We start from the raw sequence: 45,544 nt of genomic DNA on the forward strand, positions 1-45,544 counted from the left end.
ACCCTGCATGCTGCTCTGATTGCTCGGGCAGGGGGTATGGAAAACCGTGCGCAGGAGCTGCTGTTTCGTGCGCAAAAACTCATGTCTGGCTCCGATGTGCTGACAGCCCGTTCCTGTGCGGCATGGCTGTGGCAGCACGGCCAGCGTGAGAAGGCACGTGCCGTATTGCGCGCGCTGGGTGATACAGATCCGCTGCTAACCCTTGCCGGGCCGGGCTTGCAGGCAAATATTGCTGTTTTTCCAGTCACTTCGGCGCGCGAGGGGATTGCCCGCGCATATCTGCTGGCGGCGTTCATTCTCAACCAACAGGGGCGTGAGCAGATGCACGCTGACCCGGCCGGGCCAGCACGGCTGACGGCTGCGCAGCGTGGAGCCAGTGCCTTTCAGTTCAATGAGGCAAGCCGACTGATGCTTGGCTTTGCGCTGGAAATGGACCCGACTCTGGTGGAGGCGCGTCTGATGCTGGCGGAAATCCAGGGTGAGGAAGGCCATCCAGACGCTGCGCGGGAAACCCTGCTGCATGTGCCGCCTACTGACCCGTTGGCCCCGGTGGCCATGTTCCGCCTGAGCATGTTCGATATTGCGGCCGGGCATCTGGATGATGCGATTGCCCTGCTGAACAAGCTGTCGAGCGAATCCCCCGAGCAGACTGCGGGGCAGGCGCAGGTTCAGCGGGTTCTGGGCGGTGCATTGCTGGAAAAAAAAGACTGGGCGGGGGCAATTGCCGCCTACACACGGGCCATGGAGTTTGACCGCAAACACGGCGCGGTGGACTGGGCCCTGCTGTCCATGCGAGCGACGACTTATTATGAAGCCGGGGATTGGCCTCATGCCCGTGCGGATGCGCGCGCGGCACTGGCTTATGCGCCGGATGAGCCTTCCTTGCTGAACTTCCTTGGCTATTCCATGACCGAACGGCATGAAAACCTGCCTGAGGCAGAAGAGCTTTTGCGCAAGGCCCATCGTCTTGCCCCCGAAGAGGCGGCCATTACGGATAGTCTTGGCTGGGTGCGGGTCGAACAGGGGGATGTTGAAGGCGGCTTGGTTCTGCTTGAAAAAGCGGCAGAGCAGATACCGGAAGATCCTGAGGTTAACTACCATCTGGGTGAAGCCTACTGGCGTCTGGGCCGCAGGACCGAGGCAGTGGATCAGTGGAACATGGCGCTGGGCCTGCACCCAAACCCGTCAGATGAAAAATTGATCCGCGCTGCGCTGGAGCGTGCCGATATGGCACCAAAAACCGGGGTGGATGAAAAAAAGAGTGACCAGAGCAGTCAAAAAGGAGAAAAAGCACAGTGACGACCGCCGTTGCACCCGCCGGGGTGACCTTTGTGGAAGCAGCTCCCGCCAAGATCAATCTGCATCTGCATGTAACGGGCCGCCGGGCGGATGGGTATCACTGTCTGGACAGTCTGGTGGTGTTTGCCGGTGCGGGCGATGTGCTGCGTTACGAACCGGACGATGCGCCGTTGACGTTAAAGCTGGCAGGGCGCTTTGGCGCGGTACTGGGTGAAGATGCGGCCGGGCCGGATAATCTGGTTATGAAAGCCGCCAGTGCGTTACGTGATCTGGCGGGGCCGCAGGCGAAGGTGCGTGGCGGCACGTTGGTTCTGGAAAAAAACTTGCCGGTTGCATCGGGCATTGGTGGTGGCTCGGCGGACGCCGCGGCAGCACTGCGGCTGTTGAACCGGGTGTGGAATATACAGGCCGAGCAGGCTGATCTGCTGCGTCTGGCGGAACGACTGGGGGCGGACGTGCCTGTCTGCCTGCTGAGCCATACCGCGCGGATGGAAGGTATTGGCGAAGTGCTGGGTGCAGCTCCCGCTTTGCCTGAATGTGGTCTTGTGCTGGTTAATTGTGGACAGGCCGTTTCTACACCAGCAGTTTTCCGGGCACGTCAAGGCGGGTTTGTGCCCAGAGCGGAACTGCCGGCCCATTGGAACAACGCGCAGGAACTGGTGGCGACACTCCAGACACTTGAAAACAGCCTTGAAGCGCCAGCCTGTGCTGTGTGTCCGACTGTGGAAAAAGTTTTGCACGATATTGCCGCGCAGCCGGACTGTCTGATGGCGCGCATGAGTGGCTCGGGGGCGACATGCTTTGGCCTGTTCCCGAGCGTGCAGGATGCCGAGCAGGCTGCGGCCCGGCTGGCAGATGCCCATGAGGCATGGTGGGTCTGGGGTGGCGGCCTGCGTGAAGGTGCCTAACGGATTTTTCCGCAGCGCTATAACGGCGGCGGTGATATCAACTACGCCAAAAAGCTCGATTACACCCTGTCGTTGATACGCAAGGGAAAGGTTGCTCTATGTGCGTAGTGAAGCTGCTCGGTGTTTGTTTAGCCGCGTTTTTGCCAGTATCGGCACTTGCAGCCTCAACAGGCCCCGTTCCTGGCGAGCGGGCCTTGCGCGAGGAATGTAGCGCATTCTCTCAGGCAGGGATGCGAGACTGCCTTGCAAAGAAGGCTGAAAATAGCCAGAAGGCATTACGGCAAGCAGAGGAGAATGTAGCCAGAACGCTATCAAAATGGGATGAAGAGAGAAAGTACGTGAGCCAAGCTAGGGCCAAACTTACCGCATCGAATGAAGATTTCGCCAAATATCGTGATGTCCAATGCGCATTCTCTTCATCTTTGGGTGGTGGCACGATAGGAAACGCTATTGATATGCGCCGTTTGGCGTGTATCGCGGAACTCAACGGCAGGCGAGCAGTACAGCTACGCGACGCAGTGTCTGACTTGCCGTTGAAGTAGTTTGCATGAGCACTTCTAGGCTCAAAATCTGTTAATTCCTTAAACTGAGCGAGGCGTTGTGATTCACAGGTTTATCGAAGGAGATTAAGCCTGTGAGTGACATGTTTTTGCTGTCCGAGAGCCAGATGGAACGGATGAGGCCATATTTTCCTCTGGCGCACGGAGTGTCACGAGTGGATGGCCGGCGTATTCTGAGCAGGATTGTTTATGTGATCCGCAACGGTCTTCAGTGGAAAGACGCCCCGCAAGCATATGGTCCGCACAAGACTTTGTATAATCGTTTCATCCGATGGAGCCGCCTGGGCCTCTTTGACAGGATTTTTGTCGCCCTGACGGAACAGGCTGGCTGTTCAAAGCGTCTGATGATTGATGCAGCACATCTCAAGGCGCATCGGACATCGACCTCCCTGCTTAAAAAGGGGCTTTTCCCCGTCATATCGGACGGACAAAAGGCGGTCTGAACTCAAAACTCCATGCCGTGTGCGATGGTGTGGGCCGGCCTATCCGCTTTCATCTGACTGCGGGACAGGTCAGAGCGCTTTAGAAGCGCAGACGTGCTTCTGGCAGATCTTCCAGACGAGACAGAAGAAGTCATTGGGGACAGAGGCTATGACAGCAACCGTGTCAGGTTATCGCTTGCAGAACACAATATTACTGCCTGTATTTCCCGAAAAAGAACCGGAAATCAAAGCCACCCTACGACTGGCATCTGTATAAAAAACGCCATCTGATCGAAAACATGTGCGCAAAGCTGAAAGACTGGCGATGTGTTGCAACCAGATATGATCGCTGCGCTCATACAGTCATGTCTGCGATCCACATCGCAGCAAGCCTTATCTTCTGGCTCAAAGAATGAGTCCTGAGCCTAGGTTTCAGGCAAATTCATGCTGAACAACGGGGCTTGGGCGGCCTAACAGGTAGCCTTGGGCCTGTGTGCAGCCCATGGCTTTGACGATCTGGAACTGCTCTTCTGTTTCCACGCCTTCGACAATGATCACCATCGAGCGGATAGCTGCGATGCTAACAATGGCTTGAATGATTTCCCGCGCCGTGGGGTCTGACAGGCCTTGCACAAAGCTACGGTCGATCTTGATTTTGTCAAAAGGGAATTTCCACAGATAGCTGAGTGAAGAATAGCCGGTTCCAAAATCGTCAATGCTGATCCGGCATCCGATATTGCGGATGTCGTTCAGAACCGAGCTTTTGAATTCAACGTTATCAATAAGGACGTTTTCCGTTATTTCTATTTCCAGTCTGTGTGCTGGCAGGCCGGTGCCTTGCAGTGTCTGACGGATAATATCTGTCAGCTTGCGGTTTTTAAGCTGGGCTGGTGAGACATTGACCGAAACGGCTATTTCCTGCGGCCATTGTGCGGCTTGTTCGCAGGCCATCCATAAAATGCGCTCGCCAAGCTGGTGGATCAGCCCGGTTTCTTCAGCCAGACGGATGAACAGACTGGGCGGAATGGTCCCCCGTTCAGGGTGGTTCCAGCGGGCGAGCGCTTCATAGGAGCGCACACGGCCACTTTTGAGGCAGCAGATCGGCTGATAATGCAGGCTTAGCCCTTCGCCTTCCGCAAGACGGGCCAGTGCGGTGGTCAGTTCTACGCGTTCGCGTATGGCGTGGCTCAGTTCGTTATCAAACACCTTATACTGGCAGCGGCCCAGCGCTTTGGCGCGGTACAGGGCCATATCGGCATATTGGAGCAGGGTTTTTATATCCGTGGCCTGCTGGGGGAAATAGGCCGCCCCGATACTAGCCCCGGATGCCGCCTCATTCCCCTCGACAATATAGGGTAGTTTCAGGTCGTTGATCAGCCCTGCAAGGCGCTGCTCAATATCAGCGCTCATGGTTTGTAGGGGCCAGATAATGGCAAATTCATCGCCCCCCAGCCGGGCAACAAAGTCATGATCGCGGCAGCAGGCGGTTAGGCGGCTGGCGGCTTTTACAAGCAGTTCATCTCCGGCGCCGTGACCGTAAACATCGTTAACAGATTTGAAATTATCTAGATCGATATAGAGGAGGAGAAAGGGGCTCTCCAGATTTTCGGAGAGTGTTTTAAGGTGAGAGTGAAAAAAATTCCGGTTGGGCAGGCCGGTCAGGTTGTCATAATGCGCCAGCCGTTCAATCCGGTGCTGGGTTTCGCGGTATTCTGTCACGTCATCGGTGGCGGTCAGTTCCCATCGGTCATGCTCGATGTCATCGCGTAGGAGTAGGCGGCGGCTTGAAAGGATACGTTCCCGGCCTTCATGGTCAACAAGCGTCTGTTCGGATTTGGCGCTGCTGGCGCTTTCTGCCAGAGCGTGTGCTGCCTGACCGGGGCTCAGAGGCGTGCGGTCATGCAGGCCCATGGTTTCCGCCGCGCGGTTATGCAGGATAACCGACCCGCTTTCGAGTTCCCGCACCTGAATGGCGGTGGGAATGTTTTCAATAATGCTGGAAATGAACAGCTTGTCGCGCAGGGCGCTGCGGTTGGCCTGCCGGAGTTCTGTTGTGGTCTGGTTCAGTTCGGTAATGGTGTTCATGGCCTGCGTGTGCAGGGCCTTGGTCAGACCAAGGGTTGTGCCTACGCCGTGATAAAGCCCGTGATCGGTAATGATAAAACCCGTGAGCTGGTTCAGGGCCTGAGCCTGCAGGCTTTTATTGACGAAATCTGCAACCGGGTGGTTCAGGTCCACAAGAATGGGGTCGGTATCCATCAGCAGGGCAACGGGCCGGTTGGCAAACAGTTCGTAACCGAAGCGGTTGCCGACCTTGAGCAGAAAGTCCCACCGTCCGATAAGCCCGACCGGTCTGTTGTTCGCATCCACCACGGGAATTTGCGCAAGCTCGGGCGTGTCGTTGAACAGGGCCAGTATGCGCGCGCCACTTTCATCCGGCAGGACGGGGCGTACGGACAGGGCAATGTCCTGCATGCAGTGCTGGGCGGTGCGGTCGCACATGGTTACCTCAGAAGACACAGAGTGCGCGCGGGCGAGAACAGGCAGTGCACGAAGACGTTCCGGTTCAGGCTAGAGTCTGGTAGTCATAAAAGAAAATGAATGGCCCCGTCATCGGTTCAGAGTGTGAATTTATTGTTAATGGCAGGGCCGCGACCCCCGATACGGGAAGGCGCGGAATGCTCCGTGCCTGTGGGCAGCAGCCCGCATGGGGCGGTAGAAGGAGCAGCGGTTTGGTAAAGTACTGTCAGGGTATGGTGGTGTGGCTGGCTGCGGTCGGTAGTGTTCTATCGGTTCAGCAGGCCGTGCCAGCCCGGGCTGCAAGCCCCTTTGTTTCTGACGCTACGCCGGGGCAGTTACCCAAAACGGTTGCCCCCCTGGCCTACACGATCGACCTGACCCCTGACCTGAAACGGCTGAGCCTGCGCGGGCATGAAACTGTGCGTATCGCGCTGGCAGGGCCTACGGACACGCTGGTGCTCAATCAGGCCGGGCTGACACTGGCTTCGGCCACGGTGGATGGCGTTGCTGCCCATATTACGCAGGATGAGGCGCTGCAGACCGCCACATTCCAGCTTCCACACCCCCTGACAGCAGGGGAGCATACGCTGGTGGTGGACTATACAGGCCCCATTCCCCAGACCCCCAACGGCATTTATTACAATGATTATACCGACCGGGCGGGACAGCACAGGCGGATGCTGGTAACGCAGTTCGAAGTGGCAGATGCCCGGCGGATGTTTCCCGGCTGGGATGAGCCCTCGTTCAAGGCACATTTTACCCTGAGCGTAACCCTGCCGGATGATCTGGTGCCACTGAGCAACATGCCCGTGGCAACGGCAGCACCGGCCGGTGAGGGGCTGCGGCGTACCACGTTTCAGCCCACGCCGCGCATGTCCACTTACCTGCTGGCGTTGGTGGCGGGTGACATGGCATCCACTGCGGGACGGACTGAAGGCACGCCTGTCAGAACCTATGCACCCGCTGGGCAGGAAAAAGACGGCACGTATGCAACGCAGTCTGCCGTTAAAATACTGCCTTATTACAACAGCTATTTTGGGGTGCGTTATCCCCTGCCAAAATTGGACATGATTGCCATTCCCGGTAATTACGAGGCCGGGGCAATGGAAAACTGGGGGGCTATCACCTTTATAGATGACGCCGTGCTGTACGACCCGCAACAGAGTGCCCCCTCCACCAAGGAACGGGTTTTCCTGGTTGTGGCGCATGAAATGGCGCATCAGTGGTCGGGTGATCTGGTCACTATGGCGTGGTGGGATGACCTGTGGCTGAACGAGGGTTTTGCCACATGGATGGAAACCCGCGCACTCGATCGCTTCAACCCTACATGGGAAATCTGGCCGCGCCAGCATGAAGACCGCGAACGCGCGATGGCGCAGGATGCTCTGCCCACCACGCACCCCATCCAGCACCCCATTCATGATATCAGCGAAGCCAGTTCGGCCTTTGACAGCATCAGCTACCAGAAGGGATCGCAGGTGATCCGCATGCTGGAAAGCTGGCTGGGCAAGGACACATTTCGTGCGGGCATGCGGCGCTACATGAAGGCCCATGCCTATGGTAACGCCACCAGTCAGGATCTGTGGAATGCACTATCCGCCGTGTCGGGTCGGAATGTGGGTGTGGTGGCGCGGACATTTACCGAGCAGCCGGGTATTCCGCTTGTGCAGGTGGCGCGGCACTGCACGGCCGGGCGTAGTGTTCTGACCCTGCGGCAGGAACGCTTTACCATTCACGATCCTTTTCCCCAGCCTTTGACTTGGCAGGTGCCGGTCGTGGCTGGTGCGCCGGGGGTGCCTTCGCACAGGGTTGTTCTGGGCACCGACCCGGCCACCCTGTCCTTTCCCGGCTGTGGGCAGGCCATTACAGTCAATGTGGGGGAAAACGGCTATTACCGCGCCCAGTATGATGCACTGGGCCTCGCCGCCCTACGCACGGGTTTTGCACGGCTGAGCCCGGCGGAGCGGGCCAATGTGCTGGGTGATCAGTTTGCCCTGTTCGAAGCGGGGCGCGCGTCACTGGCTGAGTATCTGTCGTTTGTTGCCCTGTTGCCCACGACAGGGGAGCGCAGCACGGCGGTCTGGCAGGAAGTCGTAACCCATCTTTTGCAGATCGACCGAATGGAGCGTGATACGCCCTCCCGCGCGGCGTTCCGGGCTTTTGCGCGCGGTGTGCTGGCTCCGGCTTTCACCCGGCTGGGCTGGGAGGAAAAAAAGGGCGAGCCCTTGCCCGAGGCCATGCTTCGGCCCCAGATCATAGCCGCACTGGCAAGCCTGAACGGCCCGGATGTGATTACTCAGGGCCTGACACGATTTGACGCATGGCAACGGCATCCGGATTCCCTGCCATCTGGCCTTGTGGGGCCGGTGGCCGGTATTGCCGGGCAATATGGTTCCAGTGCGGATTTTGATGCGCTGGCCCATCTGCTGCGTCAGGCCCCGGATACGGAAAGCAAACTGCGGCTGTATGCAGCACTGGCCCACACGCATGACCCTGCTCAGGTGGAGCATGCGGCCCTGCTTGCTACGGATGGCAGTATCCCTAACGGGCGGATTGTGCGGGCTCTGGCCCAGCTTGCGCGCGAGAGCGAACAGCCTGAGGCTGTATGGCAGATTGTGCTGGCTCGGCAGGCCACCATACGCCAGCGGTTGACGCCGGGGGGACAGGCTATGCTGTTGCCCGCTGTTGCCGCGCAATCAAACGACCCGGCAACAGGGGCAGCTCTTATGGCTGATCCTGCAAGCCGGGCTTCAGCTGGAGCCCGGCAGGAGGCCCGTAAGGCGGAAGATCAGATCGGGCAGACGGTGGAACTGACCGGGCGCACCCATACGGCGGTGGCTGAGTGGCTGGCGACTCTGGCGGCTTCTCCCGCCACAGCCCCGGAGGGTATGCGGGTCTTTCTGGAACGCCTGCCGCCTCGCTCTCCCTGAGAGCGGTGTGAACAGGCTCCCTCTGGTCACCCCCGTTGTGGGGGCGGCCAGAGAGAGCGAAAACGCTTAGCCCCGGCGGCGATGGTGGCGCACAAGACCAAGCAGCAATGCGCAGGCCAGTGTGCCGAGCAGCCCGGCCCGCAGGCCAGAAGGCACGAACAGGCTCAGTGGGCTTTCCAGCCTGCGTGAGCGGGTTTCAAACGGGCCATGGGCAGCCAGAGCACCGGGGGCAGGGGTGTAGAGGTTGTCAGGCTGGGGGGTGTCGAGCCAGTCATGGCCCATCTGGCTTTTATAGGCATGTTTTGCCAGCCAGGATTCACGCCAGAGCGGGGTTACGTGCCGCCACAGGGCGTGCAGGGTTTCACCCAGCCCGATTGAAATGGAGCGGTGGCGGCCAAACACCGCACGGCAGATCGCTTCTGCCGCCACTTCGGGTTCGTAAACAGGGCCGTAGGGCTCTAGCGGTTTGCCCGTCATGTTGCGGGTATGGGCATAGCGCGGCGTATTGATGGAGGGCAGGCTTACCATGGCGATATGGATCGTATCCGCATCGTGCAGGAGTTCGCTGCGCAGGCTTTCACAAAAACCGCGCAGGGCTCCGCGCGCACCGCTTTCCGCCGCCTGAAGGGGAAGGCCACGCAGGGCCTCTGCCAGATCCAGATTGACAATGGTGCCTTCGCCCCGGCGGCGCATGACATCCAGCGCCGTCAGCGTGCCGTTGACGCTCCCCAGATAGGTGACTTCGGTTGCGCGGTGGATGTCCTGCGCATCCAGTGCGGCAACCTGCCCCACAACAGTAGCACCCGCGCAGTTGACCCAGACAGAAATCGGCCCGAGTTCCGTCTCGACCCGCGCTGCAGCAGCACTAAGGCCCAGAGCATCCGTTACATCGGCTTCAAGGATCAGGGTGCGAACCGAGTGGCGCGCAAGTTCCTGAGCCGCATCGGCCAGACGTTCGGGGCAGCGGCCAAGCAGGGCAATGTCAAACCCTGCGCGACCCAGAGCCTGCGCCGTGGCGCGGCCAATGCCTGAGCCCGCGCCGGTTACTACGGCAATTTGCGATGGCATGGCGGCAAGTTCCTTCCGTCTGTCGTGCTTATGTGCTCCATCCGAGCAGGGTGTGGACGGGGCGAGAAAACGTTTTCTGGCCCAAGGTGGCGGTGCACGCAAGGGAGGTAAGCCCGGTGAGGGCTTACAGGTAGCGCAGCGCCAGCACACCGCCGATCAGCAGTGCGGCAAACACACTGGTAACCAGCGGCAGGCGTCGTTCCAGAAAGCTTTCAATCGGTGCTCCAAAGCGCTGGAGCAGACCGGCCACCAGAAAGAAGCGCAACCCGCGCGTGACCAGACTAGCCAGCATGAAGGGCACAAGCGCGAAATGCGCCATGCCGCTGGCAATGGTTACGAATTTATAGGGAACGGGTGTCAGGCCCTTGAGCAGGACAATCCATACCCCCCATTCCTGAAACCGTATCTGAAGTGTCTCAAGCGTGTGGTCCGCATGGTAAAAATGCGCGATCGGGCGGGCCACGCTCTCCAGCAGGGCCGCGCCGATCAGCCAGCCCAGAAGCCCCCCGGCAACACTGGCCAGCGTGCACAGTGTGGCATAGAACCACGCGCGCTCACGGCGGGCCAGCACCATGGGCACCAGCAGAGTTTCAGGCGGTAGAGGAAAAAAGCTGGCTTCTGAAAACGCAAGGGCGGCCAGCCACCAGGGGGCATTGGGGCTGGCTGCGTGAGTGATCACGCGGGCATAAAGTCTGGACAGCATGGAGAGACGTTACGGCCTTTCGTTGTGTAGCACCGCTTCCGCCTTGCGGTGGATGGTGTCGTATTCATCCTGGGTGAGTGCGCCACGGTGCAGCATTTCGCTGGCGCGGGCCAGTGCATCGCGGGCGTGCGCGGCATCATGGATAGGGTAGCGGCGTCCCGGCAGGGCAAAGGCGCTATCGGGGAGGGCGTTGCGTTCTTCTGCTGTCAGCTTCGACATCTCTGCTCATCCTGTCCTGCGTGTACACAATGCCGACACTCTCCACATCATCCAGTTCGGCCATAGCGGCCTCGGCACTGGTGGTAGGAATATCGGACACTGGCACGCTTTCGGGTGTCCGTGCCATGATGTTTGTGCTGGTCGCGGACGACGTCTTGAGGTTCCGCGTAACATGGAACGCCGTCAAGATGGCGAGGGTGCCGAACAGGACTGCACCAATAGCCTGGCCCGCCTGCACACCCAAAGGCCCGTACCGCTCACCCGCCATGACAAAAGGCACCGTGCCCAGTGTTGCCCGCCCCCAGTTAAAGGCGGTGGAATAGAGCGGAAAGCCAAGATTGTTGAAAGCCGAATTGGCGACGAACAGCATGCCTACAAACAGGTAGCTGCCGATGGTCCATGTGCAGAACAGGTGAATAAGGGCGGCGGCCTCGTCATGGGCGCTGTAGATATCCACAACCAGCCCCTGCGCGCAGATCAGGAACCCCCATGTCAGGCTGACGCTCATCACCACAATCTTGAGGGCGGCTGTCAGGGTCTGGTTAACGCGGTCGTAACGTCCGGCTCCCAGATTCTGCCCCATGATAGGGCCGATGGAGCCTGTGAGTGCGAACACCAGCGCGAACAGCACTGGCACCATGCGCTCAATGGATGCCTGCCCGGCTACAGCTTCAAGGCCGAATCCGGCCATGGCGCTGGTGACATAAACACCCCCCGCTGGGGTGGCCAGATTGGTCAGTATAGCGGGCAGGGCCACATTGGCCACGCGGCGGGAATCCGGCAGCAGGCGTTTCAGGCTGGGCAGGGCCAGCATGTCGTGGCGCATCGCGCCCCGCAGCCCGGCAATGCTGACCACCAGCCGCGAGAGCAGCGTGCTGATGGCGGCCCCGGTCAGCCCTTCGTGAAAGCCAAAGATAAACAGCGGATCAAGCACGGCGGCCACCACCGCGCCGATCAGCGTGATGTTCATGGAGCCTTTGGCATCTCCCACCACGCGCATCAGCGATGAGGAGGCCATGCCCATGCAGATAAGCGGCATGGCGGTGCTGACGGCGCGCAGATAGGTGGTGGCGGCGTCCAGCGCATCGCCCCGCGCGCCAAACAGTGCCAGAATGGGCCGAGCCCAGACGAGCGTACCCAGCCCCAGAATAGCGGTGACGATAAGGGTGACGGTCAGGGCGGAAGAGGCAATAGCCTGCGCCTCGTGGTGATTGCCTGCGCCGATTTCGCGCGCGGTTACCGCACTGATACCAATGGTCAGGCCAATGGCGACCGCAATCTGTAGGCCGATAACCGCGCTGGCAAAGCCAATGGCGGCTGTCATGGCCGTGCTGCCCAGATGGCTGATATAGATCATGTTCAGCATATCCACCGCGAACACGGCCATAAGCCCGATAGCGCCGGTGCCTGACATGACAAGAACATGCCGCATGATGCTGCCTGTTATGAAACAGGCCCTGTTGCGGCTACCGGGCGTGGGCATTCGGGCTCCGTTGGGGCGTTTTGTCTGCGGTGAAGGGCAGGGGAAGGGCCGGTGGATAGGGGAGCAAGTATGTCACGCCTGCACCGTAAAGCGAACCATCAGAGTAATGAACCCCGGTCATGAGAGCCGTGCCGTCCCGGCAGTGCCTGCGCAGGCTGCCTGACCTTAGGTGGAGCAGGCCGACAAATGCGTCCGGCCTTTGGTGTTTCTGCGTTACGGCAGAAGAACGAGAGTAGAGAAAACCCGACACGGACGCAAGGTCGTGCGACATGTCGCGCGGCTTTTTTGCCACGGGATGATACGCAAGGCACACAGGGGTGTCCGTCAAGGATGACAAGGCGGGCCGTCGTTGCTAAACCGCCCTCGCTTGCGGTGCCGCGTGCATGTCCTTGATAACATCTCTAAGGCCGGGATTCTTTAACTGCCATGAAGATTGTCGCTTGTAACAGCAACCTGCCGCTGGCCGAAGCCGTTGCCGCAGAACTCAGCCTGCCCCTGTGTAATGCCACCGTCCGGCGCTTTGCGGATATGGAGGTCTTTGTCGAAATCCATGAGAATGTACGTGGTGAGGACGTGTTTGTGGTGCAGAGCACCTGCACGCCCACTAATGACAACCTTATGGAACTGCTGATCATGCTCGACGCGCTGCGTCGTGGGTCGGCCAAGCGCATTACGGCTGTCATGCCCTATTTTGGCTATGCCCGGCAGGATCGCAAATCCGGCCCGCGCACGCCTATCAGCGCCAAGCTTGTGGCCAATCTGCTGGTGGAGGCTGGGGCAAGCCGGGTGCTGACACTGGACCTGCACGCTATGCAAATTCAGGGTTTCTTCGATATCCCGGTTGATAACCTGTATGCGGCTCCCCTGTTCGTGCGCGACATCCGCGCCCAATATGGCGATCGTGATCTGATGATCGTCTCTCCCGATGTCGGGGGCGTTGTGCGCGCGCGCCAGCTTGCCCAGCGGCTAAACACGGATCTGGCCATTATCGACAAGCGGCGTGAACGCGCTGGTGTGTCCGAGGTCATGAACGTGATTGGTGACGTTAAAGGGCGGCACTGCCTGCTGGTGGATGATATCGTGGATAGCGGTGGCTCACTGTGCAACGCGGCGCGCGCTATTGCTGAACGTGGGGCTGCCTCTGTTGGGGCGTATGTCACCCATGGCGTGCTGACAGGGCAGGCAGTGGAGCGTATAGGCGATTCGCCTATCGAAATGCTGACCCTGACAGACAGCATCATGGCCACCGAACCGGTGCAGGCGGCGCGCAATATCCGCCAGATCACCATTTCCGGCCTGCTGGCCCGCGCCATGCGCGCGGTTGCGGATGAAAGCTCCGTTTCCTCCCTGTTCGACTGAACGGTTACGCACAGGCCCGCCCTTTAGTATGACAGGTTGCACGCTTTCATGACCCAGCTCCTCCTCCGGCCTTACTGGTATCTGCGCCACGGACAGACTGACTGGAACCGGGCTGGCCTGTCGCAGGGGCGCACGGATGTGCCGCTGAACGAAACCGGCATAGAGCAGGCGAATGAGGCGGCGGTGCTGATCGGGCAGGCGCTTGATGCGGCAGGCAAAGGCGGAATTGTAAGGATTGTTTCCTCCCCGCTCGAGCGTGCGCTGCGTACGGCAACTATCGTGCGGGATGCGCTGGCGGCGCGGGGGTTACCCACCCTGCCGTTGAGCATTGAACCTGATCTGGCGGAAGTCAGTTTTGGTGAACAGGAAGGCCAGCCGATAAGCGACTGGTATGATGACTGGATTGCTGGCCATTACACGCCCCCGCAGGCAGAAAGTTTTGCCGTTTTGCGGGCGCGGGCGGTAGGGGCTATCAACCGGGCGACCGAAAGCGAGGGCTGCCCCTTGGTTGTGGCCCATGGTGCATTGTTTCGTGCCCTGCGCGCCGCTATGGACCTGCCCGCTAACGTGCGGCTGGCCAATGCCGTGCCCCTGAGTGCTGCCCCCACACAGGATGGTGGCTGGACGTTGCAGGAACTGCCCTGACTTCTTGCCCGAAAGCCGGGTGCGCTGTCAGTCGCGCGTGAGGAGAAAAAACGGGTTGTTGTGAGCCCGTATCCGGATGCAGTGGGGCAGGAGTTCGCACACCGCACTTTGCAGGACCAGACCGGAAAGCCCGGTATGTTCCGAAAACGCGTTCATCTCCGCCCGTGTGACCAGAGCGCGCACTTCCGCCGGAGTGGCTATGGCATCTTGCCGGGTTTCTCGCCAGCGGTGCAGGGTGTCCATCATGCCGACGGCACGGGCGCGTTGATCCAGCTTGCTGGGGCGGTCCGGACGGGCGACTGGTCCCAGTACTTCGTTCAGCACGGTCAGCAGGGCTGAAGTATTCAGCGGTGCGTCGGGCACGACAGTCCTTTTACGGCGTACGGCGCATTTTACAGCATGCAGGAATGACATTGCATTTTATCCGTTCCGAAAAGGAATACTGAAGCCAACGGGTGGCTGGGGACGAGGTTTCTTGCCCCTACGAATAAAGCCACCCCGCCTATGCAGCCTTACAGAGCTTTTGCCTGTTCCGTATGAATAAAGATACGGCAATTCGCCTCATTCCCAGCTTGAGATGTCAAATTTGTGACGGCGTCAATCGCCTGTCTTCTGCTGGTAGCTGGGTGGCGAGTGTGCTAACGCAAAGGGGCGCTTGGTCGCGCACGCAAAACGAAGTGGCTCCCCTTTGTCGGGTGGCCTGCGAATACAACACCCGGCTTCGGCCAATCGTGGTGAACGGTGACGGCTGTTTATCATGATGGGAATAAGCAGGGCAGCGTTCACTTCGTTATCGTTGCGACCAACCACCTGACGCCAGGAGGCATCAGCGTTTTTACACGTCCTTGGTCGGACCAAAAAACGAGGCAGACAATGTTCCCATTCGATAGGCTGATACGCTTTTTAAGTAGAGTCTGTGGCTCTCCTCATAGAGAGCACAGGCATATTTTTACCGGGTGATATGGTTCGCGTAAATACAGGTCACCCACGGAACTATGAGCTGAACTTTATCGGTAAAATAGAAGATATAAAAACCGACATTCCGCAGGAAGAGAGGTCTCTCCCCGCGCATGAAGTTCATCGCTTTGGTATCAGGATGCCACATGGGGTTATTTACTATTTCAGTGAGGCTGAAATATTCAGACTGAAAAAACCGCATAAAAGCTGATTTTTCTTGGGTGGTTCTGTCGAGAGGTGGATTCCATCACCGGCATTACGAAAACGGGGCTGCCTTATTTGGCGGCTCCGTTCCGTGGCCGGTTTTTCCCAATCAGCAGTGCCAGTCCATCAGGGGGGCGCCTAGATCTGGACAATACTACCGAAGTCGAAGGTTTTGCCTGCCGGGTTTTCTCCCAGCCTGATCGTGGACGCGCCGGAAATGACATAGGGGGGCACTGGCAGGTTGTAAGGGGCTGGCACCCCTTTGAAGACACGACCGGCCAGATCAAACCGCGAGCCGTGGCAGGGGCAGCCGTAAAGCCCTTCCGCCGGGCCGCTGGTGCTTTCTTTTACATAGGTGGGCACACAGCCCAGATGCGTGCAAATGCCGACATAAACCCCGTATTCCGGCACGAGAGAGCGGTGCCAGTTTCGGGTGTAGTCTGGCTGCTGGTGGGTTTCGGATTCCGGGTCTCGCAGCAGGGCAATCAGCGCGGCATCCTGTAGTCTGCTCAGGTCTTCGGGGGTGCGGTGGATAATAAAAACGGGCTTGCCCTGCCAGGCTGCCGTCATCTGCTGTCCGGGTGCCAGATGGGAGATATCGACATCGACCGGCAGGTGCGCCGCCATGCTGTCGGGTGGTTGCAGACTTTCCACAAAAGGAATGGCGCAGGCCGCAGCGCCGGTGGCAACGCCCGCAGTGGTAACAAGGCCCAGAAAGCTACGCCGACCGGGGGGCTGGTTTTCTGTGTCTGCGGGTTCTTCTGTCATGCTTGTGTTTCCGCGTTATCCGGTCTGCCCGGCGGTTTTTATATCCAGTGCTTCCATGCCATGGCAGGGAGCCGGGCCGGAGGGGTTTTCTTATAGCCTGCTGATGTGGCGTTCAGCCACCCCGCGCGCAGGGAAGGTGTGTTCCGCGCGCGGAGTGGAGCGTTGTTCGGCAGGCAACCGCGCGAATATGCGCCAGCACATCCGCAAAACATGAGCAGGCGCATGACGCCGCTACCATGTGGCTACGTAGCTTTTGGGGAATACGAGGCGTTCTGAAACAATTTCGGCATCAGGCAGCAGGGCTCTGAACTGCCCGCGTGTGAGCGGGCGGGTGTGATAGGCTGCCATGTATTGCCTGTCCACCGACAGGGTTTTGAAAGCGGAGTGGAACAGCTTTATCAGCCAGACCTGCAAAGGGTCTGGCGAGCCAGTGTATGACTGGGGGCAGAAAATGCTGCTCGACAGGAAAACCGAACGCGGGTGTTTGAAACCTGCCACGTTTTCCAACGCGTTTTGGCCTCATTGGCGGTCATGCGCATGCCCAGCCAGTTTCCAACAGGCTCGATAACAGAGTTGCACAACCCCATGTCGAAAGACTGGTCGCTAAACCGGCTGAGGCCGCGTGCATCGCCTATCATCATGGTGGTTGTCTGGCGCAGTTTTTCTTCTTCTGGTGGCAGATTGGCGTGATGACCTTAATCCCTTATGTGAAACGTCAGAAATGTATAACGGCGCAGCACGCGCCAATGCGGGTAAGGTTTCGCGCAATACGCACCAGAAGGGCGGATGAGCGGCGAGAGAGGATAAAGAGGGAAAGCATGAACGATACGATCAGGCGCTATGGCATGGCGGCAGCACTGTTTCTGGCGCTGCCGGTCGGGCAGGCCATGGCTGATGACGGGAGAGACCTTTACGGGGCGACATGCAGCCTGTGCCATCAGGCCGGTGGAAACGGTGTGCCCGGTCAGTTTCCGGCACTGGCAGGCCGGGTTGATCAGATAGCCGCAACAGCACAAGGCCGGCGCTACCTTGCCCATGTGCTGCTCAACGGGCTTTCGGGCGAGATCAAGGCCGGGGGGCAGAGCTATTCGGGTTATATGCCGTCGTTCAGTTCCCAGCCGGATGCGGTGATTGCTGCTGTCTTGACTTATATTGCATCGCTGGGTGCGACACAGCCGGCACCGAAGTTTAGTGCGAATGAAATCACGGCAGCGCGTGCGGAAGGCTCTTTGGCCCCGGCCGCTATTCTGGAAGAGCGTAATAAACTGAATGCTGCACACCCGCTGCCGTAATGCGGGTGGATACCTTGTCTGGTCTTTGACGTTTTTCTGGTATGAGAAAGAAAACGCTTTATGGTTTCGCGCTATTTTTCAATCAGTACCTGCCTTGTCTTTCAGTTTGCAGCCGTTCAGGCCATGGCTCAGGAAAAAATCCTTTCCGAAAGCGATGGTCGCCCGCTGGTGACAGAAGAAACAGCGGGAGAAAAGCGTGATGCCGCCCGGATTCCCGTCTCGCTCGCGCCGCAGAAGAGCCATAGCTGGTTTGATGATCTGGAAGGTCATGTGGTGGTGGAAGCGGGTGTGAACGGTAATCCGTGGACCCAGACCGGACGAAACTGGGCACAGTATTATGTGGACCGCGCCAATACAGGCACCCTCAACCAGATTACGGGCACTCTGTCCCATCCCGTGACGGATCTGGGGGGCGGGTATGGTCTGGGGTTTCTGTTTGAGGTGATGTACGGCTCCGATGCGCGTTTCACCCCCACCATTGGTATGGGAGACGGTAATCTGACCGGCCTGTACCAATGGGCACCAACACAGGCCCATATTGATGCCCATCTGCCATGGCTGACCAAAGGCGGTATCGACCTGAATATTGGGCAGATGTACGGTCTGCTTGGCTATGAGGGTACGGATGCGCTGGAAAGACCGTTTTATAGCTACAATTATTCTTCGGACTATATCGTGCCGTTTGAGGTCGTGGGGGTTACGGCCACCATTCATCTGAGCGAGCATACAAGCTGGATTATCGGGATTAACGCCGGTAACTCCACTACATTTGGCGATGCAGGCAATAACAACCGGCCTAAGGGCTATTTCGGCTTTCAGTTCGAAGGTCTGGCGGGTGGCAAGCTGGACATGACCGCACTGACCTATGTCGGCCCGCAGCAGAACATGCACAACCCCGATATAGGGGCCGATGCCAACCGCGAAATGGAATATATAGGCGACTTTATCGCGACTTACAGGATTAACGACACGACTAGTGTTACCCTGAATGCGACCTATTTCCATGATGATTATCTGCGTGACGATGCCTATGGTGTCACCACCTATTTCGCGCACGACTTTTACCCGTGGCTGACATTTAATGCCCGTGGTGAAATTTTTCGCGATAATAACGGCAATGTTGTGGGCATGAATACATCCACCATGTCGTATATCAATTACCTGCGGGGGGCGGAGAGCTACCCGTATGATCAGGGGCCGGGCACTACCTATGGTGAACTGACGGTGGGCGTTTCCTACAGGCCGCAATTCGTGCATCTGCCTAAAGGCAGCCTTGTTATCCGCCCCGAGATCAGGCTGGATAAATCCCTCAATGGCACACGGCCTTTCAACCGTGTTTCACCCACGGATACGCCCGGTTCCAATTTTGCGGATAATGGTACCAACAACATGTTCTGGTTCAGTTGTGATGCCGTGTGGTCTTTTTGAAGTCTTCCCTTCACGCAAGCGTAAGATGAAGGGCTAAACGGTTTGCCTCTGTACTGCCCGCCGGAACAGGCAGCACAGAGGGTAAAATCAGAACCCCTGAGAAATACCACACAGAATGGTGCGGCGCAGACCGTACTGGGGAGCCCCCACCCCAATACCGCTGCCATCGCGGAGCTGATAGGCGTGATCGCCCAGATTGATCACATCCAGACGCAGTTGCGTATCGCCTTTCCAGCGGCTGCCAAACGTGTTGCGAATGGTCTGCACGGCGGAAAAATTGACTGTGGCATAAGGAGAGACAGCCAGACCGTTGGGGATGGTCAGATCCGCGTTAACCTCATCATCTTTCCGCAGCCCGGAGCCATAAACAAGTGTTGCGGACAGACGCAGCGGAAAGCGCGTGGTGTGGAAGAACGCATAGGCCGCCCCGGCGGAGGCCGTCCAGCGCTGGTCGTGATCGAGATGTACCCAGTGGTTCTGGATATAGCTCAGATCAGCAGGCGAGAAGTTGAACTGCGCGCTGGTGATGTCTTTGCCAATGGCGCGCGACCACGCGAAGTTTCCATAAAGAGAGAGCGGGCCATGGTCGTAGGAAACGGCGACTTCGTAACCGTTCACCTGTCCTTTGCGGTAGTTGAAGCCGCTCAGGATAATGGGGGCACCGAACTGCCCTTCGTCGATCATGTTTTTGGCAAGTTTGTAATAGGCGTCAAACGATACCCTTAGGCCCGGCAGGATGGTCTGCTCGATCCCAGCATCGAAATAATGGTCGCGCTCGGCTTTAACCGTATTGTTGCCGGTGCTGGCGGCAGCGGCACTGGTATTGCTGAAACGGGCGATGGACGCACCGCTGACAACTTCAAACGGAGGCGGGGTGAAATAGCGCGAATAGCCAGCATGGAGTGCTGCCCCTTTCCAGGGTTTCCAGACTACGTTGATCCGCGGGCTGACCTGATTTTCTGATGTATATTCGCTTACCCCGTCAAAACGCAGACCGTAATTGATGGTCAGGTTATGCAGGACACGCCATTCGTCCTGTGCATACAGGCCGTAGATCATGCCGGTTTTGCCGCTGCCATCAAGGATGGTGCGCGGGTTGGCCATATCGTAAACGCCGCTGTCCTCACCAATTTCGTTGAAGACGGTGGATGAGGTCTTGGACACGTTGCGTTCGACAAAAACTTGAAACCCGAAGCGCACTGTGTGATCCCGTGCGGCGCGCCATGTGACATCATGCTGCGTGCCGGTGGAAAAAACCGAGCGGGCTGCGCGCTGGGCTATGCCCAGATAGTTCAGATCGCCCACCGGGTCGGGCGAGTAGCGCAGGCTGCTGTAGCGGGTGAATACGGAGTCCTGAAGGCTGAAAGCCCCGATTTCTTTCTGCAGGGACAGAACGGCAAAATCCGTTATCTGCTTTTGATGTTCGTTAAGCGTGCCGCTATCCGGCAGGTTGGAGGGCGGGGTGTAATTGCCACTCCACTGCCCCGGAAGCTGTCCCGGATTATTGGGGAGCTGGTATTCCGCATTGGAAACACCAGCAATCAGGCTGATGCGGGTGTCTTCATCCACGGTGTAGCGCAGGTGGCCGAGGAAGTGGTACTGGTTGCTCAGGTCATGCTGGGCATTGAAGTTTGGCACGGTGTTTTCGATACCGGTGCGGTCATGCACGAAATCCGCAGTTGCAAAGAAATCCCACTTTCCTTCATGAAAACCGTATTGTGCGGAAGGAAAAAAGTAATCCCGTGCGCCACCGTAAACCGAGACATTGCCGCCAGGATTGGTGGTGCCGTTCTTGGTGGTAATATCCACAACCCCTGCCTGTAGGAAACCGAACTGGCTGGGCAGCGCCCCCGTGGTGAGAGACATGTGATCGGCAAAGCGGGTCATGAGTGCCTGACCGAACACGCTCAGCCCTTCGGGCAACTGCACGCCATCAAGGCGGAACTGCACTTCGTTATGGTCGCCACGGACATGGATCTGGCCATAGCTGTCCTGCGCTACGCCAGGAGCCTGCAAAAGCACCTGATTAAGCGGGGCGTTATCGCCACCGGGGATGGTTTCAAGGTCTTTGCGGCTGAATGTGCGCACAGTCGCCCCGGTCGAGGGGGACAGGGCAATGCGCTGCTGGTCCAGATGCGCGGTAACAATGACCTGCTCGGCCTCGTGCGGGGTGCGCCCGACAATATGGACCGTGCTCTGGCGGGCCGGAGTGTCTGTTTTCGTGGTGGGTGTGCTTGCAGCCGTGGTGGTGCTGGCTTTCAGGGGCGTGGGTGAAACCGGCGTGGTGTCCTGTGCCTGTGTCTGAGCGTGGGTTTTGGTGAGGGGCAGCCCGGCCAGAACGGAGGAGCAGAGCAGAAGGCGCGGAATGCGGCGTAGCATGATGTAAGGCGATCCTGGCTGGAGTGAGTTCCTGCACAGGGATATATGTTACAATATAACATAACAATTATTTTTTGAGCCAAAACGCATGTCAGGCACGCGCTCCGTGCGGGAGTTGCGTGCCTGTTGCAATATTGTCGCAGTTTGGGAGAGGCTATTTGGTGGTGTAGCCGCCATTGAGCAGAATGGTCTGGCCGGTCATCCACCAGCCTTCGGACACGATAAAGCGGATATAGGGGGCAATATCCTCGATTTCGGTCAGGCCGCTGGGGCTGAAGGCCGAAAGGGCAGCGGCAGTCTTGTGGTAAGCCACGGCTTCGGGGGCTTCCTGTCCGTAAAAGAATGGTGTGTCCATTGGCCCGGGGCCTATGGCGTTGACCGAAATGCCCCGTGCGCCAAACTCCTTCGACGCCGCGCGGGTAAAATGTTCCACGGCAGCCTTGGCTCCTGCATAGGTGGCATAGAACGGCGTATAGGCACCCAGCAGCGAGGTAACGAGTGTCAGCAGCTTGCCATTATCGTTCAGGTGCCGCCCGGCCTCGCGGATAAACTGAAAGGCTACGCGGGTATTAACCGCAAACATGGCCTCGTATTCGTCATCCGTTGTGTCGAGTATGGGCTTTTTTAGAACTTTACCCACAGTATTGATGGCAATGTCGGGGGCTCCGGCGCGGGCGGTTGCCTCCGTAAATAGGGTGGCAACGGCGCCGGGCTGGGTCAGGTCGGCCTGAAGGGCAAAGCCGCGCGCACCGTTCTGTTCAATCTCGCGCACGGTGTCCTGTGCGGCCTGAGCATCTGCGGCATTATGGTAATGGATGACAATGCGGGCAGCCCCATGGGCTGACAGGTCGCGCGCTACAAGTCGGCCAAGGTTTTTGGCACCACCGGTTATCAGAACCGTTTTGTCGTGCAGGGAGTGGTTCACCATTGTTGTCTGTCCTGTTGAGTTCCGTTCCCTTCCACCATATCAGTCGGAAAAATCTGATAAATAAGCGTGTTCTGACATGATATGTCAGAAATAACGAACAATAGGGCAGGGCGGGTATGGACCGGGTAGATCTGTTGCGGGTGTTTACCTGTGTGGTGGATATGGCCAGCTTTACACGGGCGGCCCGCATGCTCGATACGCCGCGCTCCAGCGTTTCCGCCGCCATACGTGAACTGGAGGAGCGACTGGGGGCGCGGCTTTTAACTCGCACAACACGCAGCGTAACCCCCACCCCCGATGGTGAGGCGTTTTATGCCCATGCGCAGCGTCTGGTCATGGATATGGAGGAGGCCGAATCCCTGTTTCGGCCGGGGGCCGCTGGCGTGCGTGGCATGTTGCGCGTTAACCTGCCTGCCCGTCTGGGGCGGCTGGTGGTAGCCCCGGCCTTGCCGGATTTTCTGGCCGCACACCCAGCCATGCAGATTACGCTAGGCATGACGGACAGGCCTATTAACCTGACGGGGGATGGGGTGGACTGTGCCCTGCGGGTTGGGGCCCTGCGGTCATCCGCTCTGGTGGCGCGGCCCATGGGGGAACTGACACTGGTGAATGTGGCAAGCCCTGCCTATCTGGCCCGTCATGGTGTGCCGCAGCACCCACAAACTCTGGTGGCAGAGGGGCATGAGGCGGTGCTTTATGCCTCTGTCACACTCGGGCGGGTTGAGCCGTGGGAATGGGTGGATGCAGGCGGCATACAACTGGCCGAATTGCCGGGCCGCGTAACGGTGGACTGCTCTGAAGCCCAGATCGCCTGCTGTCTGGCCGGGCTCGGGCTTATACAGGTGCCGTTATACGATGTGCGGGCGCATCTGGCGGCGGGTGAGTTGGTGGAGGTGCTGCCCCACTGGCGCGCAGCCCCCATGCCCATGGCCCTGCTTTACCCGCACCGCAGGCACCTATCCGCGCGGTTGCGTGTTTTTGCCGACTGGCTACACGGGGTTTTGTCCTGCCATGTGCTGGGCACCTGACGGCACTGCCCTGATTCGGGGCGCGTGGCTCTTGCATCCACTGGCGGATACGGCCAAGCACATGCTGTTATGCTGACTGTCCAGACCGTTCTTTTGCTGTTGTGGCTTGCCGCGTTCAGCAGTCTTGTGGCGACTGCGTGCCGCCAGAAGGTTCCCCAGCCCATCATCCTGATCGTGCTGGGGGTCGGGGCGGCGCTATGCGGTCTGCATATCGGTATCCGGCCCGAACTGTTCATGTTCGTGTTCCTGCCCCCGCTCTTGTTCGCGGATGCGTTTCGCATGCCGCTGCGTGAATTCAGGGAAATGCGGCGGGCCATTCTGTTTCTGGCCTTTGGGCTGGTTATCATGAACACGATCGTGTGCGGGTACATCATTCACTGGATACTGCCGGTATTCAGTCTGCCCGTGTGTTTTACCCTTGCAGCCGCCCTATCGCCTACCGATACGGTGGCGGTGTCCAGCCTTTTGCAGGGGCGCCGGGTGCCCGGGCGGCTTTTGCAACTACTCTCGGGCGAAGCCCTGTTTAACGATGCCTCGGGGCTGGTGTGTTTCCGCTTTGCCATGGCTGACGCCATGACGGGCGAATTTTCCTACCGGCAGGCTTTCGGCACGTTCATTCTGGTAGCTTTCGGGGGACTGTTTATCGGCGCGTTGGTTGCGTGGGTGGCCTCGCGCATCAACCATGAGCTGATCCGCCGCAAGCTCGATGAGGCCCGCTCCCAGATCGTGCTTGTGCTGCTGCTGCCTTTTGCCATGTATGCGGCGGCCGAGGCGGCGGGCTGTTCGGGTATTCTGGCGGCGGTTGCAGGGTGCATGATTCTCAAGCTGTCCGGCTCGGTGGAAGAAGCCGCGACCATGACCCGCCTGCAGGCCAACACGGTGTGGAACATTGTCAGCTATGTCTTCAATGCGCTGATCTTCCTGTTCCTTGGCCTGCAATTGCCCTCCCTTGTTATGAGTGCGCGCGATCTGGCGCAGGCGCATAATGCGGCCTTCTGGCAGTATGGCGTGCTGGTTGTTGAAGTATACGGCGCCATGGTGGTCATGCGGCTGTTCGGGCTTTTGCTGTGCGAGGCCGGGCGCTGGGCGGGGGCGCGGCTTAATCACATGCCGTATGAGCGCACGGGGTTTGCGGCCAATATGTTGCTGACCCTCGCTGGCGTGCGTGGTGCCGTTACGCTGGCGGCGGTGCTGTCTTTGCCCATGGGGCTGGATGGTACGCCGGAATTCCCCGGGCGTGAAAGCGTGGTGGTGATAGCCGCAGGGGTTATCATTCTCTCGCTGCTCTGCGCTGGCGTGGGGATTCCTTTCTGCCTGCGGTTTATCCCGCCGGAACTGGTGGACAAGAATGCGCAGGAAGAAAACCTTGCCCGCCAGAAGCTTATCCGCGCGGCACTGGGCGTGCTGCGCAAGGTGCACGATGCAGCCGTGGTGGAGGCCCCCGCGGCGGCTGCCCCGCCTGCTCCCGCGCCGGTCGGGGCGGTTGTGCCTGCCCAGCCGGTGCAGGCCGGAGCCCAGGCAGTCGCCCAGCCAGTAGCACGGCCTCCGGCACGCGCTGCCTCTTCCGCACTGCCCGCGAGGCCGGATGCGGTAGCGGCGCAGGATACGCCCGCTTCCCCCGGTCTGTCGGAGGAAGACTGCCAGCTTCGGCGCGAGGTTTCTGACAGGCTGATCCAGCTTTATGAATGTCGGCTGGATGAAGAAGATGCCACCCCGCGTATCGGCGTGGAAGACCGGCGGAGTGCCGTGCGGCATGCCCGGCTTGATCTGGCGTTGCGCCTGCAGGTGCTCCGCATGGAGCGGCAGGTCATGCACCAGATGGTGACCCGGCGCGAAATCAACGACCAGACGGAATGGAAGCTCCAGCAAGAACTGGATTACGAGGAGCAGGTCATCCGCTACCAGTCCTTGCGTCTGCCCCGCGAAGACTAGCCCCGCAAGGGGGCGGGGGATTGGCCATCCGGTTTGGCAGAACCGTTTAATTGCTTGTGCTTCATAGGGTGCTGTTTCCACCGGAATACGGGCGGGGGCGTTATTATTCCGCTTTCGTTTCGAAATAATCCGCGATAGCCTGCCGGGGAAACCGGTTCGGCAGGCGGGCAGGCAGCAGACACGCACGGGTGCTGCCGCGGATTAAGGAGAAACTGTTTTGGGCGAAACCATGATACGGAGCGGTGCTCGCGGTGTGTCGTCCGGCAATACGGAGCGGGGTGCGAGCACCATACAGCGCGTAAAATCCATGGTAACCGGCTTGGAGCGGCGGTTTGAGGAAATCGCGTCCATGGCGGATGTGATCAATCAGGTGGCCAAGCATACCAAGCTGCTGTCGTTCAATGCGACTATCGAAGCCACTCGGGCGGGAGAAAGCGGGCGGGGCTTTTCGGTCGTGGCTACGGAAGTCCGCACCTTGGCCGAACGTACGGCCAGTGCCACGGCGGATATCAATCGCATACTGCCCAGTGTTAAACGTGAAATTACCGAAGCCGTGCACGATGTGGAGCGCGAGGAGGCGGGCGCGCTCATGCAGGCCGCTGTCAGTCTGGCCGGGCTTGAAGCCGCGCGGATCGAGGCGTGGTTCCAGCGTATTGCTACTCTGCTGGATGCGCTGCGCCATACGCTCAGCGGCTTGCGGCGAACCAGTTCCCCCCTGTCACGCACCGTTTTTGATGCGGTGATGACGGAGTTTTTGGAAAACAACCCAAGTCTTCTGGGTATTTTCTGCGGCATGGAGCCCGATGCGTTTGACGGGCGCGATGCCGAACACGCCAATACGCCCGGCACGGATGCAACGGGGCGCTATATTTCCTACTGGCACCGCGAGGGCGGGCGGATCATTCTTGAACCGTTGCTGGGATACGATATTCCCGGCCAGAACGCCTATTACGATATGCCGCGCCGCGCAGGCACAAGCGTTATGCTGGAACCTTACGATTACCCCATAGGTGGGCGGATCGTAAAAGTGACATCGCTGGTGCTTCCCCTCGTGTGGGACGGACGTTTCGTTGGCGTGCTGGGGGCGGATTTTCTGCTCGACGAATTACAGGCCGGGCTGGCTGACCGCAAACCGTTTGGTAGCGGTAGCCTGATGCTGCTGTCCCATGCGGGGGTGTATGCCACCCACCCCGATGCAGCCCTGATTGGCCATGAGGCGACAGACCTGCCGCTGAACGCGCGGCAGGCTATCACGCAGGGGCAGTCGCATAACTACAGGGATGCAGCAGGCATTGTCCGTATCCTGCATCCACTCCGGCTGGGGGCGGCGGATCAGCCGTGGTCGCTCATGCTGGAGTTTGACATGCACCGGGTTCTCAATGGCATGGGCATGCAGGCATAACCCACAGGTTCAGGGCCGGTCCTGCTCGGCAAGGAGGGCAATGCCCGGCGTAATGCGCTGGATCAGGTCGCCTGTTGGCTGGCGTGCATGCGTGACGACATGAATACTGGCCGAGGCCGCAATATCGGCCTGTGCCGTATCGAGAGCCGCCCGGGCCTGTTCCCGCCAGCCGGGGGGGCGGCCCTGTCCGAGAGCCGCAAGCCCCGCCCGGGCCAGAGCCGCCAGTTCGGCCGAGGCCGCGAGCCCGGTGGTGAGTGCCGGATGGTGCGCTGCTGCCCGCTGAAAGGCCTCGTCATTTTCGGCCCATAATGTGAGCATACGGATCAGGTCGGGTTTGAGCGCTGTTTCCCCCGCGATAAAGGCGGCGACTTCGGCGTTGAAAAGGTCCGCCAGTGGCGTATCGGGCATGGCAATATCCGCCAGTGTGTCCAATGGCTGCTCGGTTGCGGTTTCCTTGTGCCGGATCTGGAGAAATTCGTGATTATGCGCGTAGTTGCGCACGGGAGAGACTGCCGAGAGCAGAATCTGCGCGGCTCCGGTTTCGCCCGGGGCCATGCGTTCCAGCCCCGCAAGCGTTTGCTGGGTTGCGCGCAGGCCCAGCAGGTCCAGCCTGTCGCGCATGACGGCAAGGCGCGGGGCAAGGGTTTCGCCCCGGCATTGGGCAGCGGGCGACCAGAACCGCTCCGCCAGAGCGGCTGTGCGGGGCCAGAGCCGCGCATCGAGCATGTTTTCGTTGATTACTTCCGTCCATAAAACCGCTTCAGCCCCCAGCACATGGGCTGCCTGTTCGGTTGAAAGTGGCGGCAGGGGCGTATCATCCGCCGCCTGTCTGGTATCCGGGGGGGCGGTGGGGGCGTGGGGAGCGGGAGCCGTGCCGCCCGGCCCGGTGGTCTGGGCTGCTGCTGCGGCTTCGGCAGCGCCCTTTCTGGTGTCGAGCGGGTCTGTTTCATAATAGGCCCGGGCGGGCAACAGGCGGTCGAGATAGTAGGAGCCGGAAATAACGGTGCCATATCCTGCGCGGGTTGCATCAAGCGTATGGGCGGGGCCGCGCCAGCTCTGGATCAGCGTGCCGGGGGGCAGGTCGGCGGCCAGAATTTCGTCCCAGCCCATGACGGTCTTGCCGCGCGCATGCAACGCCATGCCCACCTGTCTTGAAAAACCGGCCTGCAGAGCTGCGGTATCCGCCAGCTTGTGCTGCTTCATGTAAGCGGCAATGCGCGGATTTTGCAGCCATTGCCGGGCTACGACCTCATCCCCCCCGATATGGAAAACAGGATCGGGGAACAGCCGGGCCATTTCCGTATAGAGCCGGTTTACAAAAAGCAGTGTGGCGGGGTTTGTGGGGTCCATGGCCGCGCGGTTGATTTCCGCCCGGTCGGTCTTGTTGAGCGGGCGCTGGGCGGCCAGTGCGGGATAGGCGCGCAGGATTGCAAACGTGTGGCCCGGCGTATCAAATTCCGGCACCACGCGAATACCCCGCTCGGCGGCGGCGCGCACAAGCTGGCGGATTTCGTCCTGCGTGTAGTAATCGCGCGGGCTGTCCGGGTTGCTGCTACGGGTCAGCAGGGGATAGAGCCTGCTTTCAACCCGGAAAGCAGCCCCATCCGACAGGTGCAGGTGCAGCACGTTGAGCTTGACCATTTCCATGGCGTCAAGCTGGCGCAGCAGTGCGGGCAGCGGCATGAAGTGGCGGCTGGTGTCGATCATCAGCCCGCGCCAGACAAAACGGGGGCTGTCTGTAATGGAGGCCTGCGCAATGACCGGGCCTGAGGCCTCAATCCTGACAAGCTGGAGCAGGGTTGCCAGTGCGCGCAGGATACCGGCTGGTTCCTGTGCATCCAGCCGGGCTTCGGTTGCGGAGGTGCGCAGGTCGTATTCTTCGCGCATGGCCGGGCGGGGGAAGGGGGCATCCTGCCTGTAATGGATATGCACGGTGTAGGGGGCGCTCTGGGCGTTTCCTGTGCCTTGGGGGGCGGTCAGAACAGCCAGACGCTGCTCAAGGCGTTGCACAGCCTGCCGCAAGGCGGGGGTGGCTGGGCTGTCCCAGTGTATGTCCAGACGGGATGGGAGGGGAAAGGCCTCGCCGCTGCTCCGCAGGGTGCTGGGAGTTGGCATGAGCACGGGGGGTGTTGCCGCACTCATGGGGGCTGGCGGCAAGGTGTCCATCTGTGCGTAAGGGGGGGTGGATTGTGCGTGTGCGTAAGGCAGGGGCAGCAGGCAGAGCAGGCTCAGGCAGGCCATGCCCGGCAGGAGGGAGCGGGTCATGGCGTGGGTTCCGGCTGGGTTGGGGCGTGGGCGCGCAGGCTGTGTGCCAGTGTGCTGATCCAGTCTGGCCCGCAGGTCCAGCCTGCCAGTCGTGCCGCGCGCAGGGCCGCCCCACCCAGCGGGGGCAGCCGTGGCGGCAGGGGCGCGCGGTGCAGCAGGGTCGTTAGCGCGGCCAGCAGAATGGGGCTGTGCATGACACTGCCGCCATGGCTCCATGGCAGGGGGGCGGCCTCGCCGAGCTGATCGGTGGCGGCCTGTGCCTGTTCGGCCAGATGGTGGGCGGCATGGTGCAGCAGGGCCGTGGCTGTGGGGCTGCCTGCATCGGCTTGTTCACCTACGAACAGTGCCAGTTCCGCTATGGCGGAGCGGGAGTGCGCGCGTGTGCGCAGCCATTCGCGCAGGGCATTGGCTGCATTGGCTCGTGTGGTGGTGGCATGGTGGGAGCCCGGTGCATCATCCGGCGCTGGCAGGCCCAGCCTGTGCAGGAGCGCATGGGCAAAAGCGGGGTCTGGCGCATGGGGGGTGTCGAGATAATGCGTGGCATGGCGCAGGGCTTTGCGGCCAAGCCAGTAACCTCCGCCCTCATCTCCCAGCAGCCAACCCCAGCCCCCTGCGCGGGCCGGGCGGCCATCCGTCGCACGGGCCATGACGACAGAGCCCGTGCCCGCCAGAATAAAAATACCGGGCCCATCGGCAAACGCGCCGCGATGCGCGGTTTCAACATCGTTTTCCAGACACAGGGCAATATCCGGCCCCAGAGCCGCCCGTACGAGGTTGTCCTGCGCTGTGCAGGACGGGCGTTCGGCATCATACCCCGCCATGCCAAGACCAGCCGCCCGCAGGCCGTGGTGTGGCAGGCGCTCTAGCAGTGTGCGCAGGCATTCTGCCCAGTCGGGACGGTCGAACGGGTTACAGCCGGGGCCTTCCGCACGGGCGCTGACATGGCCTTCGCGGGTTATGATAACCGCGCGTGTATAAGTGCCGCCGCCATCCAGCGCCAGAATGGTGGGGTCTGCCCGGTTGGTGTGGCTGTCCTGTTTCATGCCTGCATGAGGCTTGTCTGGCCCAGCCGCTCCAGCGCCAGCCCCAGCCGCCCGTTGCACAAGGCCAGCAGGGTGCGGGCCTGAGCGGGTTGCAGGCCTGAATGACGGCCTTGCAGCAACAGCGCTGCCAGTTTGATGCTGCCTTCGGCCTGCTGGAGAGCGGCTTCGGCCTGAGGCTGCGTGCAGTCGGTCAGATGCTGGAGCATGCGGTGGGCGCGGCGCACCAGTTTGATGTTGGACAGGCGCATATCCACCATCTGGCCGCGCCATGTATGGCCCAGCCGCACCATCAGGCCGGTGGAAAACAGGTTGAGGGTTATTTTCTGGGCTGTGCCTGCCTTCATCCGGGTGGAACCGGCAATGACTTCCGCTCCGGTCCATGTCAGAACCGGGCATTGCGCTTCAGCCAGCAGGCGGCTGTCCGGGCTACAGGCCATGCCGATGGTCAGGCTGCCGGCTGCGCGGGCATGGGCAATGGCGGCGCAGGTATAGGGTGTGCCGCCGCTGGCGGCGATACCGATAACGACATCATCAGGCGTGGGAGCATGGGCCTGCATGGCGCGGATGGCCTCGGCCTCGTCATCCTCGGCTCCTTCCACGGGGCTGAAAAGGGCGGCATCGCCCCCAGCCAGCAGCAGTACCAGCCGTGCGCGTGGCCAGCCATAGGTCGGGATCAGTTCCACCCCGTCCTGCAATCCAAGGCGGCCGGATGTGCCGGCCCCTATGTAGAAAAGACGCCCACCCCGTTCCAGCCGGGGCAGCGCCTCGGCCATGGCCGTTTCAAGGGCGGGCAGGGCCGCCCGCACGCTGGCAGCTGCATCAAGCTGGCTGTCCAGCAGGGCGGAAAGCAGTGTGGTGGTGGGCCATTGCTCCAGCCTGTCGTAACGGGGGTCCAGCATTTCCGTGCGGGCCGGGGCGGGAGGGGGGGCTTGCTCGGTCATGAAAAGGTCCTGTTCCGGCGGACGGTATGGCGCATGCGGCCTATAGCATGGCTTATCAGTGCTGCCACGCACAGCACGCCCATGCCCGGCGCGATCAGCCATGCAAAAGCCAGTGGCTGCCCGTGTGGGCGAAGGAACAGCATGCCCAGCACGGAGGCAGGCAGGCTGAGACAGAAGGCGGGCACCAGATCGCGCGCATTGAGTTTAGGCAGCAGCATACCCGCCAGATAACTGCCCAGCATGGGGCCATATCCGCAGGCGGCAATGGACAGCCCGACAAGCACCGCAGCTTGCCCGGCATGGGCGAACAGGCTTGCGCATAGCACAAGGGCAACGGCCCAGAATGCTGTAATGGCGCGCGCAAGGCGCAGGCGGGCCAGATCCGGGTTGGGTGTGCCGCACCAGTGTAGCAGTGGGCGGCAGAGAGTAGAAAAATCTCCCATTACGGCGGCGGTCATGGCCGACAGGGTAGAGGAAAGCGAACCCATGGTGGCGGCCAGAATGGCTGCGAGCATAAGCCCCCGCAGGCCGGATGGCAGGTCTTGGGCAATATAGGCGGGAAAAATGGCATCGGTGCGGGTAAAACCGGCCTGCGCTGCCGATACGCCGCCGTGGTGCACCCAGAGCAGAACCCCCACCAGCGAAAGCAGGCTAAACAGGAGGCCGGCACCAATGGCGCTGCCCATGAGGGCCAGCCGGGCATCGCGCAGGCTGCGGGCGGCCAGTACACGCTGCACCATAAGCTGATCCGTTCCGTGCGAGGCAAGGGAGAGCACCGCCCCGCCGCCAATGGCCGCCAGTGGCGTGAACGGACTGGTAAAGGCGGGCGCATGGTGGGTAAACAGGCTGAAACGCCCCGCTTCATGCAGCATGTCGAGTGTGCCGGGGGGAGCCGCATGCCATAGCAGGGCGGCGCAGGCGAGCGAGCCCCCAAGATATACCGCAAACTGGATACTGTCTGACCAGACCACCGCGCGTAACCCGCCCTGAAGTGTGTAGGCGAGTGTCAGTATCATGATAGCGGCAAGGAGCACGGGAGCGGAAAGAGAGAAATGCAGGGCCGCCAATATGCCCGCCAATGGCAGCATACCTGCGAACAGGCGCACGGCTTCCGCCAGCAGGCGGGTGAGCAGAAACGTGCCCGAAGCCAGCCGTTGCAGCGTGTGGCCAAAGCGCTGGCCCAGCCAGTCATAGGCACTGAGCATGCGGCCTTGTTGATACAGCGGCAGAAATGCCCATGCCACAATACCACGACCCAGCAGGTAGCCCAGAGCCAGTCCCACGAACACCATGCCGCTGCCATAGGCGATGCCCGGCACACTGATCAGTGTCAGGGTGGATGTTTCCGTGGCCACAAGGGACAGGCATAGTGCCCACCATGGCAGGTCGCCATGGCCTTCCAGATAGGCATGGGCCGAGGCCTGCCTGCCCGCAAGGGCGAGGGCAAGGGCGGGCATGCCCGCCAGATAGGCCAGCAGGGTCAGCCAGTCCAGCGTAGTCATGGCGGTGGAAAAAGCGTGCGCAACACCATATCGTAAATGATAGGCGTGTTTGTCCGGGATCGGAACGGCCTTTATGCGAAATCCGGCGGAGGGCTGTTCTGGCCCTGTCCGCTTTGGCCCTGCCAGCGGGGCGGAACAGATAAAAAGGAAGAGGCATATGCAGCACGATCAGAACGGATGTGGGCAAGCGGCCTGTGGCGCCCTCAGCCCCGAGCAGGAGCATATCCTGCGCGGACACGGCACCGAGTATCCGGGTTCAAGCCCGCTTAATCATGAAAAGCGCGATGGTGTTTACTGCTGTGCGGGCTGTGGCACGGTCTTGTTCAGTTCTGCCGCCAAATATGAAAGCGGAAGCGGCTGGCCTTCGTTCTGGCGACCCGAGCCCGAAGGCGTTGCCACGCAACGCGACACCAGCCACGGCATGGTGCGGACCGAGGTGCATTGCGCGCGGTGCGAAGGGCATCTGGGCCATGTTTTTCCCGATGGTCCGCCCCCCACGGGCGAGCGCTACTGCATTAACGGTCTGGCGCTGGTTTTCCGGCCTGCGGGAACATAAACGGCTTAAAGGGGAAAGAACCTGCGGTTACAGCTCGTGTCAGGCGGCGGGCAGGCCGTGGCGACCGCCTACGGCTCGCAGGAAAAAAGCCCATGCGCGGTCGAAAAAAACCTCGCGCTCCGCTTTGCTCTTGAGCGGGTCGAGCCCGAACAGGCTGTCTTCCAGCGGCCAGCCGGTAATCAGCCCTGTCAGCAGGCGGGCGGCGGTATCGTCCGCATTGCCGGGCTCGATCTGGCCCTTGCTTTCCGCGGCCTTGAGCAGGCGTACAATCGCATTGTGGAAAGGCTGGCCAATGGCTTCCACCGCCTGCCGCAGCAGCGAGGGGTGGCGGTGCCCGTCGGCAATAAGAATACGGTAGGTGCCCAGTGAATCCGGCCGCAGGGTCAGGTCCAGCAGCAGGGTGCAGATGTGGCGCAGTTCCTCAAGCGGGTCTTTCAGCGGGGTGGCAGCCATGGCTTGCAGCACGGTGCCTGTCAGGTCTGAAATAACCGCGATAAACAGCGCTTCCTTGGAAGGATACCGGCGGTAGATGGTCTGCTTGCTGGCCGAGGCCTTGCGCGCAATCTGGTCTATGGAAGTGCCCGCATAACCATGCTGCACGAACAGGCCCGCGGCGATTTCCAGCAGATATTGATCCAGCTCTTCCGTATCATGGGCCGTAGGGCGCCCGCACCGGCGCTTGCGGCCTTTCATGCAGGGGTTGAGCATATCCAGCAGGCGGGTTGGGCGCTTGGTTGCATCCGTATCGCAGGAGGAAGAAGGCGGGCGGGACTCGGGCACTGATCTGTTCGTTCTGTTCTTGCCTGCACACGCAGGCATGCGGTGCTTTCTTGCTTGTTCCGGGGGTGGCTTAGGCCATTGTCGGGTGTTTGTAGTCCGTCCGGTGAACAGGTTGCAAGCAAAGGATATCGACCGCCCGGCAGCCGGGGCGGTTGAACTGGTAGTCTTGCTTTGAAGAGACGGACAGGCATGCGCCAGCCATGAAAACGGCTTTCAGGACCGCTTATGGGGCTGGCGCCGGACTGTATCAGTCGTTTTTGCCAAAGGCCGGGCGGGTACTTTCAAACAGGAACCACGTCCTGCGTTCGCCTTCGTCAATCCAGTTTTCAATCAGGCTGGCGGTGGCGACATCATGCGCATCGTCACACAGGTCGTGCACGGCGCGCAGGCGGCGGACAAGGGTCTGGTTGTCTTCACGCAGTTCGGCCAGCATGTCTTCGGGCGTGACATATTCGGCATCGTTATCGGCAATAACTGTCTTGCGGCTGATTTCGCCTACCGAATGCAGGGTTGTGCCGCCAACCTTTCTGGCGCGTTCGGCCAGCGGGTCAGTCATGGCGAACAGTTCCTGACTCTGCTCGTCCAGCAGCAGGTGGTAGTCGCGGAAATGGCGACCGCTCATATGCCAGTGGAAATTTTTGGTCTTGATATACAGGGCAAAGACATCGGCCAGAACGTCCGCCAGCCCGGCTGTCACGGCCTGGAGTTTTTTTGCATCCAGATCGCTGGGCGTACCCAGATATTCCCGGACATGGGCTTGCGAGGCTGTCGTCTTGGTCATGGTTTCGGCCTTTTTCCGTTAATAACCATCGCGCAGTCAGGCTTGCTTCAAAGCGGCTGACTGCCTGTTGATTACGTGGCGGCTATGGCTCGGCATGCAAGGGAGCCGCCCGGATATGAAGGAAAAAAATACTTCATCGCACGGAAACGTGAAAACGATGACAGCCTTGTGACAGGCTCTTGCCAGAGCTTAATGCCCGCTGGATGCGGGGCTTTCGTATTCCTCTTTCAGCGGGCGGCTGAGCAGTAGGGCCTGCGCGTGCGAAAGGGTCAGTTGCCCGGACAAAAAGGCCGCAATGCACTGGGTAATGGGCGCGTCCACACCAGCCTGTGCCGCCAGTGTCACAAGGGCATCCGCCGTGGTGACACCTTCTGCCACGCCGGGCAGGCTGGCCAGAGCATCGGTGGTGGATGCGCCCCTGCCAAGGGCCAGCCCCATGCGGTAATTGCGCGACTGATCACCCGTGCAGGTCAGAAGCAGGTCGCCCAGCCCGGCCAGCCCCGCCAGCGTGGCCGCCTGTCCGCCCAGCGCGCAGGCCAGACGTGTAATTTCAGCCAGGCCGCGTGTAATCAGTGCTGCGCGGGCATTTTCTCCCAGACCGGCACCAATGCAGATTCCTGCCGCAACGGCGATGACATTTTTAGCGGCTCCCCCCAATTGCACGCCCATGCAGTCCTGACTGGCGTAGAGGCGGAAAAGCGGGGTGGCCAGCCTGTCTGTCAGGCTGCGGGCCAGACTGATATGCGGTGCGGCAATAACAGCGGCAGCCGGCAGCCCTGCGGCAATTTCGCGTGCGAAGTTGGGGCCTGAGAGCACAGCGCCGGGAACATCAGGCCGTTCGCGCGCCAGAATATCCAGCGGAAAAGCAAGTGTCTGCCGCTCTATGCCCTTGCAGCACAGAATGGCCGGTGTTCCGGCGGGCAGCAGAGGCATGATGCTGGAGAGAGACTGCGTCGGTATGGCCACCAGCACGGCTTCAAACGCTGTATCGGGCAGCGTGGACGAGACCTGCACGGAGCCGGGTAGCGGAAAGTCTGGCAGGCGGGGCATGGCCCCTGATGGCAGGGTAAGGTCTGAACGGGCCCACAGATGAACCTGTGCGCCGGTGCGGGCTACATGCAGGGCCAGTGCGGTGCCCCACGCACCAGCACCCATGACAAGAAAGGGTTTGTTCATGTTTCGAGCCGTGCCAGAAGCCCCGCTGTTGCGCAAGGCCGCTGAGCGGGCCGGACTGTCTGTTGTGCTCAGGCGGACAGGGCGATTTCCGCGTTGGAGGCCACGGCCTGCCGGGCTGCGGCTTCATGGGCGAGTTGGTGCTTCTTGCGGGCTTCGCGCAGTAGGCACACTACACCCTGCACGCAGTTACCGCATTGTGCCCGGCACCCGCGTGCAGCATAGACCTCGCGCGGATGGGTTGCGCCACCAGCGACTGCCGTTTCCACATCAACATGGGTAAGTCGGTTACACGAACAGACAACCATAGATCACAGCCCTGAGTCGTTGCGTCCTGAAGCAACAATAACAACAAATGATAATTAGTCGCAATAGTTTTGTGTAGCCGTCCGCGCAGGTGGGTTTTGGCCAGCTTTTGGTGGTGTGGCAGGCTCTGAGTGGGGCCGATTCTACCCGCACGCTGCTGTCAGGGGATAACGATCGTGCTTCCAGCCTTGACCCTGTCCAGAGCGATCAGGGAGCGATAACTCGCAACCGAGTCATTCTGAGCAAAAAGGCGGCGGGTGATTTCCTCATAAGTGCTCATGTCCGGAGCAATCACAATCAGGATAAAGCTGATACCACCTGTAACATAGTAACATTGCTGCACCTCCGGAGCGCTGTGAAACAGCTTTTTCGCGTTATCGACTGTTTCGATCCGCTCATCCTTCAGGCGTATTTCAACAATGGCGGTAATGCTCATACGTACGGCCTGTACGTTCACAACAGCCGTATTGCTGGCAATAACCCCGGCATTTTCCATGGCGGCAATCCGCCTTTGCACGGCTGCGGCGGAAAGATTGACCCGCTCGGCAATCTGCCGCTGGGGCGTTTTATTGTCTTTCTGGAGAATGCGCAGAATAGCCCTGTCGAAATCATCCAGTGCACGCGGGGTGGGTTTTTTGCTCATATGCGAGTTTTTGTTGCATTAAGGCGACCAATCAAGAGCACAAAAATCACTTTCCCGATGATATGTCTCTGCGCAAGGAGACACATGGCGTGACCATCATGGCAGATAATAAACAGGTAGATACAGCACAGACCATGTCTTTGGGTATGCTGTGCGGTGCAGGGGCGGGCGCTTTATGGGGGCTGGTTTTTCTGGCGCCGGAACTGGCGCGTCCGTTCACCCCCATGCAGGTGGCGATAGGGCGTTATCTGGCCTATGGCATCCTGTCCGCCATCATGATTGCACCGCGTTGGAAAACCCTGCGGCACAGTATAAAGAAAAAGGATTGGGAGGCGCTTTTCTGGCTCTCCCTGTGTGGCAATATTTTCTATTATATCCTGCTGTCCATGGCCGTGCAGAAAGGCGGCATTGCGCTCGCCTCGCTGGTTATCGGGTTTTTACCCGTTACGGTCACGATTATCGGTAGCCGGGATAAAGGGGCTGTATCCTTTTATGCGCTGCTGCCATCACTCCTGTTCTGCACGGCAGGGGCAAGTTGTATTGCATGGCAGGCCCTTGCAGCATCTGGTGCTGGCAGCCATTCTGTAAGCGGTTTTTTCTGCGCGGTTGTCGCGTTGGTGTTGTGGACAGCCTATGCGGTGGGCAACAGCCGCTGCCTTGTGCGCCTGAATTCGCTTTCCGTTCATGACTGGAACCTGCTGACAGGCATTGTCACGGGTGCGCAGGCTGTGGTGTTGAGCCCTGTCGCCCTTTTGAGCGGACCTTTCAGTTATGGTGTGGAGCAGTGGGGGCGGTTTGTTGCCGTGTCCTGTGGGGTTGCCATTGTTGCATCCATTTTTGGCAATGCCCTGTGGAACCGGATGAGCCGTCTGGTGCCTTTGACCATGACCGGGCAGATGATCCTGTTCGAAACCTTTTTTGCTCTGATTTACGGTTTTTTGTGGGAAAGCCGCTGGCCCCGCCCGCTTGAGGTCGCGGCCTTCGTGTGCATTACCCTGAGTGTGCTGACATGCGTTTCAGTGCACCAGAAACATGCCGCCAGAGGGCGTAGGGCGGTCAATGCTCTGATGGAAAATGGAGTGTAAGGTGATGTCTGTACTGTCTTTCGATGATTTCACAAAAGTGGATATCCGCGCAGGCACGATCATTGATGTGCAGCCTTTCCCAGAAGCCCGCAAACCGGCATGGAAACTTACCATTGATCTGGGGCCGGAAATCGGAACAAAACGCTCAAGCGCCCAGATTACAGAATTGTACAGCGCAGATGACCTGATCGGCCGACAGGTGGCCTGTGTTGTCAATCTTTCACCGCGCCAGATTGGCCCGTTTATCTCGGAAGTTTTAACGCTCGGTTTTCCAGATACAGACAGAAATGTTGTTCTGATCACCCCCGAACGGAGCGTGCCAAACGGTAGCCGCCTGTTTTAACCAGAACAGTGTTTCCATGCCCGAGGAAACAGGCAAGCGAGACTGACTGAAACAGGCAGAAGCAACTGATTTTCTGGGGTATAAAACCGGTTCAGGCGGCTGGTGGAGCTGAGGGGAATCGAACCCCTGACCTCCTCATTGCGAACGAGGCGCTCTCCCAACTGAGCTACAGCCCCGCCTGTCTTTTCGGTGAGGTCGTGTATAGGGCTTACCAATTTTCTGTCAAGCTGTATTATATACCACTATACCCGAAGGACGGAATGCCGTGCCATGGCGGAAGGATCAGGTTCTATCGTGTTTGTATTGTTTGTGATTTTGACGCGCGTGCTGGAAATCTACTGCTGGATTCTGCTTGTATCCTGCATCTTCGTGAACCTGTACGCTTTTGGCATTCTAGACAGCCGTAACCAGATCGTCTGGAAAATCGGTGTTTTTCTTGAGCGCCTGACCGAGCCGGTTCTCGCACCCGTGCGTCGGGTTTTGCCGACACCCGGCGGTATAGATTTCAGCCCCATGGTGGTGCTGCTGCTCATTCAGTACGTGTTGCAGCCAACACTGGTCAAACTGCTTTACCTGTCGATGGAGAATGGCGGCTGAACAGCAATGGGGCCACCAGCCATGTTGACTGCCATGGCTGGTTACTGGCTATGGCAATAAAAAACGCCGAACCTTCCATGCGGGAAGTTCGGCGTTTTTTGTATTCGTGCCTTAATAAGGCCGCCCAACTGATTCCTGCCTTCCTTTTAACAAGGCGGCAGGAGCCGTTTTTTAGTGATGAACCGGGGCCGGGCTGTTGTCTTTTTCAATATGCATGAGGGTGTAGCCGCTCATGATGATAACCGGCACGAGGAAGGCCACGACTGTCGCGCTCAGCGACGACGTGCTCATGCCCAGGAAAAAAGCGATCAGGTCAAAGCCCAGCAGCGCCACGCACACAAACATGCCCATCTCTTGAAAACCCTCTTGTTCGGGCGAGACGCCCTGACCATTTTCTCACCAGCATCCTTGTCTGCCAAGGGGCTGCGGGGCCAGATCCCACCACAATCGTTCACAAACCAAACATCCGTTACACTACTCCTTTAGCTTTTGTGGTCAAGCGGCGCAGCGCATGGCCCCCCGGCTTTTTCCGAAGGGGTAGCGGGAGAGGAGGCGCTGCCGTTTGCAGGCTTTGCAACGGCTGAAGTGGACGGGCAGGTGTTGTCCGGTGCCGCTCCGGGGTTTGTCGGGTCTATCGCGGCAGCCTGATTGCTGCTTTCCACAGAGCCAGCCACAGGTGCCGTTGTGCCAGATGAGGCTGCGGAGGCCGCAATGGGTGCCGAGGGTGCTGTTGGGGTAGTAGTCGCTGCATCCGAGGCCGTTTTGGTTACGGTCTCGGGCTGCTCTTTACTACTGCTGGTGCTGCCCGTTGCAGGACTCGTCACGGCTACAATGGGCGGCAATGGTGCTGGATTTGAGGGTGTAGCCGTAGTCGTGGGGACATCGGAGGCCATGCTGGCTGGCGCATCAAGTGGTTCTGAAGACGGGGGTGGCAGCGGGGCAGATGTGTCCTGTGGAGCCGAAGCGTTAGTGTAATGGACGGCGGGCTCGACAGTCTTGGTGCCGGGCGTGGGCAGACTCGGAGCGTGGAAGGCTGAAACCGGGCCGAAAATCGGGTTGTTGCTGACAGAATGGGCCGATGCGGGGGGAGTGGTCAGGCAGCCTTTGACCAATGTCGCGCAAACACCATCCGAGCCGATCATGCGGTCATTGTCGCCGCTATAGTGCATGTCACTGACACGCCCATCAACGATACGGATCGAGGCAATGCAGGTCTTGCCCGCACCACCCATGGAGGTCTGCGCCAGATTGACCACCGTTTGCAGCGGGAACAGGGTTGAGTCGTTGGTGGAGGGCACATTGATGGAGCGTGTGTACTGAAAGATCTGCACATGATCATCCAGCCGGGCGGTCTTGTCCGGTATGCCCGCACAGGCCTGAAGGTCTTCGCTGGTCATGCCAATAACCTCAAGCTGGCCTTTATGGGCTCGCCGTGAATCGTTGTAACCACATGCGGCCAGAGCAGGCAGGGCCAACAGGGTAGCGTAACGCCGCAAACGGCGACCATGGTCACAGCAGAGCAGGGGAGTGCGGAGCGGGTTGTGACCGGTGCGGGGGGCGTTTTGCTTCATGCGTCCTCGACAGGGCAGGGGCAGGCTTACGTGGGGCGCGGCGTGGCGAAAATCTGCCATGGCCGGGCTTGTGCCGGGAGCGGATGTGCATACCGCTGTTTGGGTGAGTTGTCATGAGGGGGTTTTTATGCCCTGCTCTGCACCGGACAGCGCTCCCAGTCAGGCCCGTGCAACTGCGGGCCGGAAGGGGGCTGGTGTCTCGCCGGTTGAGGAGGGTGGGCTGCCCCCAGTCTGCCTGCCGGTGCGGTCTTCTGATGAAACCCGACAGGAATGAGAACATGATCTATCGTAAGGTGGCTGTGGTGGCCGCCGTTATGCTGTCTTCGGCTCTTGCCGTGGGTGCCCATGCCGAACCCGGCGGGTGTCTTAAATATGGAGCCGCCGGGGCTGTTGGCGGGCATCTGGCGGACCACCATAGCGTGCTGGGGGCGACGGCGGGCTGCGTGGTGGGCATGTACAAGCGGCATGAATACCGCAAGGAAGCTCGGATGAAAGCGCATCTGTATGATCAGGAGCATCCGGGTGCCAAAGGTTCGTATGAACAGAAAGCTACGGCTTATGATGTGGAACACTCCACCACACCCGGTGCCATGACACCGTCTGAGCCGCCTCATCCTGCTCAGCCGCCAGCTCCCGCAGCAGCTCCTGCCCCGGCGGAACATCTGTAAGAACCCTTCGGGCTGGTACGGCTGGCAGGTTCAGCCGTTCTGGTTCTCGGCGTTGGCCTGCATGCTGCGCAGCACATAGCCTGTGGCAACTTCCAGAACATGGCTGAACGCCTTGTGGAGTTCGGCCATGTCCAGCAGCCCATAGCGGTGCAGGGTGTGAATGATAAAAGCCAGACCGTTAAGGTCTGGCTTTTTGCGTAGCCAGTCAGTTTGGTTCAGTCGTCGGGCGTTGAACCGGCATATGGTCAGCAGAATGACATCCAGCGCGATATGCCCGCCCAGAACACGCCCTAGCGGGGTCTGGTCCGCATAAAGAGACGGGATGATGGAATGGATTTTCCAGTTCTGGATGCGGGGTGCGTAATGCACTGAATAATAGAGATATTCTGAAAAATTGATGCGGTCTGGAGCCCCCAGATCATGCACCGCAGTGTCAAGCAGGGTCTTGCACAGCCGGGATGCCGTTTCGAACGACAGGGCATGTTCGTGAAGTCGAAACAGGCGGGCAGAAAATTGCAGCAGTGCTGGAACCCGCAGCTGCGCTGTCGTCAGGCAGAGCGAAGTCGTGGCCAGAAGTTCATTTTCCTGCATGCCGCGCAGCAGAAGGTGGAAACTGTGCCTGCCATCTTCCATCAGCATGGAAAGTTCCTGACGGAAGACTTCTGCTTGTTGCGGGCACAGACTGCTGGGGTGTGAATGGGTCATGATGCGTGTCATGGAATGTGAATGACATGAACAAGGGAGAGGTTTTCCTGAAATTTTTCATGGTTTTCAGGCTGGTCGATCGGAAAGGAAAATAATGTGCCGATGTATGATCGCACGCCTGCGTGCGGGGGCTCTTAAAACCTAATGCCCAGAACTTTATGAATAAAGTGTTGAGATTTATATTTTTTTCACATTGTCATAATGGTTCGCCCTGATCAGGCGACCCGCGCAGTCTGTTTCAGGGGGCGGGTTATTCCAGCCCCTCACGCATGGCGTTCTGATGGCGGATGTTCTCTTCCTGCCGCTGGCGTTTGCGTGCACGCTCTTCCTCCATATTGGCGCCCAGATGCGTATCTCCACGGGCCGCGGCCAGTCGGGTCTGGTGTTCGCGCTCGGCATGGCGGGCATGGCGCTTTGCGTCCCACTGGCCATGGCAGGTCGGGCAGCTCACACCCGCTTCATAGAGGGGGGATGCCTTGTCCTGCGGGGAAAGCGGGGCGCGGCATGCGTGGCACAGTTCCATTGCGCCCGGTGTCAGGCCGTGGCCTACTGTCACGCGCTGGTCAAACACGAAGCATTCGCCCTGCCACAGGCTGTCCTGCTCGGGAACTGTCTCCAGATATTTCAGAATGCCACCCTGCAGGTGATAGACTTCGTCAAAGCCTTCGGTCTTGACGAAGGCCGTAGCTTTTTCACAGCGTATGCCGCCGGTGCAGAACATGGCCAGCCGGGGTTTGCGGCCCTCTTTTGTGAATGTATCGCGGTTCTTGCGGAACCATTCGGGAAATTCGCGGAATGTTTTGGTGCGCGGATCAGTCGCGCCCCGGAACGTGCCGACAGCCACTTCGTAATCATTGCGCGTGTCGATCAGAATGGTGTCGGGGTCTTCCAGCAGGGCATTCCATTCCGCCGGGGCGACATAGGTGCCGACCGTTTTGTTGGGGTCCATATCCGCAACCCCCATGGTGACGATTTCCTTTTTGAGTCGGACTTTCATCCGCAGGAAGGGCATGGAAGGTGCTCGGGAAAACTTGACTTCAATCGCCGCGCAGCCGGGCAGGGTACGGATATACGCCACAACGGCCTCAATCCCGGCATCGCTTCCGGCAATGGTGCCGTTGATCCCTTCATGCGCCAGCAGCAGAATGCCCTTCACGCCCTGTTCGGTGCAGGTGTGCAGCAGGGCATCGCGGATTTCCGGCAGGTTTTTAAACGCAGTAAACCGGTAAAGCGCCGCCACGCGGTAGGGCAGGGTGTTGTCATCCTGTGCCGGAGAAAAAGCCGGAGTGGTGCTGGCGGTCGTCATGGCGGTGTCCTTGCGGTTGCGCGGCTTTGTGCCGGATGAACCGGCGGGGGGCGTGAATGGGGCAGCCCCTTTGCATTGGCGTCGGTTTAGCGGGGCGGAGTGGGGGGCGGCAAGCGCTTTCCTGTGCCTAGCCCATGCCTGACATGGGATCGTGGCATCCGGTTGAGGGAACGGACAAAAAGGCAGGCCTGTGTTAAACCCTGCCGGTCAGTTCAGGGCTACCTCTTCACGCCAGACGTGGCCCGCAAGGGTGTTGCTCCTGATAAGCAGGAAAGGAAAGTCCGGCCGATGAAGCCTGAGCAGAAAACCGGTATTCTTGCCGTCATCAACAGGCTGAATGACGGCGTGGCCGTGCGGATGACCTGGATATTCGGCAGTATCTGGTGCGTTTATGCTTTTCTGGTTTTTTCGCTGGTGCCTGCCCTTATGCCGCAGTGGCAGGAGACGCTGCTTTATATCAGCAACTGTATCCAGCTTGTGGCGCTGCCTGCGCTTATGGTGGGTAGCGCCCTGCTGAACAAGGCACAGGACGACCGGGCGATGGAGGATCACCGCGCGCTGGTGGAAATCCTGAGCGATGTGCGTGAGGAACTGGCGGATCTGAAACTGCGCACGGCTGGCATTGCGCGCGATACGTCCGAAGCCTTGCAACGCCCGACGCTGACGGATGTGTCCATTTCCGACCAGACATTCGTCAATATGGGCGACAAGCCTGAGTCTGACAGTCCCTGAAAGCGTTACCCGTCATGGCTGATGGCGCAGTGCAAGGGGTTGTGCGTGCTGGAATGGAGTCGGTTTTGAGCGGTTGTGGATGAGTTACACCGCGCCCGAATCGTAGCTGCGCTGCAAGGTCAAGGGGTTTCTGGCACGTAGAAGCAAAAAAACCGCAAAAACCTTGGAAAACGGCGATTTTTTTAATCGGTCGTTCAAAGGGATATCCACAGATTCTCGGGGCGGATTACGGGAAAACCCTGTGGATAGTTTTGTGGAAGGGAGAGGAAGCCGAGCTTTTTTCCGGCTTTCTGCATTTGTTCCTGTTACCGTTTTGTGTCAGTCGCGGCCCGTTCATGGCGCGGGCGATGTCGGGTCGCCACGCGCCAGGTCATCTGCTCCCTAAAGGGTGTCAGACGTTTTCGGCCACCTTGCTGGCAACGCATAGCTTGTTGCCATCGGGGTCGCGCAGATAGGCGAGATACATGGGGCCCACCGGCGTCTGGCGGATGCCGGGCGGGTTTTCAATGGCGGTACCGCCGTTTTCCAGACCCGCCTTGTGCCAGGCTGCCGCATGCGCGGGTGAAGACGCTGCAATGCTGATGGTGCCGCCATTGGCCGGGGTGGCGGGCTTGCCATCCAGCGGCTTGGTGACCAGAAAGCGCGCGCCGTGATGAGAGTAGCTCAGCCGCCCACTGGCGTTGATTTCAGAGGGGGGGATGTCCAGAGCCTGAAATGTGGCGTTGTAGAATTTTTGCGAGCGCGCAATGTCGTTGCTGCCCACCATGATATGCGTGAACATGGTCTGTCCTTCTGTCGTGGTCTGACAGGGCCAAACTAGAACTCCGCGCGGCTATGGCCAAGCCCTGCCCCCGGTCTTGCGTAAAATCGTGGGCAGGTGTGTGGGGTCAGTTCATTCCCGCTATTCGAGCGAAGTGGCGCTGGCGCTTGAAGAACAGCTTTTTTGCCACCACGAACAGCGAGCGCTCAAGCAGGCCATGCGGTTTGAGGCCGACAATCTTGCACACCATGCCGGTAACGCGGCGCAGGTGGCGTGGCTGATAGTTTTTCATGGTGCGCGCCATATAGGCGGCAATGCAGCGCTGGTGGTCATAGGGCAGTGAAGGCGGTTCGTTGGTGGTGTAGTAGGCAGAGGCGAGTTCATCATCCTCGCTCTCCGTCACCCGCCCCAGTGCAATGCGGATACGTTTGAGCAAGCCTATGTTTTCGCGCTGCAGGTAACGGTGCATATGGTCGTAAAACAGCTTGAAATGCCGGAACTCATCCGCCGCGATCTGCTTGCACAGAGCCTTGAGCACAGGCTCCTGCGTTGAGTCGGCCAGAGCGGAATAGAAGGACGAAGTGCCGGTTTCCACCATACAGCGCGCGATCAGTTCTCCAGTGCGCGAGCCACGAACGGATTCGTGCACATCAAGCGGGATCTGGTAGAAATCGCGGTAACGGCGGAAGGCGGCTTGATAGTCCCATGAGGGGTCGGCCAGCATGGCCCAGCGGCCAAGGGCATCGCCATGCTGGATTTCCTCTAGCGCCCATAGATCGGCCGCGGTGCGGAAGTCCGGATCATCCTGAAAGACGTTGTTGAGGTAGTGCGCGTAATCCACGCTGTTGCGTTCCACAACCGAGGCCGCCTTGATGGCGGGCACAAGCTGCGGGTCCACTTTCGTGATATCGAACTCATCCCACGGGAGCTGGTCGATTTGCCAGTGTTTCATGTATCGAACCTCCTCCTGCGCCCGTGGCAGTGTCTGCATGTCTTTCTGGCCCGGCCAGAATACGGCCACTTGGGCAAGGTGGAGGCGGTTTGCCGCCTTGCGCCACGTTGCCCACGGGGGCTGGCTGGGGGTTTTAGACCATCCTTCCTATGGGCGGAATGATGGAAAACAAAAAATACGACCTCGTCTCCTGTCAATACTCACCACAGCGTGACTGCCACAAGGCTGACGCACCCCACCGGCCTGCCCCGCAGGAGCCTGTTTAACATGCCATGGGCGGTGAGGTTCCGCAGTCAGGCAACCCGGTGTCGATAAGTCGGTGTTTCCACCGGGCTGCCGTTTTGTTTTTCAGGCATCCTGCTCGCAGGGGGGAGCGGGCAGTTCGTCACCCGGCTGGGCGG

The 45,544-nt window shown here is 59.8% G+C and carries 42 protein-coding genes, 1 tRNA gene and 1 pseudogene (1 of these 44 running past the window's edge); 18 read left to right on the forward strand and 26 right to left on the reverse strand.

What is annotated here, in order from left to right; all coding sequences use genetic code 11:
* The 4 genes and pseudogenes from ABF757_RS03535 to ABF757_RS03550 form a co-directional block, all read left to right on the forward strand.
* Positions 1-1,299, forward strand: the 3' portion of a protein-coding gene (locus ABF757_RS03535) for a tetratricopeptide repeat protein (protein ID WP_415480945.1). Its footprint begins 558 nt before the window's first position; the window shows 1,299 of its 1,857 coding nt (coding positions 559-1,857); its start codon lies beyond the left edge, outside the window; it ends in the stop codon at positions 1,297-1,299.
* Positions 1,296-2,207 (forward strand): 4-(cytidine 5'-diphospho)-2-C-methyl-D-erythritol kinase, encoded by a 912-nt coding sequence (locus tag ABF757_RS03540; RefSeq protein ID WP_415480946.1) that lies wholly within the window; start codon positions 1,296-1,298, stop codon positions 2,205-2,207. The genes ABF757_RS03535 and ABF757_RS03540 overlap by 4 nt, the downstream gene beginning before the upstream one ends.
* A gap of 107 nt (positions 2,208-2,314) precedes the next feature.
* The gene (locus tag ABF757_RS03545; protein ID WP_415480947.1) at positions 2,315-2,749 is read left to right on the forward strand and encodes a lysozyme inhibitor LprI family protein; all 435 of its coding nucleotides are present in this window, start codon (positions 2,315-2,317) and stop codon (positions 2,747-2,749) included.
* 92 nt (positions 2,750-2,841) lie between these two features.
* Positions 2,842-3,605: pseudogene (locus ABF757_RS03550) on the forward strand (IS5 family transposase).
* A 16-nt stretch (positions 3,606-3,621) separates the two neighbouring features.
* Here the strand turns inward: ABF757_RS03550 and ABF757_RS03555 are convergent.
* Positions 3,622-5,691, reverse strand: a complete 2,070-nt coding sequence (locus ABF757_RS03555) for a putative bifunctional diguanylate cyclase/phosphodiesterase (RefSeq protein ID WP_415480948.1) — start codon at positions 5,689-5,691, stop codon at positions 3,622-3,624.
* Between the two features lie 230 nt (positions 5,692-5,921).
* On the opposite strand from ABF757_RS03555, the gene ABF757_RS03560 reads away from it, so the two are divergent.
* Entirely contained in the window at positions 5,922-8,639 is a 2,718-nt protein-coding gene (locus tag ABF757_RS03560) for a M1 family metallopeptidase (protein ID WP_415480949.1), read from the forward strand.
* Between the two features lie 66 nt (positions 8,640-8,705).
* Here ABF757_RS03560 and ABF757_RS03565 read toward each other — a convergent pair whose 3' ends face one another.
* The 4 genes from ABF757_RS03565 to ABF757_RS03580 all read right to left on the reverse strand — a co-directional run bounded on the left by ABF757_RS03565 (position 8,706) and on the right by ABF757_RS03580 (position 12,112).
* On the reverse strand, positions 8,706-9,707 hold the full coding sequence (locus ABF757_RS03565; protein WP_415480950.1) for an SDR family oxidoreductase: 1,002 nt from the start codon (positions 9,705-9,707) through the stop codon (positions 8,706-8,708).
* Between the two features lie 124 nt (positions 9,708-9,831).
* Complete coding sequence (locus ABF757_RS03570; protein ID WP_025860909.1) at positions 9,832-10,410, reverse strand: YqaA family protein; 579 nt, start codon at positions 10,408-10,410, stop codon at positions 9,832-9,834.
* A gap of 9 nt (positions 10,411-10,419) precedes the next feature.
* Positions 10,420-10,629 (reverse strand): hypothetical protein, encoded by a 210-nt coding sequence (locus tag ABF757_RS03575; protein WP_415480951.1) that lies wholly within the window; start codon positions 10,627-10,629, stop codon positions 10,420-10,422.
* Positions 10,586-12,112, reverse strand: a complete 1,527-nt coding sequence (locus tag ABF757_RS03580; protein WP_025860911.1) for an MATE family efflux transporter — start codon at positions 12,110-12,112, stop codon at positions 10,586-10,588. Before ABF757_RS03580 ends, ABF757_RS03575 begins: the two co-directional genes overlap by 44 nt.
* Before the next feature lie 426 nt (positions 12,113-12,538).
* On the opposite strand from ABF757_RS03580, the gene ABF757_RS03585 reads away from it, so the two are divergent.
* Positions 12,539-13,471: a ribose-phosphate pyrophosphokinase gene (locus tag ABF757_RS03585; protein ID WP_025860912.1), complete on the forward strand. Its 933-nt coding sequence runs from the start codon at positions 12,539-12,541 to the stop codon at positions 13,469-13,471.
* Positions 13,472-13,519: 48 nt separating this feature from the next.
* Complete coding sequence (locus ABF757_RS03590) at positions 13,520-14,116, forward strand: histidine phosphatase family protein (RefSeq protein ID WP_025860913.1); 597 nt, start codon at positions 13,520-13,522, stop codon at positions 14,114-14,116.
* A 27-nt stretch (positions 14,117-14,143) separates the two neighbouring features.
* Here the strand turns inward: ABF757_RS03590 and ABF757_RS03595 are convergent, their stop codons facing one another.
* The 3 genes from ABF757_RS03595 to ABF757_RS03605 all read right to left on the reverse strand — a co-directional run bounded on the left by ABF757_RS03595 (position 14,144) and on the right by ABF757_RS03605 (position 16,543).
* Positions 14,144-14,479, reverse strand: a complete 336-nt coding sequence (locus tag ABF757_RS03595) for a hypothetical protein (RefSeq protein ID WP_415480952.1) — start codon at positions 14,477-14,479, stop codon at positions 14,144-14,146.
* 936 nt (positions 14,480-15,415) lie between these two features.
* On the reverse strand, positions 15,416-16,045 hold the full coding sequence (gene petA, locus ABF757_RS03600) for a ubiquinol-cytochrome c reductase iron-sulfur subunit (RefSeq protein ID WP_415480953.1): 630 nt from the start codon (positions 16,043-16,045) through the stop codon (positions 15,416-15,418).
* 231 nt (positions 16,046-16,276) lie between these two features.
* The gene (locus tag ABF757_RS03605) at positions 16,277-16,543 is read right to left on the reverse strand and encodes a hypothetical protein (RefSeq protein WP_415480955.1); all 267 of its coding nucleotides are present in this window, start codon (positions 16,541-16,543) and stop codon (positions 16,277-16,279) included.
* A gap of 320 nt (positions 16,544-16,863) precedes the next feature.
* Between ABF757_RS03605 and ABF757_RS03610 the strand changes: the two genes are divergently transcribed.
* A complete protein-coding gene (locus tag ABF757_RS03610) occupies positions 16,864-17,337 on the forward strand; it encodes a c-type cytochrome (protein WP_415480956.1) in 474 nt (157 codons plus the stop codon).
* A gap of 60 nt (positions 17,338-17,397) precedes the next feature.
* Entirely contained in the window at positions 17,398-18,765 is a 1,368-nt protein-coding gene (locus ABF757_RS03615; RefSeq protein WP_415480957.1) for an outer membrane beta-barrel protein, read from the forward strand.
* An 87-nt stretch (positions 18,766-18,852) separates the two neighbouring features.
* On the opposite strand, the gene ABF757_RS03620 is transcribed toward ABF757_RS03615, so the two are convergent.
* Together ABF757_RS03620 and ABF757_RS03625 are read right to left on the reverse strand one after the other, a co-directional pair.
* Positions 18,853-21,144, reverse strand: coding sequence for a TonB-dependent receptor (locus ABF757_RS03620; protein WP_415480958.1), 2,292 nt, complete (start codon positions 21,142-21,144; stop codon positions 18,853-18,855).
* 154 nt (positions 21,145-21,298) lie between these two features.
* On the reverse strand, positions 21,299-22,072 hold the full coding sequence (locus tag ABF757_RS03625) for an SDR family oxidoreductase (protein WP_415480959.1): 774 nt from the start codon (positions 22,070-22,072) through the stop codon (positions 21,299-21,301).
* 116 nt (positions 22,073-22,188) lie between these two features.
* Between ABF757_RS03625 and ABF757_RS03630 the strand changes: the two genes are divergently transcribed.
* The 3 genes from ABF757_RS03630 (at position 22,189) to ABF757_RS03640 (ending at position 26,434) form a co-directional block, all read left to right on the forward strand.
* Positions 22,189-23,100 (forward strand): LysR family transcriptional regulator, encoded by a 912-nt coding sequence (locus tag ABF757_RS03630; protein WP_415480960.1) that lies wholly within the window; start codon positions 22,189-22,191, stop codon positions 23,098-23,100.
* A 69-nt stretch (positions 23,101-23,169) separates the two neighbouring features.
* A complete protein-coding gene (locus ABF757_RS03635; protein WP_462897823.1) occupies positions 23,170-25,032 on the forward strand; it encodes a Na+/H+ antiporter in 1,863 nt (620 codons plus the stop codon).
* 217 nt (positions 25,033-25,249) lie between these two features.
* Positions 25,250-26,434, forward strand: coding sequence for a methyl-accepting chemotaxis protein (locus tag ABF757_RS03640; protein ID WP_415480961.1), 1,185 nt, complete (start codon positions 25,250-25,252; stop codon positions 26,432-26,434).
* A gap of 9 nt (positions 26,435-26,443) precedes the next feature.
* On the opposite strand, the gene ABF757_RS03645 is transcribed toward ABF757_RS03640, so the two are convergent.
* The 4 genes from ABF757_RS03645 to ABF757_RS03660 are packed head-to-tail and all read right to left on the reverse strand — an operon-like array spanning position 26,444 to position 32,185.
* Positions 26,444-28,699, reverse strand: coding sequence for a beta-N-acetylhexosaminidase (locus ABF757_RS03645; RefSeq protein ID WP_415480962.1), 2,256 nt, complete (start codon positions 28,697-28,699; stop codon positions 26,444-26,446).
* Entirely contained in the window at positions 28,696-29,742 is a 1,047-nt protein-coding gene (locus ABF757_RS03650; RefSeq protein WP_415480963.1) for an N-acetylglucosamine kinase, read from the reverse strand. The genes ABF757_RS03645 and ABF757_RS03650 overlap by 4 nt, the downstream gene beginning before the upstream one ends.
* A complete protein-coding gene (locus ABF757_RS03655) occupies positions 29,739-30,683 on the reverse strand; it encodes an N-acetylmuramic acid 6-phosphate etherase (protein WP_415480964.1) in 945 nt (314 codons plus the stop codon). The genes ABF757_RS03650 and ABF757_RS03655 overlap by 4 nt, the downstream gene beginning before the upstream one ends.
* A complete protein-coding gene (locus ABF757_RS03660) occupies positions 30,680-32,185 on the reverse strand; it encodes a sodium:solute symporter (protein ID WP_415480965.1) in 1,506 nt (501 codons plus the stop codon). Before ABF757_RS03660 ends, ABF757_RS03655 begins: the two co-directional genes overlap by 4 nt.
* A gap of 157 nt (positions 32,186-32,342) precedes the next feature.
* Between ABF757_RS03660 and msrB the strand changes: the two genes are divergently transcribed.
* Positions 32,343-32,741, forward strand: coding sequence for a peptide-methionine (R)-S-oxide reductase MsrB (gene msrB / locus ABF757_RS03665; RefSeq protein WP_415480966.1), 399 nt, complete (start codon positions 32,343-32,345; stop codon positions 32,739-32,741).
* Between the two features lie 39 nt (positions 32,742-32,780).
* Here msrB and ABF757_RS03670 read toward each other — a convergent pair whose 3' ends face one another.
* The 5 genes from ABF757_RS03670 to ABF757_RS03690 all read right to left on the reverse strand — a co-directional run bounded on the left by ABF757_RS03670 (position 32,781) and on the right by ABF757_RS03690 (position 36,424).
* Entirely contained in the window at positions 32,781-33,521 is a 741-nt protein-coding gene (locus tag ABF757_RS03670; protein ID WP_415480967.1) for a TetR/AcrR family transcriptional regulator, read from the reverse strand.
* Between the two features lie 247 nt (positions 33,522-33,768).
* The gene (locus ABF757_RS03675; protein ID WP_415480968.1) at positions 33,769-34,302 is read right to left on the reverse strand and encodes a Dps family protein; all 534 of its coding nucleotides are present in this window, start codon (positions 34,300-34,302) and stop codon (positions 33,769-33,771) included.
* A 189-nt stretch (positions 34,303-34,491) separates the two neighbouring features.
* Complete coding sequence (locus ABF757_RS03680; protein WP_415480969.1) at positions 34,492-35,478, reverse strand: NAD(P)H-dependent glycerol-3-phosphate dehydrogenase; 987 nt, start codon at positions 35,476-35,478, stop codon at positions 34,492-34,494.
* A gap of 68 nt (positions 35,479-35,546) precedes the next feature.
* The gene (locus ABF757_RS03685) at positions 35,547-35,783 is read right to left on the reverse strand and encodes a (2Fe-2S)-binding protein (RefSeq protein ID WP_025861215.1); all 237 of its coding nucleotides are present in this window, start codon (positions 35,781-35,783) and stop codon (positions 35,547-35,549) included.
* Between the two features lie 158 nt (positions 35,784-35,941).
* Positions 35,942-36,424 (reverse strand): Lrp/AsnC family transcriptional regulator, encoded by a 483-nt coding sequence (locus tag ABF757_RS03690; RefSeq protein WP_415480970.1) that lies wholly within the window; start codon positions 36,422-36,424, stop codon positions 35,942-35,944.
* Between the two features lie 98 nt (positions 36,425-36,522).
* Here ABF757_RS03690 and ABF757_RS03695 point away from each other — a divergent pair, with 98 nt between their 5' ends.
* Both ABF757_RS03695 and ABF757_RS03700 read left to right on the forward strand, forming a co-directional pair.
* Complete coding sequence (locus tag ABF757_RS03695; RefSeq protein WP_415480971.1) at positions 36,523-37,509, forward strand: DMT family transporter; 987 nt, start codon at positions 36,523-36,525, stop codon at positions 37,507-37,509.
* A 4-nt stretch (positions 37,510-37,513) separates the two neighbouring features.
* Positions 37,514-37,852, forward strand: coding sequence for a tRNA-binding protein (locus ABF757_RS03700; RefSeq protein WP_415480972.1), 339 nt, complete (start codon positions 37,514-37,516; stop codon positions 37,850-37,852).
* Between the two features lie 100 nt (positions 37,853-37,952).
* Here the strand turns inward: ABF757_RS03700 and ABF757_RS03705 are convergent.
* A tRNA-Ala gene (locus tag ABF757_RS03705) sits at positions 37,953-38,028 on the reverse strand.
* A gap of 94 nt (positions 38,029-38,122) precedes the next feature.
* On the opposite strand from ABF757_RS03705, the gene ABF757_RS03710 reads away from it, so the two are divergent.
* Entirely contained in the window at positions 38,123-38,449 is a 327-nt protein-coding gene (locus tag ABF757_RS03710) for a YggT family protein (protein ID WP_035371075.1), read from the forward strand.
* 171 nt (positions 38,450-38,620) lie between these two features.
* Here the strand turns inward: ABF757_RS03710 and ABF757_RS03715 are convergent, their stop codons facing one another.
* On the reverse strand, positions 38,621-38,800 hold the full coding sequence (locus ABF757_RS03715) for a hypothetical protein (RefSeq protein WP_415480973.1): 180 nt from the start codon (positions 38,798-38,800) through the stop codon (positions 38,621-38,623).
* 131 nt (positions 38,801-38,931) lie between these two features.
* Complete coding sequence (locus ABF757_RS03720) at positions 38,932-40,020, reverse strand: hypothetical protein (RefSeq protein ID WP_415480974.1); 1,089 nt, start codon at positions 40,018-40,020, stop codon at positions 38,932-38,934.
* Between the two features lie 314 nt (positions 40,021-40,334).
* Here ABF757_RS03720 and ABF757_RS03725 point away from each other — a divergent pair, with 314 nt between their 5' ends.
* Positions 40,335-40,688, forward strand: coding sequence for a hypothetical protein (locus ABF757_RS03725; RefSeq protein WP_408735036.1), 354 nt, complete (start codon positions 40,335-40,337; stop codon positions 40,686-40,688).
* A gap of 30 nt (positions 40,689-40,718) precedes the next feature.
* On the opposite strand, the gene ABF757_RS03730 is transcribed toward ABF757_RS03725, so the two are convergent.
* Together ABF757_RS03730 and trhO are read right to left on the reverse strand one after the other, a co-directional pair.
* Positions 40,719-41,393, reverse strand: coding sequence for a hypothetical protein (locus ABF757_RS03730; protein ID WP_148300115.1), 675 nt, complete (start codon positions 41,391-41,393; stop codon positions 40,719-40,721).
* Between the two features lie 250 nt (positions 41,394-41,643).
* A complete protein-coding gene (gene trhO / locus ABF757_RS03735; protein WP_415480975.1) occupies positions 41,644-42,699 on the reverse strand; it encodes an oxygen-dependent tRNA uridine(34) hydroxylase TrhO in 1,056 nt (351 codons plus the stop codon).
* Between the two features lie 288 nt (positions 42,700-42,987).
* Between trhO and ABF757_RS03740 the strand changes: the two genes are divergently transcribed.
* Positions 42,988-43,431, forward strand: a complete 444-nt coding sequence (locus ABF757_RS03740; protein ID WP_415480976.1) for a hypothetical protein — start codon at positions 42,988-42,990, stop codon at positions 43,429-43,431.
* Positions 43,432-43,822: 391 nt separating this feature from the next.
* On the opposite strand, the gene ABF757_RS03745 is transcribed toward ABF757_RS03740, so the two are convergent.
* Together ABF757_RS03745 and ABF757_RS03750 are read right to left on the reverse strand one after the other, a co-directional pair.
* Complete coding sequence (locus tag ABF757_RS03745) at positions 43,823-44,212, reverse strand: VOC family protein (RefSeq protein ID WP_415480977.1); 390 nt, start codon at positions 44,210-44,212, stop codon at positions 43,823-43,825.
* Between the two features lie 106 nt (positions 44,213-44,318).
* Positions 44,319-45,143: a ferritin-like domain-containing protein gene (locus ABF757_RS03750; RefSeq protein ID WP_025861225.1), complete on the reverse strand. Its 825-nt coding sequence runs from the start codon at positions 45,141-45,143 to the stop codon at positions 44,319-44,321.
* Positions 45,144-45,544 lie beyond the last annotated feature (401 nt).

Source organism: Acetobacter papayae (genome assembly GCF_047721125.1).
In the GTDB taxonomy this organism is placed as follows: Bacteria; Pseudomonadota; Alphaproteobacteria; order Acetobacterales; family Acetobacteraceae; genus Acetobacter; species Acetobacter papayae.

What these genes read in the sequence shown, in the direction of transcription:
- ABF757_RS03555 (WP_415480948.1), bottom strand. Translation starts at nt 5,691, where the DNA reads ATGTGCGACCGCACCGCCCAGCACTGCATGCAGGACATTGCCCTGTCC.
- ABF757_RS03565 (WP_415480950.1), bottom strand. Translation starts at nt 9,707, where the DNA reads ATGCCATCGCAAATTGCCGTAGTAACCGGCGCGGGCTCAGGCATTGGC.
- ABF757_RS03570 (WP_025860909.1), bottom strand. Translation starts at nt 10,410, where the DNA reads ATGCTGTCCAGACTTTATGCCCGCGTGATCACTCACGCAGCCAGCCCC.
- ABF757_RS03575 (WP_415480951.1), bottom strand. Translation starts at nt 10,629, where the DNA reads ATGTCGAAGCTGACAGCAGAAGAACGCAACGCCCTCCCCGATAGCGCC.
- ABF757_RS03580 (WP_025860911.1), bottom strand. Translation starts at nt 12,112, where the DNA reads ATGCCCACGCCCGGTAGCCGCAACAGGGCCTGTTTCATAACAGGCAGC.
- ABF757_RS03585 (WP_025860912.1), top strand. Translation starts at nt 12,539, where the DNA reads ATGAAGATTGTCGCTTGTAACAGCAACCTGCCGCTGGCCGAAGCCGTT.
- ABF757_RS03590 (WP_025860913.1), top strand. Translation starts at nt 13,520, where the DNA reads ATGACCCAGCTCCTCCTCCGGCCTTACTGGTATCTGCGCCACGGACAG.
- petA (WP_415480953.1), bottom strand. Translation starts at nt 16,045, where the DNA reads ATGACAGAAGAACCCGCAGACACAGAAAACCAGCCCCCCGGTCGGCGT.
- ABF757_RS03610 (WP_415480956.1), top strand. Translation starts at nt 16,864, where the DNA reads ATGAACGATACGATCAGGCGCTATGGCATGGCGGCAGCACTGTTTCTG.
- ABF757_RS03615 (WP_415480957.1), top strand. Translation starts at nt 17,398, where the DNA reads ATGGTTTCGCGCTATTTTTCAATCAGTACCTGCCTTGTCTTTCAGTTT.
- ABF757_RS03620 (WP_415480958.1), bottom strand. Translation starts at nt 21,144, where the DNA reads ATGCTACGCCGCATTCCGCGCCTTCTGCTCTGCTCCTCCGTTCTGGCC.
- ABF757_RS03625 (WP_415480959.1), bottom strand. Translation starts at nt 22,072, where the DNA reads ATGGTGAACCACTCCCTGCACGACAAAACGGTTCTGATAACCGGTGGT.
- ABF757_RS03630 (WP_415480960.1), top strand. Translation starts at nt 22,189, where the DNA reads ATGGACCGGGTAGATCTGTTGCGGGTGTTTACCTGTGTGGTGGATATG.
- ABF757_RS03635 (WP_462897823.1), top strand. Translation starts at nt 23,170, where the DNA reads ATGCTGACTGTCCAGACCGTTCTTTTGCTGTTGTGGCTTGCCGCGTTC.
- ABF757_RS03645 (WP_415480962.1), bottom strand. Translation starts at nt 28,699, where the DNA reads ATGACCCGCTCCCTCCTGCCGGGCATGGCCTGCCTGAGCCTGCTCTGC.
- ABF757_RS03650 (WP_415480963.1), bottom strand. Translation starts at nt 29,742, where the DNA reads ATGAAACAGGACAGCCACACCAACCGGGCAGACCCCACCATTCTGGCG.
- ABF757_RS03655 (WP_415480964.1), bottom strand. Translation starts at nt 30,683, where the DNA reads ATGACCGAGCAAGCCCCCCCTCCCGCCCCGGCCCGCACGGAAATGCTG.
- ABF757_RS03660 (WP_415480965.1), bottom strand. Translation starts at nt 32,185, where the DNA reads ATGACTACGCTGGACTGGCTGACCCTGCTGGCCTATCTGGCGGGCATG.
- msrB (WP_415480966.1), top strand. Translation starts at nt 32,343, where the DNA reads ATGCAGCACGATCAGAACGGATGTGGGCAAGCGGCCTGTGGCGCCCTC.
- ABF757_RS03675 (WP_415480968.1), bottom strand. Translation starts at nt 34,302, where the DNA reads ATGACCAAGACGACAGCCTCGCAAGCCCATGTCCGGGAATATCTGGGT.
- ABF757_RS03680 (WP_415480969.1), bottom strand. Translation starts at nt 35,478, where the DNA reads ATGAACAAACCCTTTCTTGTCATGGGTGCTGGTGCGTGGGGCACCGCA.
- ABF757_RS03685 (WP_025861215.1), bottom strand. Translation starts at nt 35,783, where the DNA reads ATGGTTGTCTGTTCGTGTAACCGACTTACCCATGTTGATGTGGAAACG.
- ABF757_RS03690 (WP_415480970.1), bottom strand. Translation starts at nt 36,424, where the DNA reads ATGAGCAAAAAACCCACCCCGCGTGCACTGGATGATTTCGACAGGGCT.
- ABF757_RS03695 (WP_415480971.1), top strand. Translation starts at nt 36,523, where the DNA reads ATGGCAGATAATAAACAGGTAGATACAGCACAGACCATGTCTTTGGGT.
- ABF757_RS03700 (WP_415480972.1), top strand. Translation starts at nt 37,514, where the DNA reads ATGTCTGTACTGTCTTTCGATGATTTCACAAAAGTGGATATCCGCGCA.
- ABF757_RS03710 (WP_035371075.1), top strand. Translation starts at nt 38,123, where the DNA reads ATGGCGGAAGGATCAGGTTCTATCGTGTTTGTATTGTTTGTGATTTTG.
- ABF757_RS03715 (WP_415480973.1), bottom strand. Translation starts at nt 38,800, where the DNA reads ATGGGCATGTTTGTGTGCGTGGCGCTGCTGGGCTTTGACCTGATCGCT.
- ABF757_RS03720 (WP_415480974.1), bottom strand. Translation starts at nt 40,020, where the DNA reads ATGAAGCAAAACGCCCCCCGCACCGGTCACAACCCGCTCCGCACTCCC.
- ABF757_RS03725 (WP_408735036.1), top strand. Translation starts at nt 40,335, where the DNA reads ATGCTGTCTTCGGCTCTTGCCGTGGGTGCCCATGCCGAACCCGGCGGG.
- ABF757_RS03730 (WP_148300115.1), bottom strand. Translation starts at nt 41,393, where the DNA reads ATGACCCATTCACACCCCAGCAGTCTGTGCCCGCAACAAGCAGAAGTC.
- trhO (WP_415480975.1), bottom strand. Translation starts at nt 42,699, where the DNA reads ATGACGACCGCCAGCACCACTCCGGCTTTTTCTCCGGCACAGGATGAC.
- ABF757_RS03740 (WP_415480976.1), top strand. Translation starts at nt 42,988, where the DNA reads ATGAAGCCTGAGCAGAAAACCGGTATTCTTGCCGTCATCAACAGGCTG.
- ABF757_RS03745 (WP_415480977.1), bottom strand. Translation starts at nt 44,212, where the DNA reads ATGTTCACGCATATCATGGTGGGCAGCAACGACATTGCGCGCTCGCAA.
- ABF757_RS03750 (WP_025861225.1), bottom strand. Translation starts at nt 45,143, where the DNA reads ATGAAACACTGGCAAATCGACCAGCTCCCGTGGGATGAGTTCGATATC.